The organism is Kitasatospora sp. NPDC101155 (genome assembly GCF_044768305.1).
In the GTDB taxonomy this organism is placed as follows: Bacteria; Actinomycetota; Actinomycetes; order Streptomycetales; family Streptomycetaceae; genus Kitasatospora.
Map to the genome: position 1 here is coordinate 1 of NZ_JBIWPN010000032.1, position 57,671 is coordinate 57,671.

The window sequence follows — 57,671 nt, forward strand, 5'->3', positions numbered from 1 at the left end:
CCGTTGCGGTTAACGCCGCACGACGGGTTCGGGAGGAGGCCGCTGGGAAAAGGGCCAGCTCACATGCTGGCACCTCGCCCGGCGGCCCACCTCGCACTCGACCTCCCCTCGCCTGCCAACCCGCACGACTGAGTGCGGTCCGCTGGTGGCGCAGGAAGTCGGCCCCGTCGACTTCCTGCACAGGCTGGGTACCATCGGGCCTGTGAACTCGTACTGGCACGTCGTACTGCCACCGCTCAGCGCCTGATCGGGCGCGCGCTTCGGTGGCTTGATCCCTGAGACTCCCGGTTCGGCCTGGTGTGGCCGCCGTGGGGCTGTGGCGTGCGCCCGTTCTCGAAACCAGTTCCCCTGACGGTCTTCGACGACGGAAGTTCACGACTGTGCCGAATCGTTTGTCTGCGCCTGCCCGTACCGACCTGACCCCTGCTGTCCGCCGCACCGGTCCCCTCGGCGGGCCCGTACCGATCCTCATCGCCGCCCTGCTGTGGGGCACCACCGGGACCGCCAGCTCGCTGGCGCCCGCCGGCGCCCCGGCGACCGGGATCGGCTCCGCCGCGCTGGTGCTCGGCGGGCTGCTGCTGTTCGTCACCGACCGCACCGCCTGGACGCTGCCCCGGCGGTGCGGCACGCGTGAGCGGTGGCTGCTGGCGGTGGGGGCCGTCGCGGTGACGGGGTACCCGCTCACCTTCTACCCGGCGGTGACCCGCACCGGGGTGGCGGTGGCCACCGTGATCGCCCTGGGAAGCGCACCGGTCTTCACCGGGCTGCTCGGCTGGCTCGCCCGGCAGGGACGGCCCAGTGGGCGGTGGGCCGGGGCCACGGCGCTGGCCGTGCTGGGCTGCGGGGTGCTGGTGCTCGGGCCCGAACTCGCCGGTGGCGGCGCGGCGGTGAACCCCGTCGGAGTGCTGCTGGCGGCGCTCTCCGGGCTGTCGTACGCGGTGTACTCGCTGATCGGCGGCCGGCTGATCGCGGCCGGGCACCCGTCGGCCGGGATGATGGGCGCGATGTTCGGCGGGGCGGCGCTGCTGGTGCTGCCGGTGTTGCTGGGCGGCTCGGTGCAGTGGCTGGCCTCGGCGCGGGGCACGGGGGTGGTGCTGCACCTCGCGGTGATCACCACCTTCCTCGCGTACCGCCTGTTCGGCCACGGCCTGCGGCACACCTCCGCCCAGACCGCCACCACGCTGACGCTCGCCGAACCCGCCGTCGCCGCCGTCCTCGGCGTCGCGGCCCTGGGGGAGCGGCTGCCCGCCGTCTCCTGGTGCGGCCTCGCGGTGCTCGCGGGCGGCTTGGCGGTCCTGACGTTCCCGGGCCGCCGGTAGTTCAGTCGCTGCGCAGGAAGTCGCCCGGCCGACTTCCTGCGCGGCAACCGCCCGGTGGCTAGGGTGAGGTGATCGTGTGATCGTCGGGAGCCACGTCGCTTGTGGTGCGGGGCTCTTGGCGTTCCGGCTTGTCGAGGGCGGGGGACTGGTCATGGAGGAGTTCGCGGGTCCGTCGGAGGTGCTCGCCCGCTACCGTCGGGCGATGCTCGACCTCGACGCCGATGCGCTGGCCGAGCTGTACGCCGAGGACGGGGTGCACGAGTTCCCGTTCCTGTTCCCGGGGATGCCCGAGCGGTACCGGGGGCGCGAGGAGGTGCGGGCCGGGTACCGGGCGGCGTGGGGTGCGAGCACCGCGCGGCCGCAGGAGATCCGGGAGGTCGCCGTCCACCCGAGCACCGATCCCGAGGTGCTCACCGTCGAGCAGTGCGTGATCGGTACCGACGCCGCTACCGGCAGGCCGTTCAGCCTGCCGGGGCTGCTCGTGCTGCGGGTCCGGGACGGCCGGCTGGTGCACGTCCGGGACTACATGGACGGCCTGGGCGTGGCCCGTGCCATGGGGCGGCTGGCCGCCGTGGCGGCGCGGCTGGAGGAGCAGGGCTGACGGTCGGTCGGGTGGCGTCGTTCCGCGATCTTGACCGTGTTCGGGCGACTACGATCAGCGGATATGACGACGCCGCCCGATGAAGGCATCCACCCGTTCCGCATCGCCGTTCCGGAGAGCGACCTGGAGGACCTGCGCCAGCGCCTCGACCGAACGCGCTGGCCGGACGAGCTGCCGGGGGTCGGCTGGGCCTACGGGATCCCGCGCGGCTACCTGATGGAGCTGGCCGGCTACTGGCGGCACGAGTACGACTGGCGGGCCGCCGAGGCGCGGCTCAACCAGTGGCCGCAGTTCACCACGACGATCGACGGCGCCAACATCCACTTCCTGCACGTCCGTTCGCCGGAGCCGGACGCGGTGCCGCTGCTGCTGTCGCACGGCTGGCCCGGTTCGATCGTCGAGTTCGCCGAGCTCATCGGACCGCTCACCGACCCCCGGGCGCACGGGGCGGGCCCCTCGCCGGCCTTCCACCTGGTGATCCCGAGCCTGCCCGGTTTCGGCTTCTCCGGTCCGACCCGGGAGGCCGGCTGGGAGTACCGGCGGGTGGCGGCGGCCTTCGCCGAGCTGATGCGACGGCTGGGCTACGACTCGTACGGGGTGCAGGGCGGCGACTGGGGCTCCGCGATCTCGCGGGAGCTCGGCCGGGTGCACCCCGAGCGGGTGATCGGGGTGCACCTGAACCTGATCCCGGGGGGTGCGGCGGAGAGCGAGCCCACCGAGGAGGAGCTCGCCGGGCTCTCCGCGCCGGAGCGGGCGCGGACGCTGGCCTCCTGGGAGCGGATGCGCGAGTGGAACCGGGAGCGCAAGGGCTACGCGGACATCCAGACCACCCGGCCGCAGACCCTCGCGTACGGCCTCACCGACTCGCCGGTCGGTCAACTGGCCTGGATCGCCGAGAAGTTCAAGGAGTGGACGGACTCCGCGGAGCGCCCTGAGGACGCCGTCGACCGGGACCAGCTGCTCACCAACGTGATGCTCTACTGGCTCACCGGGACGGCCGGGTCCTCGGCCCGGCTCTACTACGAGCGCACCCACGCCGACTACTGGGGCCAGCCGGCCGAGCCGTCGACCGCCCCGACCGCCGTGGCGCTGTTCCCGGAGGAGAACTTCCTGGTCCTGCGGCACATCGCGGAGCGGACCAACAACATCGTGCGCTGGACGGAGCTGGACCGGGGCGGCCACTTCGCCGCGATGGAGGAGCCGGACCTGCTGGCCGCCGACATCAGGGCCTTCTTCGGGTGGCTGCGCCCGGCGGGCGCCTAGCCGCAGCGGTGCGCCGCCTCCAGCCCGTGCGGGGAGGCGGCGCCGCTCAGGCCCGGGTGGTGCCGGGTTCGGGCTCCGCGAAGACCCCGTACAGCAGCAGGTCGAGGACGGCGAGCAGTTCCTTGGTGAGTGCGCCCTTGCGGCCGGGGTTCATGCACCAGCGGTACAGCGTGCCGAGGTAGAGGTCGCGCAGCGCGTTGCCGACCTGGTCGGGGCGGATCCCCTCGCGGAACTCGCCGCGCCGTACGCCGTCGGCGACCAGTTCGGAGAACAGCTCGGCGAGGTAGGGCTCCTCCAGGAGCGGCCGGCCGGCCCGGACCCAGGCCATCAGCATGGCCCCGGTCTCCTTCTGGTCCTCCTCGTTCATCTTCCCGAGGGCGCGCATGCAGCGCTGCAGCCGGGTCCGGGTGGCGCCGGCGCCCAGGGCGTCCGCGGCGAGGGAGCCGCGCAGCTTGTCGCGGCGCTTCTCGCCCCACGTCCCGAGCAGGTCCTCCTTGCGCTGGAAGTAGTTGAAGAAGGTGCCGCGCGCGACGTCGGCGCGTTCCGCGATCTCGTCGATCGAGGTCTCGTCGTAGCCCTGTTCGGTGAACAGCGTGAGGGCGGCGGTGTAGAGGCGCTCCCTGACCCGTAGCTTGTTGCGCTCGCGGCGCCCGAGTGGCGCCGCCTCCGGCGCGGCTTCAGCTCCCGTGGAGTTCAACGGGCTCTCCGATCAGTGGTGGCTGTCGGGGAGGGCCCACTCCTCCCCGACTTGGTGCACCACAGTTTAACTATGATTCGTAGTTGAAGTTGTCCTCCATCAAGAGCCTTGATAGCTGTCGAACTTTTCAGCCTATGGCCGCCAGAAGACCGTTGAGGCTCTCCGAGCCGAGCAGGCGCCCTGCGGTGAGGTCCAGCCCGCAGTCCGAGCGGACCTGCGCCCGCAGTTGCGCGGCCATCAGCGAGTCCAGTCCCAGGTCGCGCAGCGAGCGGCGGCGGTCGATCGCCGCCTCGGGCAGGTCGAGCAGCCGGGACACCCGCTGGAGCAGCGCGTCCGTCGCGGCGCGCGCGGGCTCGGGGGCCGGCTCGGCGGCCACGGCCGCCAGGACCGGCTCGGCGTTCACCGGCACCGGCACCGGGGCCGGACGGGCGTTCACCGATACCGGCCGGGGGCGGGCCAGCGACCGGGCCGCCGGTACGGCGGGGCGCCGCCGGGCCAGGGCCCCGGCCAGCCGGCCGCGGACGCCGGCCGCCGGCGCGGCGAGGGCGACCAGCTCGATGTCGAGGAACTCGGCGAGCACCGAGCCGTCGGTGGCGAGCAGGAGGACGTCGCCCCGGGCCCGTCGGCCGCCCGGGCCGGGCGTGACGCGGCACAGGGTCCAGTACGCGTCGGCGAGTTCGGCGTGGCGGCGGACGGCGCCGAAGCCGGCGGGCACGTAGCCGGCGCCCGCCGGGTAGCCGGCGAGCATGGCCAGCAGCCCCGCCTCGTAGCCGACGGCGGTCGAGGCGCCGGCGCGGCGCACCCGGGCGACGACTCGTCCGCCGCGCCGCCAGGCGTGCTCGACCGTCCGCAGTCCCGTGCCGACCTCGAAGCCGCGTTCGGCGGCGCCCACGTACAGGGCGTCGGCGGACAGGTACTCGCGGTGGCGGGCCAGGCTGGTCTCCAGCAGCTCCCGCCGGTCGGGAGCGGCGCACGCGGTGGTGGGCTCCAGGCGGCCGAGCGCGCAGAGTTCCGGGCCGGCGCCGTGGTTGCGGCGGGCCTCGACCCGGACCGCGCGGGCGCCGTCCGGACCGGGCGCGTCCACGGTGACGAGCAGCACGGCGGTGGGGACGTCGGCGAGGGTGAGCGCGGCGTCGCCCAGGCGCACCCCGGCCAGGGTGAAGTGCTGCCCGGGCGCGGCCTCGCGCGCGGCGGCGAACGCGGCCTCCAGGTAGACGGAGGGGAAGACCGGCTCCACCCCGCTCACCCCCACCCCGGCGCCGACGGCGGGCAGGCCCCAGGCGTCCAGCCGGAATTCGCGCACCGGCGGCGCGGACACGGCGGCCGGTGCGGTGGCCTGCGCCGCGGCGCTCTGGCGCAGCCGGGTGGCGTCCCAGGGGTAGGCGGGCAGGGGCACCACCGGGGGCTCGAAGCCGTACCAGCGCGACCAGTCGACGGCGGCGCCCCGGGTGAACGCCCGGCCCACCGCCTCCAGCAGCAGGACCGCCTCGTCGCCGCCGCGCCGCAGGGTGGGGACGGCGGCGGGCTCGGCGCCGCCCGCGGTGACCGTCTCGTCGATCGCCGTGGTCAGCACCGGATGCGGGCTGACCTCCAGGAACACGGTGTCGGTCTTGGCCAGGTGCTGCACGGCCTCGACGAAGCGGACCGGGCGGCGCAGGTTGTCCAGCCAGTAGCGCGGGTCGAGTTCCGCGCCGGTGGTGGGGGCGGCGGTCACGCTGGACATCAGGGCGGTCCGGGCCGGGCGCGGCGCCAGGCCGTCCAGGGCGGCGAGCAGCTCCGCCCCGATCAGGTCCATGTCGGGGGAGTGCGAGGCCACCTCGACCTTGACCAGACGGCAGAGCACCCCGACGCCCTCCAGGCGCCTCGCGATCTCGGCCAGCGCGGTCGGCGGGCCGGCCAGCACGGTGGACGACGGGGAGTTCTGCGCCGCGACGCACACCGCGGCGAACTCCCGGTCGGAGGCGAGGAGTTCCTCGGCGCCCTCGGCGGAGAGCTCCACCGCGAGCATGGCGCCACGCCCGGCGAGCCGGCGCATCAGCCGGCTGCGGCGGCAGATCACCGCGGCGGCGTCGCGCAGCCCGAGCGCCCCGGCGCTCTGGGCGGCGGCGACCTCGCCCATGCTGTGGCCCACGCAGACGTCCGGGCTCAGGCCGGCCTCGCGCAGGGCGGCGTCCAGGGCGACGCCGACCGCCCACAGCGAGGGCTGGACCTTGTCCATGTCGGTGGGGAACTCCTCGACGTGGGTGAGCAGGTCGACCACCGACCAGCCGAGCTCCAGGCCGATCGCGGCGTCGCACTCCAGCAGCTTCTCCCGGAAGGCCGGGGAGGTCTCCAGCAGCCGGCGGCCCATGCCGGGCCACTGGGCGCCCTGGCCGGGGAAGACGAAGGCCAGCCGGCGGGGTTCGCCGAAGCCCGCCTCGGCGGTGCCGCCCTCGGGGACGGACTTCCCGGCGGCCAGCGCCCGCAGGCGCTCGGCGACCACCTCGTGGCTGTCGCCGCGGACCCACAGCCGGTAGGGGTGGGCGTCCCGGCGCAGGGCGGCGGCCGCGCAGAGTTCGGCGAGCGGGAGCTCGCGGCCGGGGCCGTCCGTCAGGTGGGTCGCGTAGGCCTCGGCCAGCCGGTTCAGCGAGCGGGCCGAGCGGGCGCTGAGCACCAGCAGCTGTTCGACGGTGCCGCGGCTCGGCGGTTCGGCGGCCGGGGCGGCGGGTTCGGCCGGGGCGGGGACGTACTCGCCGATCACCACATGGGCGTTGGTACCCGAGATGCCGAAGGAGCTGACGCCGAGCAGCGCCCGGTCGGCGGTCCGGGGCAGCGGGGTGTTGCGGGTGACGACGGTGACGCCGAGCTCCTCGCGCTCGATCACCGGGTTCGGCTCCGCGCAGTGCAGGGAGGCGGGGATGACGCCGTGTCGGGCGATCAGGACGGCCTTGATCAGCCCGGCTATGCCGGCCGCGGACTCGGCGTGGCCGATGTTGGTCTTCACCGAGCCGGTCAGCAGCGGGCGCCGGAGCGGGCGGGCGGTGGCGGTGGCGAGTGCCTGGAGTTCGACCGCGTCGCCGACCGAGGTGCCGGTGCCGTGGGCCTCCACGTAGTCGAGGTCCTGCGGGGAGACGCCGGCCGAGCGGCAGGCGGTACGCAGCATGTCGACCTGGCCGCTGATCGCGGGCTGCAGCAGGAGTCCGCTGCCCCGGCCGTCGTTGGTGACGGCGCTGCCGAGCAGGGTGGCCAGGATGCGGTCGCCGTCCCGTTCGGCGTCCGCGAGCCGTTTGAGCACGATGACGCCGACGCCGTCGCTGCGGACGAAGCCGTCGGCCCGGGCGTCGCCGAAGCGGCAGCGGCCGCCGGGCGACAGCATGCTGCCCTGGGAGTAGGCGATGGCGTCGTGGGGGGAGAGGACGAAGTTGACGCCGCCGGCGAGGGCGAGGTCGCACTCCCCGGCGAGCAGGCTCTGCCGGGCCTGGTGCACCGCGACCAGGGAGGAGGAGCAGGCGGTGTCGAGCACCACGCTGGGTCCGAAGAGGTCGAAGGCGAAGGAGAGCCGCCCGGCGGTGACGGCGCGCAGCCGGCTGCCGGCCACGTCGCGGACGTTCGGGCCGGTGGTGGAGCGGGTGGCCTCCGAGTACTCGGCGGTGGCCTGGCCGATGAACACACCGGCGTGGGTGCCGGCCAGGGTGGACGGGCGGATGCCGGCGTCCTCGAAGGCCTCCCAGGTGGCGTGCAGCAGCAGGCGCTGCTGGGGGTCGATGGCCCGGGCCTCGGCGGGGGAGATGTTGAAGAACCCGTAGTCGAAGGAGAACGGGTCGGTGACGAAGCCGCCGTGCCGGGAGGCGGTCCGGCCGGGGACGCCGGGGGTGGGGTCGTAGTCGGCCGTGATGTCGAACCGTTCCGCGGGCACCGCGGTGATCGAGTCCTGCTGGGCGATCAGGTTCTCCCAGAACCGTTGCGGTCCGTCCGCGCCTGGGAACCGACACCCCATGCCCACGACGGCGACTTCGGGACGGGGGTGCTGGTGTGCGTGCTCCATGGATGGCCCAATCTCGGTAGACGTAGACCTATGGCGTGCATGACCGTGCGCGGCTCTGGGGCTAGCGGGATCCAAACTTACACCGGGACTCAAGTTTGTTCCTAGGGTTCTACCGTTGGACTTTGAGTCCAACGAAAGACCGGGGTGGTGTCGGCGGAAGTGCCCCGAGGGGCGGGGATTTCGGCACTTGTCGGGGTGATCGGGCCGCTTGCCCGGACGGTGCCGAAGGGTGCCGGAAAAGCAGGAAAGGCCGCCCGGGACGACGGTGTTCCGTCGTCCCGGGCGGCCTTTCACGGGCGGGGTGGTTCCCGGCTGTCGGGTTCGGCCGGGTTCGGTCGGTCCCGGTCCGCCTCAGTTCGGTGAGTGTCCCGTGCCGGCGGGGCGCTCCCGCGCGGCCAGGCCGTGCAGGACCAGGTCCAGCACGGACACCAGCTCGCCGGTGAGCCGGCCCGGATCCTCCCCCCGGGCCGCCCGCCGGGTCCACCGGTAGAGCGCGCCCAGGTAGAGGTCGCGCAGCGCCTCGCCGACCTGCTCCGAGCTGAGCCCGGTGGCGATCTCCCCCCGGGCGCGGCCGGTCTCGACCAGCTCCGCGAGGATCGCACCCAGGTAGGGCTCCTCCTCCAACGGCCGTCCGGTGCGCACCCAGGCGGTGAGCATCGCCCGGCTGAGCTCGGGCTCCTCCTCGTTGAGGGCGCCGAGGACGGCGAGGCACTGCCGCAGGCCCTCGGCCGAGCCGGGCCGGTCCGCCGGCCCCTGCCCGGGCCGCCGCTGTTCCAGCCCCGCCTGTTCGAGCCGTTCCATCAGCCTCTCCCGTCGCGCCTCGGCCCAGGCGTTGATCAGGGCCTCCTTGCGCGGGAAGTGGTTGAAGAAGGTGCCGCGCGCCACGTCGGCGTGCTCCGCGATCTCCTCCACGGAGGCGCCCGCGTAGCCCTTCTGGCTGATCAGGGTCATCGCCGAGGCGTAGACCCGCTCCTTGACCCGCTGCCGGTTGCGGTCTCGTCGCGTCGCGGCCGGGGTCGGCACTTCGTCGTGCGCATCCATGGTCCGTCTCCGCTCCGGGCCGTCGGTCGGTCAGTGTGTCCGGTTCTGCGGCGGCAGTCCGCCGATGAACTCGTGGTCGTGCTCCAGGGTGCCGAGCTTGGAGGCGCCGCCGGGCGAGCCGAGTTCGTCGAAGAAGCCGGTGTTCGACTTCCGGTAGTCCTCCCACTCGTCCGGGAGGTCGTCGTCGTAGAAGATCGCCTCAACCGGGCAGACGGGCTCGCAGGCGCCGCAGTCCACGCACTCGTCGGGGTGGATGTACATCGAGCGGGCGCCCTCGTAGATGCAGTCGACGGGGCATTCCTCGATGCACGCCTTGTCCTTGACGTCCACGCAGGGCTGCGCGATCACATAGGCCACGTGCTGTTCCTCCTCGTGAAGGGATGTTGGGCTAGAGACCGCGCAGGTACGGGGCGTCGCCGCTGCTGCCGATCCCGTCGGGCGCGTGCCCGCCGCCGGTGGATCCGCCGGTCGGAACCGTCCTGTGCTCGTAGCTCTCCAGTCGGGCCATCTCGCCGCGCGGGACCTCGGGTCGCTCCTGCGGCTGGTGAGGGTGGGACATGGCAGCCTCCAGCTGACAGTACGTAGAACTTGAACTTCAGTCCATTTGTTCTCCATCAGGCAAACATGGACTCAAGTTCATGTCAATGGGTCGGTACGGCGGACGGCGCGGCGCTGCGCCCGGCGAGCGGACGACGGCGCAGGGCTGCCTCGGCGATGGCCGGCGGCGGCCAGGAGGCGTTCGGGTCGTACAGGTTGACGCCGGGCGGGACGATCTCGTCGATCCGGTCCATCGCGGCGTCGTCGAGCAGCAGCGAGGCGCCCTTGATCGTCGCCTCCAGCTGCTCCATGGTGCGCGGGCCGATGATCGCCGAGGTCACGCCGGGGTGCGCCGTCACGAAGGCCATGCTCAGCTCGGGCAGGGTGCAGCCCAGCTCGTCCGCCAGTTCGGTGAAGCGCTCGACGGCCTCCAGCTTGCGGACGTTGCCCGGGATGCTCGGGTCGAAGCGGCTCGGCACGACGGCGGCGCGGCCCTGGGTGAGGTCCACCGGGCGGCCCTGCCGGTAGGTGCCGGAGAGGAAGCCGAAGGCGAGCGGGCTCCAGGTCAGCACGCCCATGCCGAGCCGCTGGCAGGTCGGCAGTACCGCGGCCTCGGCGCCACGGGCCAGCAGCGAGTAGGGCGGCTGCTCGGTGCGCGGGCGCAGCAGGCCGCGGCGCTCGGCGAGGTGGTGCGCCTCGACGAGGTCCTCGGCCGGGTAGGTGGACAGGCCGTAGGTGCGGATCTTCCCGGCCCTGACCAGGTCGCTCAGGGCGGCGAGGGTCTCCTCCAGGTCGGTCGAGCGGTCCGGGCGGTGGACCTGGTAGAGGTCGATCCAGTCGGTCCGCAGTCGCCGCAGGCTCTCCTCGACGGCCTGCACGATCCAGCGGCGCGAGTTGCCGCTGCGGTTGCGGCCCTCGCCCATCTGGAAGTGGAACTTGGTGGCCAGCACGACCTCGTCGCGCCGGCCCCGCAGGGCCTTGCCGACGACGGTCTCGGACTCGCCGGCCGAGTACATGTCCGCGGTGTCGACGAAGTTGATCCCGCGGTCCAGCGCGGTGTGGACGATCCGGGCGCAGTCCTCGTGGTCGGGGTTGCCGACGAACCCGAAGTTCATCGTGCCGAGGCAGTACGTGCTGACCTCGATGCCGCTGCCGCCCAGGGTGCGGTAGTGCATGATCCGGCTCCTCTTTCGGTCATGGCGGAGGCCGCGCCGGGGTGCGTGCCGGCGCGGTGGAAAGGGGTTGGGGGGATCCCGACGGTACACGACCCCCCGTTTCCCGCAACAGCTCTGACGGTCCATCAGCTGGGGCGGGGCGGTGAACCGGGGCGTCCGCCGGTCCGTCGAGGATCCCATTGACATGAACTGGAGTCCATGTTTGACTGCGGGCCGCGAGATGGACATGAGTTCATATTTGATCTCCCGGAAAGGAATCCGGCCATCATTACCCACGATGCGCCCGTATCCCGGTGCCCGGTCACCGGCGGCGCGGCAGCGGACCTGGTCGACCCCAGGCTCTACAGCGACGGGGACGCCTGGCGGATCTGGCAGCGCATGCGCGCCGAGAAGACGCTCGGGTGGCACCAGGTCGACGCGGAGCGAGGCTTCTGGTCGGTGGTCAAGTACGCCGACTCCGACCTGGTCCTGCGGGATGCCGCCACCTTCACCTCCGAACGAGGCACCCTGCTGGACATCCTCGGCACGGACGACCCGGCCGGCGGCCAGCAGCTCGCCGTCACCGACCCGCCCCGACACACCCCGCGCCAGGCGCGTCTGAAGAAGGCCCTCGCCAGCAAGGCCGTCGGTCGGCAGCGCAGCATGATCACCCCGATCGTGCGCGAGCTGCTCGAACCCCTCGGTGACGGCGGCGTCTTCGACTTCGGCGCGGCCATGCTCGGACTGCCGATGTCGGTGACCGGCGCCATGATGGCCCTGCCCGAGCAGGACTGGCCCTGGCTCACCCGCCTCACCACCATCTGCATCGCCGCCGACGACCCCGACTTCCAGGGGCCGGACGGCAAGGAGGCGACGCTGACGGAGGCGCACCGCGAGCTCTTCGGCTACTTCCAGGACCTCACCCGGCACCGCCGGGAGAACCTCGGCGACGACCTGCTGAGCACCCTGATCTCGACCACCTTCGAAGGCCGGCAGATGTCGGCGGCCGAGGTCGTCTCCAACTGCTACAGCCTGCTGCTCGGCGCCAACGTCACCACCCCGCACGCGCCGACCTTCGTCATGGCCGAGTTCGCCGAGAGCGACGTGCTCGCCGACTGGGCGGCTCACCCGGAGGTGCACGCCACCGCCTACGAGGAGGCGCTGCGCTGGGCGTCGCCCGTCAACCACGTGCTGCGCTACGCGACCCGGGACACCGTCGTACGGGACACCGAGATCAAGGCCGGCGAGGCCGTGGTGGTCTGGCTCGGCGCCGCCAACCGCGACGAGGAGGTGTTCGCCGACCCGCACACCTTCGACATCCGCCGCAAGCCCAACAAGCACCTGGCCTTCGGCATCGGCCCGCACTACTGCGTGGGCCACAGCGTCGCCCGGGTCACCGTCTCGATCCTCTTCGAGGAACTGCTCGCCGGCTACCGGGACTTCCGACCGGCCGGCACGCCCGAGCGGCTCGTCTCGAACTTCGCCTCCGGCTACAAGTACGTGCCGATCACGGCCCGTCGGCGGAAGTGAGCCCGGGATGAGCACGACCGAGACCGCGGACGACCGCTGGTACCCGGCCAACCCGGCGCAGAAGGGCCTGTGGGTCCTGGACCGGGTGGAGCAGCTGCGCCGCACCACCCTGATCCCGACCGTCGTCCGCTTCACCGGCCCGGTCGACGTCCAGCGGCTGGCCCGGGCCGTCCAGCAGGTCCTCGACCGGCACCCGGCGCTGCGCTCGCGCTTCCGGCTCGACCCGGAGCGCAAACGCGTCGAGTTCCGCACCGACCTGGAGCCCGCCCGGGTCGGCGTGATCGACGCCGCCGCGGAGGGCTGGACGGAGGCCGAGCTGCCCGAGCTCGTCGACGTCCTGTGCTACGCGCCGTTCGACCTGTCCGCCGAGGCCCCGGCCCGGGCGGAGCTGATCGTCCTCGGCCCGCAGGACGTGCGGCTGGTGCTGACGGTGCACCACATCGTCTGCGACGGCTGGTCCCACTCGCTGATCCTGCGGGAGATCGAGCAGATCTACCGCGCCGAGGCCGAGGGCGTCGACCCCGCCCTGCCGGTGCCGCCGCACCCCGGCGAGGTCACCGTCGGGCCCGGACCCGAGGAGCTGGCCGAGCGGCTGCCGGACGTGGTCGAGCGCCTCGCCGGTGCGCCGCTGGAGGTCGACTTCCCGTTCCGCCGCCCCGTACCGGCCGACGCCGAACCCGACCTCGACGGCGGGACGCTGGCGATCGACCTGGACGAGGAGCTGACCGGCGCGCTGCTCGACGCCGCCGCCGGGGCGGGCTGCACCCCGTTCGCCCTCGGGGTCGCCCTGCTCACCGGAACCCTGGCCCAGATCGGCGACCAGCGCGACTTCGTCATCGCCTTCGGCTGGCCCGGCCGGGACGACCCGGCGATCGCCGACGTGGTCGGGATGTTCATGAACACCACCATGCTCCGGGTCACCCTCGACGGGGACCGCACCAGCTGGGGTGAACTCCTCGGCGGCGCCCGGCTCGGCGCCCTGGAGGCGTTCATCGACGCCGACATCCCGCTGGACGCCGTGACCGCCGAGCTGAAGCCCGAGCGGGCGGTCATCTGGCCGCCGCTGTCGGCGGTGCTCGTGAACCTCAACGAGTCGCCGCGCGACCTCGTCCTCGGCGACGGGGCGGTGGGCCGGCTCCAGCCGCTCGACCGCCTCCACATGAAGTACGACCTCGCCCTGTTCGTCCGCGTGGACGAGACCCCGCGGGGCCGGCGGCTGCAGCTGTCCGTGGACTACACCCGGGCGCTGTTCGACTCCGCCGACATCAGCCGACTTCTCGACGCCATGCGGCGCAACGCCGCAGTCATCGCCCACTCCCTGGAGGAACCCGTGACCGTAGCCGTGAACCCGACCGTAGACCTGGACGACCCGGCCGCCCGGCTGGAGCTCGTACGTTCGCTCTGGCTGGAGGTCCTCAAGCTCGACTCGGTAGGCGACGACGTGAGCTTCTTCGAGGCCGGCGGCGACTCGCTGCTGCTGGTGATGCTCGTGGAGCGCCTCACCCAGGCCACCGGCCGGGCCCTGAAGACCATGGACCTGTTCCGCGCCGGCACCGTACGCGGCCACGCCGAGCTGCTGGTGACCGCCGGCTCGCCGGCCGGCGCAGGCGCCGTCAGCAGCCGGGACCGCCTGCTGGGCGCCGCCCGCGCGGCCGCCGCCGCGCGCTGATCCCGGGCCCGCCCCGGGTGTGTCCGGCGGGTCTCTGCCGGGATCGACAAGATCCGCCGGACACGCCCCGGGCGGTACGCGAGCCGCGTCCAACCCTTCCTCATTGGAGAGCAACTGATGACGCTTCATGAAATGGCGTGCACCGTGCTCGGCCTGCAGCCGGCCGGTGCGGACCTCGGGACGCTGAGCTTCGTCGAGCTCGGCGGGGACTCACTGCGCGCGATGCGGCTCGCGGCAACGGCTCAGGAGGAGCTGGGGCTGCGGCTGGCGATGCGGGAGCTGCTCGGGATCCGGCCGCTGGCCGAGGTCCTGGCCGAGGCGGCGGAGTCCGCCGTCGTACCCACTCCGGCGGCCACCGGTGACGGGGCCGACCGGACCGCCGCGACGGACGCCCTGTCCTACACCCAGCGCGGGATGTGGCTGATCGAGAGCATCACCGGCGGATCCCCGTACAACCTGGTCTTCACCTGCTTCGTCGAGGAGGGCAAGCTCGACCAGGGCCTGCTCCAGGAGGCCTTCGACCGCACCGCCCGCCGCCACGAGGGGCTGCGCACCGTCTTCCGGGAGCGCGACGGCGAGGCGGTCCGGCACATCCTGGACGGCGTCACGCCGCAGCTGACCGCCGTCGAGCACGACGGCCCCGCCGACGAGTTCGACGCGTACGTCCGGCGGGTGTCCGCCGAGCGCGGCGCCGAGCCCTTCGACCTGGCCGCGGCCCCCGCGCTGCGCCTGCTCTTCTTCGGCAACCCGGCCGGCGGCCGGGCCGTCACCCTGATCGCCCACCACATGCTGCTGGACGGCACCGCCGTCGGCCTGCTGCTGCGCGAACTCTTCGACCACTACCGCGAGTTGGAGGGCGGCACAGCGGCCGACCACGACCCGGCGGTACCGCTGGACGCCCTCATCCGGCGCCAGGAGGAGCTGCGCTCGGCCGGCGAGTGGGAGCGGCAGGCGAACTTCTGGACCGAGCACCTGGCCGGCGTACCGAGCGTGCTGGAGCTGCCCGCGGACCGGCAGCGCCCGGCGATCCAGGACGCGGCCGGCGACCGGCTGCCGCTGGACCTCGGTGCCGAGGTCAGCGCCGCGGTGACCGGACGGGCCCGGCAGCTGGGCGTGACCCCGTTCGCCTTCCTGCTGGGCGCGTTCGGCCTCACGCTCAGCCGCTGGACCGGCACCCGCCGCCTGCTGGTCGGCGTACCGATGCTCGGCCGCGAGACCAGCGAGCTGGCCCGGCTGGTCGGCGTGGCCGGCAACCTGGTACCGGTGCGGATCGACGTCGACGACGACGCGGACACCGCCGACTACCTGCGCGCCGTCCACGACTCGGTGGCCCTCGCCATGGACGCCGGCCAGCTGCCCTTCGACGAGCTGGTCGCCCACCTCGGCACCGAGCGCACCCTCGGCTGCCACCCGCTGGTCCAGGCCTGCTTCGGCATGCACGACCAGCTGGTGCCGGAACGGCTGCGCACCGACGCCCTGGCCGTACGCGTCGAGGAGGGGCACGGCGGCGGCTCGCAGTTCGACCTCACCCTGCTGGTGGGCCACGCCGACCCGGCGTACGCCGGCCACGTCGAGTACGCCACGGCGGTGTGGCACCGCGGCGAGGCCGAGGCCTTCGTCGCCGACTTCCGCGCCGCCGTCGCCGAACTGGCCGTCGCCGACTCCGCCCTGGAGGAGGTGCGCTGCCTGGCGCCCGAGCGCCGCACCCTGCTCGACCGGCTCAACGAGACCGGGCAGGACGTCCCCGCCACCTCGCTGGACGAGGCGTTCCGCACCGCCGCCCGGCGCCACCCCGACGCCGTCGCCGTCCGCGAGGGCGACACCGAGCTGACCTACACCCAGCTCGCGGCGGCCGTCGCCGAACAGGCCCGGCTGCTGCGCGCGGCCGGCGTGGTACCGGGCGACACCGTCCTGGTCGGCCTGGAGCGCTCGGTCGCCGAGGCGGTCGCCGTCCTCGGCGTGGTCTCGGCCGGCGCCGCCTACGTCGGCGTGGACCTCGGCCTGCCCGCGGCGCACACCCGGCAGATCACCGCCAAGGCCGCCCCCGCCGCCGCACTGGTACCGGCGCACGCCCGCGAGCACGAGGCCCTCACCGGGATCCCGGTCGTCGAGGCCTGGGACCCGTCCTGGCGGCCCGAGACCGCGGCGGACGCGGCGCACCCCGCCGCGGACCCCGCGCGCCAGGCCTACATCGCCTTCACCTCCGGCTCCACCGGCGAGCCCAAGGGCGTCAGCGTCCCCCACCGCGGGGTCCTGCGGCTCGTCCTGGACGTCGACTACGTCCGCCTCGGCCCGGGCGAGCGGATGCTGCGGCTGTCGCCGCTGGCCTTCGACGCCTCCACCCTGGAACTGTGGGGCGCGCTGCTGACCGGCGCGACCCTGGAGGTCCACCCGGCCGGGCTGCCCTCGCCCTCCGAGCTCGGCGCCTTCCTGGTCGAGCGCGAGGTCACCGTCGCCTGGCTGACCGCCGGACTCTTCCGCCTGGTCGCCGAGTTCGCGCCGGACGGCCTCGGCGGGCTGCGCCAGCTGCTCACCGGCGGCGACGTGGTACCGCACGACCACGCGGCGCGGATGCTGGCCCGCCACCCCGGCCTGGTGATCACCAACGGCTACGGGCCGACCGAGAACACCACCTTCACCACCACCCACTCGGTGCGCCGCCCCGAGGACGTCGACGGCCCGCTGCCGATCGGCCGCCCGATCCCCGGCACCCGGGTGTACGTCCTCGACGAGCGCGGCCGGCGGGTCCCCCCGGGCGCGGTCGGCGAGCTCTACGCCGCGGGCGAGGGCCTGGCCGACGGCTACGTCCACAACGAGGCGGAGACCGACCGCCGATTCGGCCACTTCTCCGCCGAGGTCCCCGAGCGCCTCTACCGCACCGGCGACGTCGTCCGGCTCGACACCCGGGGCCGGATCTCCTTCCTCGGCCGTTCCGACCACCAGGTCAAGATCCGCGGCTACCGGATCGAGCTCAGCGCGATCAGCGACGTCCTCGCCACCCACCCGGGCGTCCAGGACGCCGTGGTGGTGGTGACCGACGACGACAGCGCCGGCAAGCGGATCGTCGGGGCCGTCGTCCCGGTACCGGGCGCGGCCGTCGACGCCGCCGAGCTGCGCGACCTGCTCGCCGAGCGGCTGCCCAGCTACATGGTCCCCGTGCTGTGGGCGCTGCTGGAGCGGATGCCGGTCACCGCGAACGGCAAGGTGGACCGCAAGGCCATCATCGCCGCGGCCGCCCCGGCCCGGACCGGCCGACCGCAGCCGGCGGCCGCGCCCGGCGCCGCCGCCGAGGCCGACCCGACCGAGCGCGTCGCCGCCCTGTTCGCCGAGGCGATCAAGCGGGCCGGCAACCAGACCCGGGAGATCCCCGCGATCGACCGCGACACCGACTTCTTCCGGATCGGCGGCACCTCGCTCGCGGCCGTCCAGCTGATCCGCCTGATCAAGCAGGACCTCGGGGTCACGCTCAAGCTCCGCGAGTTCCTGCTCAACCCCACCCCGACCGGAGTGCGCGGGCTCGCCGACAAGGCGGCGACCGCGTGACCGGCCGGACCGTCGAGAGGAGGTGGCGGGCGTGGTAGCCGACCGTGCCATCGCCGTGATCGGAATGGCGTGCCGGTACCCCGGCGCGTCGGACGTCCGGGAGTTCTGGGCGAACCTGCGCGCCGGCGTCGAGGGGATCACCCACTTCGACGTGGACGAGCTGCTCAAGGCCGGAGCGGACCCGGAGTACGTCCGCCGGCCCGAGTTCGTCGGGTCCAAGGGCGTCCTGGCGGGCTCCCGGAACTTCGACTGGGGCTACTTCCGCTACCCCCGGGCCGAGGCCGCCGTCATCGACCCGCAGCAGCGGGTCTTCCTGGAGTGCGCCGCGACCGCCGTCGACGACGCCGGGATCGACCCGACCCGCTTCCCCGGCCGGATCGGCGTCTACGCCGGCTCCGACCGGACCGCCCAGCCCAGCGACGACCTCAGCCCGCTGGCCCGGGTGATCAGCCTGGAGAAGGACTTCGTCGCCACCCGGGTCGCCTACAAGATGGGCCTGCGCGGCCCGGCCGTCACCGTCCAGACGGCCTGCTCCACCTCGCTGACCGCCATTCACATGGCCGTCCAGAGCCTGCTCGGCGGCGAGTGCGACGTGGCCCTGGCCGGCGGCGTCGCCGTCTCGCCGAAGGGCGAGTGGGGCTTCCTGCACGAGCCGGGCGGGGTGCTCTCGCCCGACGGGCACTGCCGCCCCTTCGACGCCGAGGCCGGTGGGACCGTCCCCAGCGAGGGCGTCGGCGTGGTGGTCCTCAAGCGCCTGGAGGACGCGCTGCGCGACGGCGACCGGATCGCGGCCGTCGTCCGCGGCTCGGCGATCAACAACGACGGGGCCGAGAAGCTCGGCTTCACCGCACCCTCGATCCCCGGCCAGGCCGAGGTGATCCGCCACGCCCACCAGGTGGCCGGCGTGGACGCCGGGCAGATCGGCTACGTGGAGTGCCACGGCACCGCGACCAGGCTCGGCGACCCGGTCGAGGTGGCCGCGCTCACCGAGGCGTTCCAGCTGTCCGCCGAGGAGCAGACCTGCTGGCTCGGCTCGGTCAAGAGCAACATCGGGCACACCAGCGTGGCCGCCGGCGTCGCGGGCTTCATCAAGACCGTCCTGATGCTCGAACACGGCGAGCTCGTCCCCACCCTGCACTTCCGCAGCGCCAACCCGCTGCTCGACCTGGAGTCCTCCCCCTTCCAGGTCAGCACCCGGACCCAGGCCTGGGCCCCGGAGCGGCGCACGGCCGGCGTCAGCGCCTTCGGCGTCGGCGGCACCAACGCGCACGTCGTCCTGGAGGCCGCGCCGCCGCGCGAGCGCGCCGCCGCCGACCGCGGCCCGCGGGTGCTCACCCTCTCCGCCAACACCCCCGAGGCGCTGCGCCGGATGCGCACCCGCCTGGCGGAGCGGCTGGAGGCCGACCAGGAGCTGGAGCTGCCGGACGTCGCCCGCACGCTCGCCGGACGGCGGGTCCACCCGCTGCGGCAGAGCGTCGCGGTCGCCGACCGCGACAGCGCCGCCCAGGCGCTGCTCGCCGCCCCCGAACCGGTGCGCGGCGACGGCCTCAACAAGGTCGCCTTCCTCTTCCCCGGCCACGGGGTGCTGCGCCACCCCGCCGGAACCGCGGCCTACCGGCTGCTCCCGGACTTCGCCCGGGCCTTCGACGAGCTGCGCGCCTCGGCCGCCGGCCTCGGCCTCGACCTCTCGCCGCTGGTGGCCGGCGAGGCCGCGCCGGCCGAGTGGTTCGACGAGTTCGTCCACCACCAGGTCGGGCTGTTCACGCTCGGCTACGCGCTGGGCCACCAGCTCAAGGAGTGGGGCGTCAAGCCCGCCGCCATGTTCGGCAACAGCGCCGGCGAGTACGCGGCCGCCGCCGTGGCCGGCGTCTGGGCGCCGGAGGACGCGCTGCGGCTGGTGCACGAGCGGGCGATCGCGCTGCGCGCCACCGAACCGGGCCGGATGGTGGCGGTCAACGCACCGCCGGCGGAGGTGGCCGCGCGGGTCCCGCTGGACGGGCGGATCGCCGTCTCCATGGTGGCCCGGGGCGGGGTGGTCCTGTCCGGGCCGGCCGCCGAGATGACCGAGCTGCTCGACGGGGACGCCCTCGACGGGCTGGACCTGCGGGTGCTCAACGTCGACCGGGCCGCCCACTGCGACATCCTCGTGCCGGTCGCGGACCGGCTGACCGAGCTGGTGGCCGGGATCCCGGCCCAGCTGCCCGCCGTCCGGCTGGTCTCCAACGTCTCCGGCGGCTTCGCCGACCCGGCGGCCGTGACCACCCCCGAGTACTGGGCCTCGCAGGTCCGCCGGCCCGTCCTGCTGGACGCGGGCATGGCGACCCTGCTCGACTCCGACTGCGACACCTTCCTCGAACTGGGCCCCGGCGCCACCATGCTGAGCGCCCTGCGCTGGAGCCCGGACTGGGACGGCACCCGGGCGGCCGTGCCGGTGCTCGGCCGGGCCGAGGACGGCGAACTCGGGCTGCTGCGGGCGCTCGGCGCGCTCTGGGAGCGCGGACTGGACGTCCTGGAGCCGCCCCTGACGGCCGACGGCGCGCGCCCCGCGCTGGTCCCGCTGCCCGGGTACCCGTTCGCCGAGGACGACCCCGAGGTGGAGCCGGAGCCGCCCACCGTCGTAACCGGGGCCGCCGCGCCGGACGACCCGGACGCGCTGCGCCCGCTGCTGGAGCGGCTCTGGTGCCGCACCCTCGGCGTGGCGTCGGTGCGCGACGAGGACGGCTTCTTCGCCCTGGGCGGGGAGTCGCTGACCGTGCTGTCGCTGCTCAGCCGGCTGCGCGAGCAGGCCGAAGTCTCCGTCGTGGCCGCCGAGTTCATGCGGGAGGCGACCTTCGGCCGACTGCTCGCGCTCGCCGAGGAGCAGCGGGCGCTGACCGGACCGGCCCCGCTGGTCGGCGCCGTCACGCTGCGCGAGGGCGTCGGCCGGCCCGTCCTGCTGGTCGCCGACGCGGCCGGATCCGCCTGGAGCTACCGGGAGTTGGCGCAGGCCCTGGAGACCGACCGGCCGGTCGTGGTGCTGGAGCCGGTCGACGGGGAGAGCGGACGGGGGACGATCGAGGAGATCGCCACCCACCACGTCCAGGCCCTGCTCGCGGTGCAGCCCGAGGGCCCGTACACCCTCGGCGGCTGGTCCTTCGGCTCGGTCGTGGCGCACGAGATGGCGACCCGGCTCAAGGCCCGCGGCGCCGTGGTGGACCTGCTGGTCTGCCTGGACTCCTACCTGCCGGGCCGGCCCGGCCAGGCCTTCGGTGCCACGCCCGACTTCCTGCTGGGCCACGCCCGCCTGGTCGGCGGGGCGTTCCTCGGCCTCGGCGCCTCCGGCCGGGCGGTCCGGCGCAACCCGGCGCTGCGCCGGCTGCTGCTGGACAAGTTCCGGCTGCTGTCCCGCTACCGGCCGCGGCCGGCGGCCTGCCCCGTCCTGGTCTTCAAGGTCGACACCGACCGGGCCGGAGCGGACCGCCTGGAGCGCCGGATCCGCGCCATGTACACCGCGGGGTTGCGGGTCCGGGCGGTCGCGGGCGACCACTGGTCGATGCTCCGGCCGCCGCTGGTGGGCCGGCTCGCCGGTCAGCTGTCCGAGGCGCTCGTCCACGCGGCCGCGGCGGTCGAGCCGTCGCCGACGGAGGGAGAACACGATGGCGATCGATGACGCACCCCCGGCCACCGAGCCCGTCCCGGCCGTCGAGCCCGCCCCGGAGGCCGTGGCCGAGGACCCGGAGGCGCACCGCGGTTCGCTGCTGCGCAACCGCAGTTGGCAGGCCTTCTGGGTGAGCGAGACCCTGGCGGCGGTCGCCGAACAGTCCGCGGACATCGCCTACCCGCTGCTGGTCCTGGCCACCACCGGCTCGGCGTCCTACGCCGGGGCGGTGGGCTCGGCCCAACTGCTGGCCACCGGCCTGCTGTCGATCGTCGGCGGGACCCTGGCGGACCGCTTCGACCGGCGCCGGCTGCTGGTGCTCTGCAACACCGTCCGGGCGGTCCTGCTCGGGGCGTTCTGCTGGATGATCGCGGTGGGCACCGTCCCGATCGCGGTCACCTTCGCCGTGGCCCTGGTCTCCGCCGCCTGCTTCGGCATCTCGATGCCGACCCAGATGGCGCTGATCAAGCAGCTGGTCCGCCCGTCCCAACTGACCGAGGCGACCGCGCAGAACCAGATCCGCTGGTTCGGCGCGATCACCGCCGGGCCCCCGGTGGGCGGCTGGCTGTTCGGCGTGGCCCGGGCGCTGCCCTTCGTGGGCGCCGCGGTGGCCTTCCTGGTCTCCAACCTGCTGCTGATGCTGGTCAAGGTGCCGACCGCGCAGAAGCCCGCCACCGGCACGGCCGGCCGCGGCACCATGGAGGGCTTCCGGTTCCTCTTCCGCCACCCCGTCCTGCGGCCGCTGATGATCAGCATCACGCTGTCCAACATGGCGTTCAACACCACCGGGATCTTCCTGGCGGTGATCGCCACCGCCAAGGAGCGCGGCGCCTCCGACGGGTTCACCGGCGTCACGCTGGCCCTGGCCGGCGCCGGCGGCCTGCTGGGCTCGCTGGTGGCCGGAGAGGTCATCAAGCGCACGCCCCCGCCGCTGGTCTTCATCGTCGGCTACGGGATCGGCCCGATCGCCGCGCTGCTGCTGGCCGTGGTGCCCGGCGTCGTCCCGCTCGGCGTGATCGTCGCCTGCGTCTTCGTCCGCGGCCCGATCATCAGCGCCCTGTTCCTCACCTACGCGGCCAAGCTGGTGCCCGACGACATCCAGGGCCGCGTACTCGGAGCGATCGTCTTCACCTCGATGATCGCCTCGCCGATCGGCGTCCTGGCCGTCGGCGCCATCTTCGACACCGGGGGCTCGTTCTGGGTCTTCGTCGCGGTCGCCGTCACCGCCGCGCTGGGCACGCTGCCCACCCTCACCCGCGGGGTCCGCACGCTCCGCCCCCTCGACGAGATCACTTCCTGAGGCTTCCCCACCGCCCCTTCGACACGCAGGAGTCGGACCATGACAGACACCATCGACCAGACCCTCGACCAGGGCGGCGCGGCCGTAGCCGGCGGCCCCTCCGAGATCCTCCCCCCGGAGTTCTTCACCGACCCGCTGGCCGACCGCAACGCCACCTACGCGCAGCTGCGCGAGCAGTGCCCGGTCCGCGGCATCAACCACCCGCCGGGCGCCGAGGCGTACATCGTCGCCGACTACGACCTGGCGCTGAAGGCCTTCGGCGACGGCCGCATCTCCAAGTCGCTGGACAACGCCCCCAAGTGGTTCCGCGACCAGCTGCTGGACGCCAGCCCGGTGCAGTCCCGCAACCTGCTGATCGCCGACGCCCCGGACCACTCCCGGCTGCGCAAGCTGGTCAGCAAGTCCTTCGTACCGCGCCGGATGGAGACGCTGCGCCCGCGCATCCAGGAGATCGCGGACGACCTGATCGACGCCTTCCCGGAGTCGGGCGAGGTCGACCTGATGGAGTTCGCCCGGGTGCTTCCGGTGATGGTCATCTTCGAGTACCTCCGCGTCCCGATCGAGGACCGGGCGATGCTCTACAGCTGGGCGCCGATCCTCGGCGGAGCCCCGTACCACACCGAGGAGGAGAACCGCCGGCTCAAGGAGGTCAGTGCCAGGTACGAGCAGTACCTCCTGGACCTGCTGGAGTCCCGCCGCGCCGACCTCGGCGAGGACCTGGTCAGCCAGCTGCTGCGCGCGGCCGACGAGGACGTGTTCACCACCGACGAGATCGCCTCGACCATGTCGCTGGTCATCATCGCCGGCCAGCGGACCACCACCAACCTGATCGGCAACGGCCTGTCGGCCCTGCTCAGCCACCCCGACCAGCTGGAACTGCTGCGCGAGAACCCGGAGTTGGTCGTCTCCGCGGTGGAGGAGTTCCTGCGCTACGAGGCGCCCAGCTACCGCGGCACGCTCCGGGTCGCCGCCCAGGACATGGAGATCGCCGGGGTGGAGATCGGCAAGGAGGCCTTCGTCCACCTGCTGATCGCCGCCGCCAACCGCGACCCGAAGGTCTTCGAGGACCCGGACGCGCTGGACATCACCCGCAAGAACAACCGCCACCTCACCTTCGGCCACGGCCCGCACTTCTGCCCGGGCGCGCCGCTCTCCCGGCTGGAGGGCCACCTGGTCTTCCCGACCCTGCTGCGCCGCCTGGAGGGCATCGAACTCGCCGTCCCGGAAGGCGAGTTGGACTGGGTGTACGACAACTCGGTGAGCCGCGGCCTGGCCTCGCTGCCGATCCGCTACCGCCGCCGCCTGCCGCGCACCGACGTCACGCGGACCGCGCCCGCCGAGGCCGTCGAGATCGTCGAGGCCCCCGACGCCACCGAGGCCGCCGCCGGGGCCCCGGCCGGCGTCTGCCCGATCACGGGGATGACGGCATGAGGCTCCTGGTACTGGGCGGGACGGTCTTCCTCTCGCACGCCGTGGCCGCCGAGGCCCTGCTCCGCGGCCACGAGGTGGTCTGCGCCGCCCGCGGCACCTCCGGCCGGGTACCCGACGGGGCGCGGCTGGTGAAGGTCGACCGCAACGAGCCGGACGGCGTCCGGGCGCTGGCCGGTGAGCAGTTCGACGCGGTGGTGGACGTGGCGACCATGTCGCACCGCTGGGTGCTGGAGGCCCTGCGCGCGGTCGGCGCCGACGCCGGCCACTGGACCTTCGTCTCCTCGATCAACGTCTACGCCGACGCGGTGACCGCCGGCCAGAACGAGAGCGCGCGGCTGCACGAGCCGATCGCCGAGGAGGCCCCGCCCGAGGAGCGCATCCAGCACCCGTACCTGTACGGGGCGATCAAGGCCGCCAGTGAGCAGGCCGTACTGGAGCAGCTGGGCGAGCGGGCGTTCGTCGTCCGCTCCGGGCTGATCGTCGGCCCCGGGGACGTCTCCGACCGGTTCGGCTACTGGCCCGCGCGGATCTCCCGCGGCGGACGGGTGGCCGTACCCGACGCCGCCGACCAGATCACCCAGTGGCTGGACGTCCGCGACCTGGCCTCCTGGATCGTCGACGCGGGCGAGCAGCGCCTCGGCGGCGTCTTCAACGGCGTCGGCACCGCCCACCGCCTCGGCGACTTCTTCGACCGGGTGGCGGCCACGGTCGGCGCCCCGGACACCGAGCTCGTCCCGGTGCCCCTCCCGGTGCTGGAGGCCGAGGGGGTCGAGTACTGGCGCGGCCCCAAGTCGATGCCGATGTGGATGCCGGACGAGGACGCCGGGTTCTGCGCCCACGACAACACCAAGGCGCTCGCCGCGGGCCTGCGCCCCCGGCCCGCCGAGGAGACCCTGCGCGACGTGCTCGCCGACGAGCTCCGGCTCGGCCCGGACCGGGACCGCAAGGCCGGCCTGACCGACGCCGAGGAGACCGAGCTGCTGAAGGCCCTGGAGGTACGGTCGTGACCGCGCAGCCCGCGTGGCGCCGGATCGGCGACGGCGAGGGCGGCCGCACCGTCCTCGCCGTCGACTACGACGCCACCGGTCGGCCCGAGGCCACCTTCGACGAGCTGGCCGCCCACCCGGCCCTGGCCGGTCTGACGCTCTGGCACGCCGTCCAGCCGGAGACCGGCCCCGGTGCCACCGCCTGCGCCGAGGACTACCTGCGGGCGTGGCAGCGGCCGCCGGTGGACGGTCCGGTCGAGGCGGTGCTCGGCTACTGCGTCGGCGGCGTCTTCACCGGCGAACTGGCCGACCGCCTCGCCGAGCGGCAGGGCTTCCGCCCGCAGGTGCTGCTGTTCGACCCCGAGCCGGTCGACGACGGCAGCGTGCTGCGCGACTTCCTGAAGACGCTCGACACCATGACCATCCTGTCCGAGCCCGAGCGCGCCGAGTACCGGGCGAAGGCCGAGGCGGCCCGCGCGGCCGGGGGCGCCGACTTCGGCGCCGCCGCCGCGGGCATCACGGCGGTCTACGAGGCCGCGGCCGGCGAGGCCTTCGAGCGGCTCGGACTGGACGAGGAGGAGAGCGAGGACCTGCTCGACCTCTTCCGCTCCTACGTCCGCTACCTGACGGCGGCTCGGGAGATGCCCGAACCCGGCTGGGCCGCCGCCACCGCGCTGACCTCGGCCGGCTCCAGCCCCGGCGCCCCGCACGCCCGCGAGGAACTGGGCTTCGACACCACCACCGCGGCCCTGCTGGAGGACGACCGGGTGGCCGAGGCGGTGGCCCGCCTGCTGGCCGTACCCGCCGCCTCCGCCACCACGACCCCGGACGCCACCCTCCCCGCCCTCGCAGGAGACCGCGCATGACCGACATCCTCGACCCCGTAGCCGTGGCGGACGGCACCGAGCTGCTGTCCGCCGCCGACCGGAGCCTGATCGAGGGCTGGAACGCCACCGGGCGGCCCGTCCCGACCGAGACCCTGCCCGAGCTCGTCCAGGCGAGCGCGGCCGTCCACCCCGACCGCCCCGCCGTACGGCACCACGACACCCGGCTCAGCTACGCCGAGCTCAACGAGCGGGCCAACCGGCTCGCCCGGCTGCTGATCCGGGGTGGCGCGCGCCGCGGCGACATCGTCGCCATGGTGCTGCCCCGGTCCGTGGACTACATCGTCGGCGCCCTGGCCGTCGTCAAGACCGGCGCGGCCTACCTGCCCGTCGACACCGGCTACCCCGTCGACCGGATCACCCAGGTGCTCTCCGACGCCCGGCCGACCCAGGTCCTGACCGTCACCGGGCTCGTGGACTCCGTCCACAGCGAGGCCCGCCTGGTGGTGCTGGACGAGGAGACGACGCGGCGCGACCTGGCGCAGGCCGACCCGGCCGACCCGGCCGACGCCGACCGCCTGGCACCGCTGACCCCGGACAACCCCGCCTACGTGCTCTACACCTCGGGCTCGACCGGGCGCCCCAAGGGCGTCGTGGTCGCGCACAAGGCGATCACCAACCGGCTGCACCACATGCAGTCCGAGATCCCGCTCGGCGCCGGCGACCGGCTGCTGCAGAAGACCCCGGCCGGCTTCGACGTCACCGTGCGCGAGGTGTTCTGGCCGCTCATCGCCGGGGCCGAGATCGTGGTCGCCGACCCGGACGGGCACCGCGACCCGGCGTACCTGGTCGAGACGATCACCGCCGAGTCCATCACCATCTGCCACTTCGTCCCCTCGGGGCTGAAGGTCTTCCTCCAGGAGCCGGAGGCGGCCGGCTGCACCAGCCTGCGGAACGTGGTCTGCGGCGGCGAGGCCCTGCCGGCCGAGCTGCAGGCCTGGTTCGCCTCCGTGCTGGAAGCCCGGCTGCTCAACGTCTACGGGCCGACCGAGGCCGCCGTCGACGTCACCTCGATGTTCTGCCCGCGCAACCCGGCGCCCGGGCCGGTGCTGATCGGCCGTCCGGTCTGGAACACCCGGCTGTACGTCCTGGACGACCAGCGCCGCCAGGTACCCCCCGGTGTGCTCGGTGAGCTGTACCTGGCCGGCGTCCAGCTGGCCGAGGGCTACCTCGGCCGCCCCGACCTGACCGCCGAGCGCTTCGTCGAGGACCCCTTCGTCCCCGGCGAGCGGATGTACTGCACCGGCGACCTGGCCCGCTGGCGGGCCGACGGGATGATGGAGTTCTTCGGCCGGATCGACCACCAGGTGAAGATCCGCGGCTTCCGGGTCGAGCTCGACGAGATCGAGTCGGCCGTGCTGCGCGAGCCCGAGGTGGGCCAGGCCGCCGTGATCGTGCGCGAGGACGTACCGGGCGACCAGCGGCTGGTGGCCTACCTGGTACCGGCCGCCGGGGTGGTACCGGATCCGGAGCGGCTGCGCGAGCGGCTGGCCCGCGAACTGCCCGACTACATGGTGCCGACCGCCTTCGTCCAGCTCGACAAGCTGCCGCTGACGCCCAACGAGAAGCTGGACCGGGCCGCCCTGCCGCGGCCCGGGACCGCCGCCGTGCGGACCGGCCGGGAGCCGCGGGGCGAGGCCGAGCAGCTGCTCGTCGGGCTGTTCGCCCGCTTCCTGAACCTCCCCGAGGCCGGCATCGGCGTCGCCGACGACTTCTTCGAACTCGGCGGCAACTCCCTGCTGGCCGCCCAGGTGATCGGCGAGATCCGCAAGTCCACCGGTGTCCGGCTGCGCCTCAACCAGGCCTTCCGGACACCGACGGTCGAGGCGCTGGCAGCACTGCTCGCCTGACCAGGCGGGGCACGGGCCGGGCGGGCGCGATCCGCTCCGCCCGGCCCGGGCCCCGCCCCCACCGACCGAGAACCACGGCACTGGCAACGACCGCGCCGGCGGCTGCGGCAAAACGGCTGCGACAAAACGGCTGCGGCAACAACGGCTGCGACAACAACAGCTTCCACAGCAGAACGGGGTCGGAAAGATGCGCACACTCAAAGTAGCTCTCCTCGGATGCGGCGTCGTGGGCACCGAGGTGGCGCGGCATCTCGCGCTCCACCAGGACGACCTGACGGCCCGGATCGGGGCGCCGGTGGAACTGGTGGGCATCGCCGTCCGGCGGGCCGACCGGCTCCGGCCGGGGGTGCCCGAGGAACTGGTCGGCACCGACGCCGCGGCCCTGGTGGCCCGGGGCGACATCGACGTCGTGGTCGAGGCGATCGGCGGCATCGAGCCCGCCGGCGAGCTGATCCGCAGCGCGATCGCGCACGGCGCCTCGGTGGTCAGCGCCAACAAGGCGCTGATCGCGGCCCAGGGCGGCGAACTGCACCGGGCCGCCCGGGAGGCCGGGACGGACCTCTTCTACGAGGCCGCGGTCGGCGGGGCGATCCCGCTGCTGCGGCCGCTGCGGGAGTCCCTGGCGGGCGACCGGGTGACCCGGGTGCTCGGGATCGTCAACGGCACCACCAACTTCATCCTGGACAAGATGGACTCCACCGGCGAGGAGTACGAGGTCGCCCTCAAGGAGGCCACCGCGCTCGGCTACGCGGAGGCCGACCCGACGGCCGACGTGGAGGGCCACGACGCCGCGGCGAAGGCCGCGATCCTGGCCGGTCTGGCCTTCAACACCCGGGTCACCGCCGACCAGGTCTTCGTCCAGGGCATCACCGGCGTGACCGCCGCGGACATGGCCAGCGCCCGGGCCATGGGCAGCGTGGTCAAGCTGCTGGCCATCTGCGAGCGCGGCGCGGACGGCGAGTCCGTCACCGTCCGGGTCCACCCGGCGATGATCCCGCTCGACCACCCGCTGGCCTCGGTCCGCGGCGCCTACAACGCCGTCTTCGTGGAGGCGGACGCGGCCGGCCGGCTGATGTTCTACGGGCCCGGCGCCGGCGGCGCGCCGACCGCCAGCTCCGTCCTCGGCGACCTGGTCACCGCCTGCCGCAACCGGCTCGCCGGGACGACCGGGCCGGGCGAGACGGTCTACCGGCAACTGGACGTACGGCCGATGAGCGAGGTGGTCACCAGCTGCCACCTCGACCTGGACGTCGAGGACGAGCCCGGCGTGCTCGCCGCGGTGGCGACGGTCTTCGCCGAGCACGGGGTCTCCGTCGACACCCTCCGCCAGCACCACGGACCGGCCGGCACCTCCCTCGTCGTGGTGACGCACCGGGCCACCGACGCCGCTCTGGCCGCGACCGTCGAGGCGGTCGCGGGGCTGAGCCGGGTCCGGGCGGTCAACAGCATGATGCGCGTCGAGAGCCGCTGAGCCGGCCCGGGGCGTCCTTCCGCACCGATCAGAAAGCCCTTGGAGAACAGGTGGTAGCGATGGAGCGAACGTCGGCGACCGAGACCCGGCACGCCGTAGTCGATTCGGGAGCCCTGTACCAACTCGCGTCCGGTCACTCACCGGCCGCGGTGGAGCTCCGCAAGCAGGTCCGCAACGGCGATCTGCGCCTGACCGTCCCGATGGCCGCGTTCTCGGTGAGCTCCAGCATGCGCACCTGCTGGGACACCGAGTGCCGGCTCGACCACCCGGACGACGGGGTCGACGCGCTGCGCGACCTCCTCGACCGGCCCGGCATCCGGATCCACCAGCCGACCGCCGACTTCGCGCTCACCGCGGGCGGCCTGTACGCCGACTGCGTGGACCGCCGGGTCGTCGGCTCCGAGGTCCTGGCGGCCTGCCACTCGGCCCTGCTCGCCGAGCAGGAGAGCGTCCCGCTGATCTCGACCGCCAGCGCGCGCTACTGCTACGTCCCGCTGTCCGGTATGGACGCCGCCACCCAACTCGTCTTCGTCTGAAGGACTGCCATGATCGTCGAGAGTCCCGCGCGGCCCGAACCGGCCGCCAAGCCCGTCAGGTCCCTGGACCGGGTCGTGATCCGTTTCGCGGGCGACTCCGGTGACGGCATGCAGCTCACCGGTGACCGGTTCACCTCGGAGACGGCCACCTTCGGCAACGACCTCTCCACGCTGCCGAACTTCCCGGCCGAGATCCGCGCCCCCGCCGGCACCCTGCCGGGCGTCTCGTCCTTCCAACTGCACTTCGCCGACCACGACATCCTCACCCCGGGCGACGCCCCGGACGTCCTGGTGGCGATGAACCCGGCGGCCCTGAAGGCGAACCTGGCGGACCTGCCGCGCGGCGCGGAGATCATCGTCAACACCGACGAGTTCACCAAGCGCGCGCTGGCCAAGGTCGGTTGGACGGCGGACCCGCTGGACGACGGGACGCTCACCGGCTACCGGGTGCACCCGGTAGCGCTCACCACCCTGACGGTGGAGGCGCTCAAGGACAGCCCGCTGTCGCGCAAGGACGCCGAGCGGGCGAAGAACATGTTCGCGCTCGGGCTGCTGTCCTGGATGTACCACCGTCCGACCGAGGGCACCGAGCGGTTCCTGCGCGGCAAGTTCGCCAAGAAGCCGGCGATCGCCGAGGCCAACATCGCCGCGTTCAAGGCGGGCTGGAACTACGGCGAGACCACCGAGTCCTTCGCGGTCTCGTACCAGGTCGCCCCGGCAGCGAAGGCGTTCCGGCAGGGCCGCTACCGCAACATCTCCGGCAACCTGGCGCTCTCCCTGGGCCTGGTCGCCGCCGCCCGCTGCTCCGAACTCCCGCTGTTCCTCGGCTCGTACCCGATCACCCCGGCCTCGGACATCCTGCACGAGCTGTCCAAGCACAAGAACTTCGGGGTGCGCACCTTCCAGGCCGAGGACGAGATCGCCGGCATCGGCGCGGCGCTCGGCGCGGCCTTCGGCGGGGCACTCGGCGTGACCACCACCTCCGGGCCCGGTGTCGCGCTGAAGTCCGAGACCATCGGGCTGGCCGTCTCGGTCGAACTGCCGCTGCTGATCGTGGACATCCAGCGCGGCGGCCCGTCCACCGGCCTGCCGACCAAGACCGAGCAGGCCGACCTGCTGCAGGCCATGTTCGGCCGCAACGGCGAGGCCCCGGTGCCGATCGTCGCCCCGGCCACGCCGGGGGAGTGCTTCTCGATGGCGGTGGAGGCGGCCCGGATCGCGCTGGCCTACCGCACCCCGGTGTTCCTGCTCTCGGACGGCTACCTGGCCAACGGCTCCGAGCCCTGGCGGGTCCCCGAGCTCGACGAACTGCCCGACCTGCGCGTCGAGTTCGCCACCGAGCCGAACCGCGAGGACGGCAGCTTCTGGCCCTACCTGCGCGACCCCGAGACGCTCGCCCGCCCCTGGGCGGTGCCGGGCACCCCGGGCCTGGAACACCGGGTCGGCGGCATCGAGAAGCAGGACGGCACCGGCAACATCTCCTACGACCCGGCCAACCACGACTTCATGGTCCGCACCCGCCAGGCCAAGATCGACGGCATCACCGTCCCCGACCTCGCGGTGGACGACCCGGACGGCGACGCCGGACTGCTCGTCCTCGGCTGGGGCTCGACCTACGGGCCGATCGCCGCGGGCGTACGCCAGGTGCGTGCCGCCGGCGGCAAGGTCGCCCAGGCCCACCTGCGCCACCTCAACCCGTTCCCGGCCAACCTGGGCGAGGTGCTCCGGCGCTACGACCGCGTCCTGGTGCCGGAGATGAACCTCGGCCAGCTGGCCATGCTGCTGCGCGCCAGGTACCTCGTCGACGCCCGCCCGTTCACCCAGGTCTCCGGCATGCCCTTCAAGGCCGACCAACTGGCCGCCGTCATCGAGTCCGCGCTGTCCGCGCTGTCCGAGCTGTCCGCGCTGTCCGAGATGGAGGCCGTCGATGGCCACTGAGCTGAAGCTGATCGAGAAGACGCCGACCGCCAAGGACTTCAAGTCCGACCAGGAGGTGCGCTGGTGCCCCGGCTGCGGGGACTACGCGATCCTCGCCGCGGTCCAGGGCTTCCTGCCGGAGCTGGGCGTCAAGCGCGAGAACATCGTCTTCGTCTCCGGCATCGGATGCTCCTCCCGCTTCCCGTACTACCTCAACACCTACGGGATGCACTCCATCCACGGCCGCGCCCCGGCGATCGCCACCGGGCTCGCCGCGGCCCGGCCCGACCTGTCGGTCTGGGTGATCACCGGTGACGGCGACGCGCTGTCGATCGGCGGCAACCACCTGATCCACGCCCTGCGCCGGAACGTCAACCTGAAGATCCTGCTCTTCAACAACCGGATCTACGGCCTCACCAAGGGCCAGTACTCGCCCACCAGCGAGGCCGGGAAGATCACCAAGTCCACCCCGATGGGCTCGCTGGACGAGCCGTTCCGCCCGCTCTCGCTCGCCCTGGGTGCGGAGGCGAGCTTCGTGGCCCGCACCATCGACTCGGACCGCCAGCACCTCCAGTCGGTCCTGGGCGCCGCCGCCCGGCACCAGGGCACCGCGCTGGTCGAGATCTACCAGAACTGCAACATCTTCAACGACGGCGCCTTCGACGTCCTCAAGGACCCGGCCACCCGCGACACCGCGCTGCTGCGGCTGGAACACGGCGAGCCGTACCGGCTCACCCCGGACGGCGAGGAGATCGTCCACAACGTCGCCGACCCGGACCCCACCCGGGCCTTCGCGCTCTCCCGGCTCTCCGAGCCCACCCCGATCGGCGTGCTGCGCGACGTCGAGCGGCCGGTCTACGACCGCCGGCTCAACGAGCAGCTGGACGAGGCCGTCCGGCGCCACGGCGAGGGCGACCTGACGGCCCTGCTCGGTGGCGAGGACTCCTGGACGGTGCCGCGGCCCGCCGGAGAGCCCGAGTGACCTCCGTAGGGGCCGTGGCCGGCGGCCGCTGGATCCGGAGCTCCGGTGCGGCGGGGGCCCGGGGCACCCGGCTGGTCGCCCTGCCGCACGCCGGGGGGTCGGCGTCGGCGTTCCGCTTCCTGTCGAACGCGCTCGCCCCGGAGTTCCCGGTGCTGGCGGTCCAGTACCCCGGCCGCCAGGACCGCTTCCACGAGCCGCTGGTCACCGATGTCCACGAGCTGGCCGACCACGTGGTGGAGGCCCTGGAGCCGTACCTGGAGGAGCCGCTCGCCCTGTTCGGCCACAGCATGGGCGCCAGCATCGCCTTCGAGACGGTCCGCCGCCTGGAGCGTCGGGGGGTCGGGCCGAGCGCGCTGATCGTCTCCAGCCGGACCGCCCCGGGCATCGGCCTGGGCCTGCCGCACACCGTGCACGAGCTCGGCGACGCCGAGCTGCTGGCGGAGCTGGCGGCGTTCGGCGCCGTCGACCCGAGGATCACGCAGGACGAGGAGCTGTTGCGGCACACCCTCGACGTGATCCGCGGCGACTACCGGGCCGTGGAGGGCTACCGGCCGGTGCCGGGCACCCGGGTCCACTGCCCGGTCAGCGTACTGGTGGGGGACCGGGACCCGCGGGTGTCCCCCGCGCAGGCCGCGGCGTGGCAGGACTGGTCCGCCCGGGGCGTCGACCTGCGGGTGTTCGAGGGCGGCCACTTCTTCCTGGAGGACCACGCGGAAGCCGTCGCCGCGCTGGTCCGCACGGCGCTGGGCCGGGCACCCGGTCCGGTGCCGGTGGCGACGGCCGGCTGAACGCGAAGGCCCCCGGGCGGAGGGGAATCCGCCCGGGGGCCCGCTCGGACCGCCGTGATCAGCACTCGATGACGTTGACGGCGAGGCCGCCGCGTGAGGTCTCCTTGTACTTGATCTTCATGTCGGCGCCGGTCTCCTTCATCGTCTTGATCGCCTTGTCCAGCGAGACGTGGTGCCGCCCGTCGCCGCGCAGCGCCATCCGGGCCGCGGTGACGGCCTTGACCGAGGCCATGCCGTTGCGCTCGATGCAGGGGATCTGGACCAGGCCGCCGACCGGGTCGCAGGTGAGGCCGAGGTTGTGCTCGATGCCGATCTCGGCGGCGTTCTCGACCTGCTCGGGGGTGCCGCCGAGGACCTCGGCGAGGCCGCCCGCGGCCATCGAGCAGGCGGAGCCGACCTCGCCCTGGCAGCCGACCTCGGCGCCGGAGATGGAGGCGTTCTCCTTGAAGAGCATGCCGATGGCGCCGGCCGCGAGCAGGAAGCGGACGATGCCGTCCTCGTCCGCGCCGGGGATGAAGTTCAGGTAGTAGTGCAGGACGGCCGGGATGATCCCCGCCGCGCCGTTGGTCGGCGCGGTGACGACCCGGCGGCCGGAGGCGTTCTCCTCGTTGACGGCCATCGCGTAGAGGGTCACCCACTCCATCGCGTTGGCCGGGCCGATCCCCTCGGCGCGCAGCGCCCGGGCCGCGGCGGCCGCCCGGCGGCGGACCTTCAGCCCACCCGGCAGGATGCCCTCGCGGCTCATGCCGGCCCGCACGCACTCCTGCATCACGGACCAGATCTCCAGCAGCCCGGTGCGGATCTCCTCCTCGCTGCGCCAGGCCTTCTCGTTCTCCAGCATCAGGCCGGAGATCGACAGCCCGGTCTCCCGGGTGAGCCGCAGCAGCTCCTCGCCGGTGCGGAAGGGGTAGCGCAGCGCGGTGTCGTCGGGCTTGACCCGGTCCGCGCCGATCGCGTCCTCGTCGACGACGAAGCCGCCGCCGACCGAGTAGTAGGTCTTCTCCAGCAGCGTGGAGCCGTCCGCCGCGAACGCCCACAGGGTCATGCCGTTGGCGTGGTACGGCAGCGAGCGGCGCCGGTGCAGGATCAGCTGGCTGTCGGGGTCGAAGTCGATGGCGTGCTCGCCGAGCAGGTTGATCCGCTTCTCGGCGGTGATCCGCTCGACGTCCTTGTCGGCCTGGTCGACGTCGACGGTGCGGGGCGAGTGGTTCTCCAGGCCCAGCAGGACGGCCTTCGGGGTGCCGTGGCCGTGGCCGGTGGCGCCCAGCGAGCCGTACAGCTCGGCCCGGACGGACGTCACCTGGGTCAGCAGGCCTTCGGACCGCAGGCGGCGGGCGAACATCCGGGCGGCGCGCATCGGGCCGACGGTGTGGGAGCTCGACGGGCCGATGCCGATGGAGAAGAGGTCGAAGACACTGATGGCCACGGGGACGTCCTTGTCTGGTCTCGTGGAAGGACTTGCGGTCGGGGCGGGCACGGAACGGGGCACCCCGCACACTGTCCAGTGTGCGGGGTGCCCCGGAGTCCCCGGTACGTTCCAGGGGTGAGGCCGATCACCCTACCGGCTGGTAACTTGCCGGCGGGTCAGCTACTGACCGGTCACTTACTCCTGGTTGCCCAGGTTCGGGTAGAGCGGGTACTTCTCGGCCAGCGCGGTGACGCGGGCCTTGAGCGCGGCGGCGACGGTCTCGTCGAAGGCAGGCTTGAGCGCCTCGGCGATGATGTCGGCGACCTCGCGGAAGTCCTCGGCCTGGAAGCCGCGGGTGGCCAGGGCCGGGGTGCCGATGCGCAGGCCCGAGGTGACCATCGGCGGGCGCGGGTCGTTCGGGATGGCGTTGCGGTTGACCGTGATGCCGACCTCGTGCAGCCGGTCCTCGGCCTGCTGGCCGTCGAGCTGGCTGTTGCGCAGGTCGACCAGGACCAGGTGGACGTCGGTGCCGCCGGACAGCACGCTGGCGCCGGCCTCGGCGACGTCGTCCTGCAGCAGGCGCTCGGCGAGGATGCGGGCGCCCTCCAGGGTGCGCTGCTGGCGCTCCTTGAACTCCTCCGAGGCGGCGACCTTGAAGGCGACGGCCTTGCCCGCGATCACGTGCTCCAGCGGACCGCCCTGCTGGCCGGGGAAGACTGCGGAGTTGATCTTCTTGGCGAACTCGGCCTTGGACAGGATGACGCCGCCGCGCGGGCCGCCCAGGGTCTTGTGGGTGGTGGTGGTGACCACGTCCGCGTAGGGCACCGGGTTCGGGTGCAGCCCGGCGGCCACCAGGCCGGCGAAGTGCGCCATGTCCACCATGAGCAGGGCGCCGACCTCGTCGGCGACCCGGCGGAACTCGGCGAAGTCCAGCTGGCGCGGGTAGGCGGACCAGCCGGCGATGATCAGCTTCGGCTGGTGCTCCTTGGCCAGGCGCTCGACCTCGGCCATGTCGACCTGGCCGGTCTTCTCGTCCACGTGGTACGCGACCACGTTGTAGAGCTTCCCGGAGAAGTTGATCTTCATGCCGTGGGTCAGGTGACCGCCGTGGGCCAGGTTCAGGCCCAGGATGGTGTCGCCCGGCTGGATCAGCGCGAACATCGCGGCGGCGTTGGCCTGAGCGCCGGAGTGCGGCTGGACGTTGGCGTGCTCGGCGCCGAACAGCGCCTTGATGCGGTCGATCGCGATCTGCTCGACCACGTCGACGTGCTCGCAGCCGCCGTAGTAGCGACGGCCGGGGTAGCCCTCGGCGTACTTGTTGGTGAGCACCGAGCCCTGGGCCTCCATGACCGCCACCGGGGCGAAGTTCTCGGAGGCGATCATCTCCAGGGTGGTCTGCTGGCGGTGCAGCTCGGCGTCGACCGCGGCGGCGATCTCCGGGTCGAGGGCGTGCAGGGACTGGTTGAGAACCGTCATGGTGTGGTCTTCCCGGAAGGAGGAGAGGGACGGTGGGGGCGGGACGGACCGCCGTGCTGCGGCCCGTCCCGGCGGGTGGCTCAGCCCTTGGCGTGGGTGAGCGCGTCGTACTCGTCGGCGCTGAGCAGCTCGTCGGTGGACTCCACCCGGACCTTGAACAGCCAGCCGCCCTCGAAGGGGGCGCTGTTGACGAGGGCGTTGTCGTCCAGGACGTCCTGGTTGACCTCGACGACCTCGCCGGTCACCGGGGAGTACAGGTCGCTGACCGACTTGGTGGACTCCAGCTCGCCGCAGGTCTCACCGGCGGTCACCTCGTCGCCGACCTCGGGCAGCTGCACGTAGACGATGTCACCGAGCGCGTCCGCGGCGTGCTTGGTGATGCCGACCGTGGAGACACCGTCCTCGGCGGCCGTCAGCCACTCGTGCTCCTTGGTGTACTTCAGGTGCTGGGGGTTGCTCATGGCGTCATTCTCCAGGATGGGAAGCGGGTACGACGAAGCGGGCCGCCGCGCGGACGGCTTCGACGTGCGGGTATGGGAAGAACGGGGGTCGGCCGGGCCCGCGGGGCCCGGCCGGACCGCCTCAGCGGGCGCGCTTGTAGAACGGCAGCGCCACGACCTGGACCGGCTCGTGCTTGCCGCGCACGTCCACCGCGACGGTGCCGCCGGGGGCGGCGTGGGCCGCGTCGACGTAGGCCATCGCGATCGGCTTGCCCAGGGTCGGGGACGGCGCGCCGGAGGTGATCCGGCCGATCGGGGCGCCCTCGGTGGAGACCACGGTGTACTCGGCGCGCGGCACCCGCTTGCCCTCGGAGACCAGGCCGACCAGCACCTTCGGGGGGTTGGTCTCAGCCGCGGCGGCGGCCTGCTCCAGGGCCTTGCGGCCGATGAAGGCGCCCTCGTTGGTGGTCTTGTCGAAGCGGACGACCCGGCCCAGGCCCGCGTCGAACGGGGTGAGATCGGTGGACAGCTCGTGCCCGTACAGCGGCATGCCCGCCTCCAGGCGCAGGGTGTCGCGGCAGGACAGGCCGCACGGGACCAGGTCGTGGCCCTCGCCGGCGGCGGTCAGCGCCTGCCAGATCTGCTCGGCGTCGCCCGGGTGGCAGAAGATCTCGAAGCCGTCCTCGCCGGTGTAGCCGGTGCGGGCCAGCAGCACGTCGCGGTCGGCCACCTGGGCCGGGAGGATCGCGTAGTACTTCAGGCCGGGCAGGTCGGCCTCGGTGGTCTTGGCCAGGATCGCGGTGGACTCCGGGCCCTGGACGGCGATCAGCGCGTAGGTGTCGCGGTCGTCGGTGACGACGGCGTCGAAGCCCTTGGCGCGGGCGATCAGCTCGTCCAGGACCAGCTGGGCGTTGGAGGCGTTGGCGACCACCAGGAAGGCGTCCTCGCGCAGGCGGTAGACGATCAGGTCGTCCAGGATGCCGCCGTCCTCGGCGCAGATCATGGTGTAGCGGGCGCGCAGCACGCCGAGCGCGGAGACGAAGCCGACCAGCGCGTGGTCCAGCATCTCGCCGGCCTGCGGGCCGGTGACGGTGATCTCGCCCATGTGCGAGAGGTCGAACAGGCCGGCCTTGGTGCGGACGGCGAGGTGCTCCTCGCGCTCGCTGCCGTAGCGCAGCGGCATGTCCCAGCCGGCGAAGTCGGTCATGGTCGCGCCGAGGGCGCGGTGCAGCGCGTCGAGCGCGGTCAGGCGGAGGGACGACATGGCCAGGAACTCCTCGGTCGGGGCACTCAGGGGTGCACGCGCCGGAACCGGACCCGCTCGGGGGCCGACCCTGCGCGCGGGCATGCGGCGGCGTGGGTCTCCCCATCTGTCGTCGGACCTGAGAGCTTCACCGCGGCCGTCCGCAGCTGTTTCCAGCATCCAGGACAGCATGGCGGCTTGCACCGTGGGTGGGCGCGCGACAGGGCCGTGCGCCGCTTTCCAGATGTGCCTAACCCGTGCGGTAGGGGGGCCTGAGAGATTCCGGGGAGGACTTGCTCCTTCGGCGCCGGCTGTACCGCCTGAGCGGCACTCCGGGCTCTCCCGCGCGGGTTCGAGCGGCCGGTGTGGAGTTGTAGGGGCCCGCGGCGCATGCCGTCGGACGCGCACATCATGGCACGTCCACGCGGACGAGGGGAGGGGGGACCCGGTCACACGGCCCGAGACCGAACCCGCGCCCTGGCCGGGCCCTAGAATCTGCGCGTCGGCACAGCAGTGGGCGGCCGACCGGCAGAGGGCGGTTCAGGCGCGCATGGGGTACCCGGTGGAGCAGCAGGGGTGGGACGGTCCGCAGGCGGCGCCGCCCGGCGGTGCGTGGCCGGCCAACGAGCTGGAGCAGGTGCTGACCGCCGCGCTCGGCGACCCGGGCGCGACGCCGCGGGTGATCGAGGTGCTGGCCCGCAGTCAGGTGTGGATCCCGCTGCCGGCCGGGGGCGACCCGGGCGGGCAGTCGCTGGACCTGCCGACCATCGAGCTGGCCGGTGCCCCGTACGTGCCGGTGTTCTCCTCGCAGGAGGTGTTCCTGCAGCAGGCGCCGGGGATGGCCTTCGCGGTCGCGCCGGCCTGGGAGTTCGCCCGCGGACTGCCGCTGGGCGTGGGCATCGCGGTCAACCCCGAGGCCGCGGTGGGCATCCCGGTGCCGCCGCAGGGCGTGGCGGAGCTGCGCCGCGGGCCACGTGACGGCCGCCGCTGGGAGCACACTGAGGACGCTGCGCAGGCGCCGACCGGCGGCCGGGTGGCGCTGCGCGAGCCGGTGCCGGGCGAGGACCCGGAGTACTTCCTGGCCGCCTGCCGGACCGAACTGTCGGCCCTGCCCGGGGTGTTGACCGCGCGCCGGGCGCTGGCCAGCGTCGAGGGCGAACCGACCGTGATGTTCGTGGGCGTCCAGTTGGATCCGGCCGCCCCGGCCGACCCGGGCGCGGTGAACGAGGCGCTCGGCCGGGCGCTGGGAACCGCGCCGCTGCCGGGTGGCGTCCACCTCGTACTGCTCGACCTCGCCGAGGACCCGGTGGTCGAGTGGCTGCTCACCCGGGTACTGCCTTTCTACGCGCGGGTGTGAGCGGGGGTTCGGATCAAGGGCACGTCGCCGTGGCGGTGGCCGGTGCCGCGCCATAGGGTGCGTGCAGACGGCCGACGGGCCGGCTGGGTTGAGGAAAGAGGCGCGGCGAGGTGGGCGCATGAGTGCGGGAGCGGGAACGGGCGGTGTGCCGGGGCCCTGGGGCCAGGCTCCGGCCGGGCGCCCGGCGGCGGATCCGGGCGCGATGGAGCACGCCCTGCGCGAGGTCGCGCCGGAGCGCTACGACGCGTACGAGCGGCTGCTGCACGCGCTGGCCGACGGCCAGGTCTGGATGCTGCTCTGGCACGGTACGCCGGGCAGTCCTGACGCGCAGTACGGGAACATGGAGATCAGCGGCCACGGCTACGCGCCGGCCGTGACCTCGCCCGAGCAGCTGACGGCCTCCGGCTGGGCCCGGGCCCACGAGGTCATCTCCGGGCGGGAGATCGCCGCCTCGCTGTACCGCACCCGCTGGGGCCTGTGGCTCAACCCGCACGCCCCCGGCGGCGGGGTCGGCGTGCCCTGGGCGGACCTGCGGCGGATCGCCGCGGGCCTGGACCGGCTGCCGGCCGGTCCGTTGAAGCTGAGCGAGCCGCAGGTGAACGCCCAGCAGTTCTTCGCGCTGCTGGAGCGGCAGGCCGGTGAGGTGCGCGCGGTCCGGGCGCTGCGCCGGGCCTGGGTTCAGCCGGCGGTGGGGGAGCCGTACCTGGCGATCGGCCTGGACCTGTACGAGAGTTCGCCGCCTGCCGTGGAGGCGGTGCGGGCGCTGATGCAGCGGGCGATCGCGGTGGCCCCGGAGGGGCTCGCGGTGTCCACGGTGGCGATGACGGACGAGTACGACCCGGTGGCCCTGTGGATGCGCGCCAACGCGCGGCCGTTCTTCGACCGGGAGGCGGGTCGCCCGCCGGTCGGCCCGTACCCGACGGCGGCGCCGCCGTACCCGGGGCAGTCGATGCCGGGGCAGCCGACACCGGGGCAGCCGACACCGGGATGGGCCTACGGCACCCAGCCGCCCGCGCCGGGCTGGGGGCAGCAGCCCCCGCGGTCGTGGCCCGGATACCCCGGCCGCTGATTTCCGAAACCCGTTTCCAGCTAAAACCTTTACCGCGAAGCCGACTTGATTCCCCATCAGGTCGGCTTCGGTGCTTTCCGGACGAATTACCCCTCCGTCGGAGTCCGCACATCTTGGCATGGCTGTTACAGCCGTGTGAAGAGGGATATGCCGATGACCTGGGAGGTGCATGCGCGCAGATCACAGTTGGGCATCTGTCGCTTGGCAGGGCTGGCGCAAGCCAGTTCGGATGGCAGAGAGTTCTGCGCAACGCACCGCGCGTACTGGATACCCCACAAAGGTGAGCGCGCACGCCGACCGCTCCACCACGCGACGCCCATCCCGCGTGGCGGCAGTACCTGTGCACGAAGCACTGCCGCGAACACCCGCTCCTCCTAAGCACCTCCGCACGTCCGCAGCCGCACCGCCGAAGCCGGCGCCCGGCACCCGTGGGCCGGCCACCGTCGGCGAGGGGACCCAACTGACCATGACCGCATCCGTGACCACCACCGGGAACGAACCGGAGGCACCAGCCACCGCGAGCCCGGCCAAGACGATCGAGGGCCGCTCCCTCGGTCGGATCGCCTGGACCCGCTTCAAGCGGGACAAGGCCGCCGTCGCCGGCGGCATCGTGGTGATCCTGCTGATCCTGCTCGCCGTGCTGTCCGGGCCGATCGAGTCCCTGTTCGGGCTCGACCCCGACAACCCGAACCCGGACCTGCTGGACGCCAACCTCGGTGGCCTGCCGCTCGGGGACTGGGGCGGCATGAGCGCGGACCACCCGCTCGGCATCGACCCCCTGCAGGGCCGCGACCTGCTCGCCCGCGTGGTCGACGGCTCCTGGGTCTCCCTGCTGGTCGCCTTCGGCGCGACCGTCCTGTCCAACACCATCGGCGCCGTGCTCGGCGTGATGGCCGGCTACTACGGCGGCTGGGTGGACACCCTGATCAGCCGGCTGATGGACGTCTTCCTGGCGTTCCCGCTGCTGCTCTTCGCCATCGCGATCTCCGCCTCGCTCCAGGGCGGCGCGTTCGGCCTGCACGGCCTCCCGCTGCACATCATGGTGCTGATCTTCGTGATCGGCTTCTTCAACTGGCCCTACATGGGCCGGATCGTGCGCGGACAGACGCTGTCGCTGCGCGAGCGGGAGTTCGTCCACGCGGCCCGCAGCCTCGGCGCCCGCGGCCCGTTCATCCTGTTCAAGGAGCTGCTGCCCAACCTGGCCGGCCCGATCCTGGTCTACTCGACCCTGCTGATCCCGACCAACATCCTCTTCGAGGCCGGGCTGAGCTTCCTCGGCGTCGGCATCCAGCCCCCGCAGTCCTCCTGGGGCGGCATGCTCGCCGACGCGAAGAACTACTACCAGGTCGACCCCCAGTACATGGTGGTCCCCGGTCTGGCGATCTTCATCACCGTGCTCGCGTTCAACCTGCTCGGCGACGGGCTGCGTGACGCCCTCGATCCCAAGAGCAACTGACACCACGTCAGGAAACTCCCTCCTCCACATCCTCAAGGGGTTGATCTCACCCATGCGTAGGTCCCGTACCGTCGCGCTTACCGCCGCGGCCGCCGCCGTGGTCCTGGTCGTCACCGGCTGTTCGTCCAGCTCCAAGGGCGGCGACAGCGGCTCCTCGTCCTCGGCCGGCTCCAACGATGCGAGCGGCGGCGGCGCCGACGCGGCAACCAAGCAGATCGTCAACGTCTCGGACAAGAAGGGCGGGACGGTCACCTACGAGATGAAGGGCACCCCGGACTCCCTCGACCCGGGCAACACCTACTACGCGTACATCTACAACTTCGCGCGCCTGTACGCTCGTTCGCTGACCACTTTCAACCCGGCGCCGGGCCAGGACGGCAACAAGCTGGTCCCGGACCTCGCCGAGTCGATGGGCCAGCCCAGCGCGGACGGCCTGACCTGGACGTACAAGCTGCGCGCCGGCCTGAAGTACGACGACGGCACCCCGATCACCTCCAAGGACGTCAAGTACGCCGTGGAGCGCTCGAACTACGCGCCCGAGGTGAACTCCAACGGCCCGACGTACTTCCACGACCTGCTGGTCGACAACCCGACGCCGTACCAGGGTCCGTACAAGGACAAGACCGGCGACCTGAAGTCGATCGAGACGCCGGACGACACCACGGTCGTCTTCCACCTCCAGCACCCCTTCGCCGACTTCGACTACCTGGTCAGCGCCCCGCAGACCGCGCCGGTCCCGCAGGCCAAGGACACCGGTGCCGACTACGTGAAGCACATCGTGTCCTCGGGCTCCTACAAGTTCGAGACCTACGAGGACGGCAAGCAGGCCGTCCTGGTGCCGAACACCAACTGGGACAAGGGCACCGACCCGATCCGCAAGCAGCTGGCGGACAAGATCGTGCTCAAGATGAACATCGACCAGGCCACCATCGACAAGGACCTGCTGGCCGGCAACGCCCAGGTCGACCTGGTGGGCGGCGGCGTCGACCCGCAGACCCAGGCGCAGATCCTGCGCGACCCGAAGCTCAAGGCCAAGACCGACAACGCCTACGGCGGCCGCCTGGTCTACATGGCGATCAACACCAAGGTCGCGCCGTTCGACAACATCGACTGCCGCAAGGCCGTTCAGTACGCGATCGACAAGGTCTCGGTGCAGACCGCGCTCGGCGGCCCGATCCGCGGCCAGGTGGCCAGCACCGTGCTCCCGCCGGACATCCCGGGCCACCAGGACTTCAACCTGTACGAGACCAAGGACAACAAGGGTGACGATGCCAAGGCCAAGGACTCCCTGAAGGCCTGCGGCAAGGACGGCGGCTTCAGCACCGTCCTGTCCGCCCGCACCGAGCGCGCCACCGAGGTCGCCGCGGCCACCGCCATCCAGGCGCAGCTGAAGAAGATCGGCATCAACGTCGAGATCCAGCAGTACCCGCAGGGCAAGTACCTGACCGACTCGGCCGGTGCGCCGCAGTTCACCCAGGACCACAACATCGGTCTGATGATGATGCAGTGGGGCGCCGACTGGCCGACCGGCTACGGCTTCCTGCAGCAGATCGTCGACGGCCGCGCGATCAAGCCCTCCGGCAACAGCAACCTCGCGCAGCTGAACGACCCCGCCGTCAACAAGATGATCGACGACGCCGCGGTCAACCCCGACCGGGCGGCCCGCGAGAAGATCTACGGCGACATCGACAAGAAGGTCATGGAGTCCGCTGCCTACGTCCCGCTGACCGACTTCAAGGTCTTCCTGTACCGCCCGGACAGCGCCACCAACATGGCCTCCACCTCGGCCTTCTCGGGTGAGTACGACTACCTGAACATCGGCACCACCAAGTAAGAGCCTGGCTCCACATCCCTGAAGGCAGGTGAAGGCAGCGGCGCCCGTCGCCGTCCGGAAGACCCCGGACGGCGGCGGGCCGCCGGAGCCGCCCAACTGTGTTTGCCTACATCATCCGCAGGATCTTCGCGGCCGTGCTGCTGCTGCTGGTCGTCAGCGCCGTCACCTTCGCGATCTTCTTCCTGCTTCCGCGCCTGGCCGGCGAGACCACCGACCAGCTGGCCGCGCAGTACATCGGGAAGGACCCGGGGCCCACGGCGATCGCCGCGGTCAAGCAGAACCTCGGCCTCGACCAGCCCCTGTACACCCAGTACTGGCACTTCCTGAAGGCGCTGGTCGCCGGCGCCGAGTACAAGTTCGGGCCGGAACCGGCCACCTGCCACGTGCCCTGCTTCGGCTACTCCTTCAAGAGTCATCTCGAGGTCTGGCCGCTGATGACCAGCCGGATCCCGGTCACCATCTCGCTCGCCATCGGCGCGTCGGTGCTCTGGCTGCTCTCCGGCATCACCACCGGCGTGATCTCGGCCCTCAAGCCGCGGTCGATCTTCGACCGGCTCTCCATGGGCGTCGCCCTGGCCGGTGTCTCGCTGCCGGTCTTCTTCACCGGCGCCCTGCTGCTGACGGTGTTCAGCTACGAGTGGCCGATCCTGGACAACCTGCACTACGTCAACTTCACCGACGACCCGCTGATGTGGGCCCGCAACCTGATCCTGCCATGGATCTCGCTGGCCTTCCTCTACTCCGCGCTCTACGCCCGGCTCACCCGCGCCGGGATGCTGGAGACGATGAGCGAGGACTACATCCGCACCGCCCGGGCCAAGGGCCTGGTCGAGCGCAAGGTGGTCGTCAAGCACGGGCTGCGCTCCGCACTCACCCCGATCGTCACCATCTTCGGCATGGACCTCGGTCTGCTGCTCGGCGGTGCGCTGATCACCGAGCAGGTCTTCTCGCTCAACGGCATCGGCCAGTTCGCCGTCCAGGCGATCACCGACAACGACCTGCCCAAGATCCTCGGCGTCACCCTGCTGGCCGCCTTCTTCATCGTCGTCTGCAACCTCGTGGTCGACCTCCTGTACGCCTTCGTCGACCCCCGCGTGAGGCTCTCGTGACCGAGCTCAAGAAGACTCCGGCGGACGCCGATTCCGCCCCGGCGGACGCCGCGCCGACGCCCCTGGGCGACCCGTTCCTGTCCGTCCGCGACCTGCGGATCCACTTCGACACCGACGACGGCCTGGTCCGCTCGGTGGACGGGGTCAGCTTCGACCTGCACAAGGGCCGCACCCTGGGCATCGTCGGCGAGTCCGGTTCCGGGAAGTCCGTCACCTCGCTGGGCATCATGGGCCTGCACCGCTCCAAGCGGGCGAGGATCAGCGGTGAGATCCGGCTGGACGGCGAGGAGCTGATCGCGGCCGGACCGGACCGGGTGCGCCAACTGCGCGGCCGCGAACTGGCGATGATCTTCCAGGATCCGCTGACCGCGATGCACCCGTACTACACGGTCGGCGCGCAGATCATGGAGGCGTACCGGGTGCACCACCCCCAGGCCTCCAAGAAGCAGGCCAGGGCCCGTGCGATCGAGATGCTCGACCGGGTCGGCATCCCGCAGCCGGACCGCCGGGTGGACGACTACCCGCACCAGTTCTCCGGCGGCATGCGCCAGCGCGCGATGATCGCCATGGCCCTGGTCAACGACCCCTCGCTGCTGATCGCCGACGAGCCCACCACCGCCCTGGACGTCACCGTCCAGGCGCAGATCCTGGACCTCATCCGCGACCTCCAGGAGGAGTTCGGCTCCGCCGTCATCATCATCACCCACGACCTCGGGGTGGTCGCCGAGCTCGCCGACGACATCCTGGTCATGTACGGCGGCAAGTGCATCGAGCGCGGGCCGGCCGAGACCCTTTTCGACGCGCCCGAACACCCCTACACCTGGGGCCTGCTGGGATCGATGCCGCGCCTGGACCGGGAGCTGCAGGACCGCCTCGTGCCGGTCAAGGGCACCCCGCCCAGCCTGATCAACGTGCCGTCGGGCTGCGCCTTCCACCCGCGCTGCCCGTACGCCGCCCTGACCGGCGGGCGCTCCACGAGCGAGCTCCCGGTGCTGACCGAGGCCGCGCCCGGCCACTTCGCGGCCTGCCACCTGCCGGCCGACGAGCGGCACCGCATCTTCGCCGAAGAGATCGCGCCCCGGCTGTGAGCCCGGCCTCGTACCACCTTTCTGGAGAGAACCGATGACGGACACTCAGGGGGCCACGCCCCTCGCACGGGGAAATGGGGCTTCCCCGGCGCCCGCCTCCGACCGCGAGCCGCTGCTGAGGGTGACCGGCCTGACCCGGCACTTCCCGATCCGCGGCGGACTGCTGCGGCGCCAGACCGGCGCGGTGCGGGCCGTCGACGGCATCGACTTCACGGTCAACGCCGGTGAGACGCTGGGCGTCGTCGGCGAGTCCGGCTGCGGCAAGTCGACCATGGGCCGGCTGGTCACCAGGCTCGACGAACCCACCGCCGGGACGATCGAGTTCGAGGGCGCCGACATCAGCCACCTGGGCGTCGGCGCGATGCGGCCGATGCGCCGCGACATCCAGATGATCTTCCAGGACCCGTACTCCTCGCTGAACCCCCGGCACACCGTCGGCACCATCGTCAGCGCGCCGTTCAAGCTCCAGGGCGTGCAGCCCGAGGGCGGGGTCAAGAAGGCCGTCCAGGAGCTGCTGGAGCTGTGCGGGCTCAGTCCCGAGCACTACAACCGCTACCCGCACGAGTTCTCCGGCGGCCAGCGCCAGCGCATCGGCATCGCCCGGGCGCTCGCGCTCAAGCCGAAGATGATCGTCGCGGACGAGCCGGTCTCCGCGCTGGACGTGTCGATCCAGGCGCAGGTGGTCAACCTGCTGGACGACCTCCAGCGGGAGCTGGGACTGACGTACCTGATCATCGCGCACGACCTCTCGGTGGTCCGGCACGTCTCGGACCGGGTGGCGGTGATGTACCTCGGCAAGATCGTCGAGATCGCCGACCGGGACTCGCTCTACCGCAGTCCGATGCACCCGTACACCAACGCCCTGATGTCGGCGGTCCCGGTGCCGGACCCGCGCCGGCGCCAGCGGGCCGGGCGCGAGCGGATCCTGCTCAAGGGCGACGTGCCCTCGCCGATCAACCCGCCCAGCGGCTGCCGGTTCCGGACGCGCTGCTGGAAGGCGCAGGAGGTGTGCGCCACCCAGGAGCCGCCGCTGGCGGCGCTGAAGACCGGGCACCAGGTGGCCTGCCACTTCCCCGAGGGGAACGAGGGGAACGAGTAGGCGCAGCCCGGAGAGCGGGGCTGACTCGTAGGACCGGTGCGAAAAGGCCGTCCGCCCCCACTCGGGGACGGACGGCCTCTCGTCGTTCACGCCGTCGGCGTCAGCCGCGGCCGCTCGGGACGGGCTCCGTCTCCCGGGGCGCGGCGGCCGGCTCCGGCTCGCGCGAGGTCTGGGCGACCGGACGAGCCGGCAGCGCGGTGGCCGGGAAGCGGCGGTTCAGCGCCTTGATCGCCTTGCGGCCGAGGTTCTGGAACGGGATCTCGATCAGGCGGTAGCTGAGGTAGCTGATCACCAGCAGGGCGGCCATGAAGCCGAAGAACTGCAGGCTCCGGTCCTGCCAGGAGGTGAAGGGCGGGCGCCCCTCCAGCTTCCAGTTCATGAAGTGGATGAGCGGGTTGTGCAGCAGGTACACCGAGTAGCTGACCGTTCCCAGCCAGGTCAGCCAGCGCGGGAAGCGGCGGTGGCGCAGCAGCATCCCGGCCGCGAACACGACCCAGGCGGCCAGGTAGGCGAAGGAGAACGACTTCCAGGTCTCGCTCCAGGTCCGCCACAGGGCCTGGTCGTGGTTGTACATGAAGCCGGACAGGAAGCCCGCGGTGAGGACGAAGGCGCAGCACAGCAGTGCCGGCAGGCGGTCGATCTGGCCGTGCTCCAGCCGGTACAGCACCGTCCCGGCGAACATCGTGGCGAAGATCATCAGGGACTCGAAGGCGGCGGACCGGCTGTTCAGCAGGAGCAGCACCAGGCCCAGCGCGCCGAGCATCGTCCCGCCCCAGCGGGTCAGGTCGGCCCGGCCGGTGAGGATGCAGACCATCGCGGTGACCACGACGACCACGGCGGCCAGCACCAGGTGTCTGGTGGCCGGCAGGCCGCCGGCCGTGAGCGAGCCGAGCGGCAGCCAGGCGCCGAGGACCAGCGCCATGCCGGCGAAGCCGATCGCGAGCGGGGCGCTCTGCCGGTGCCGGCCGTTGACGAACAGGGCCGTCACGAAGAAGTAGAAGAGCATCTCGTAGGAGAGCGTCCACATCACCCCGATGACGTTGGTGACGCCCATCAGGTCCTGGATCATCAGGCCGTTGCCCGCCAGCGTGAGCAGCGGGTGGTCGAACGCCCAGCCCTGGATCACCGAGTGGCTGCGCGGCATGATCAGGAGGCTGAGGACCACGGTGACGATCACCACCGGGTAGATCCGGAAGTACCGGCCCGCCCAGAACGAGCGGACGTCGCCGCGCCGCTCCAGTGAGGCCGGGATGATGTACCCGCTCACCAGGAAGAACAGCATCACGCCGAAGATGCCAGGGTCCAGGTAGCGCGGTTCGTGGTCGGCGTGCAGCCAGTGGAACGGCAGTGCCAGGTGATAGACGGCGACGGAGAGCGCGGCTATGCCGCGTAGAGCGTCGAGCCAGCCGAGCCGGGCGGCGGCGGGCTTCAGCGTCACAGGCGCGGGGGGTTTCAGCGTCACAGGCGGAGGTTAGCGGAATCCGGGGCGGGCGGTTCGTGGGCGAGTCGCGGAAGACCCCGCCCGCGAGACGATTTCATCCGGACTGTGACCCTTGTCCCGACATGCGTGTCGCATCGGGTACACATGGACGGTGAGTTCACAGATCTTCCCCTCCGACGTGCAGCAGTCGCTGGACCTCATCGGCATATTCGTCTTCGCGCTCTCCGGAGCGCTGCTCGCCGTCCGCAAGAACATGGACATCTTCGGGATCTGTGTGCTGGCCGAGGTCACGGCCCTGGGCGGCGGGGTGATGCGCGACCTGGTGATCGGCGCGACCCCGGTGGCCGCCTTCACCAACCTCGGCTACTTCCTCACCCCGCTGGCCGCCGCACTGGTGGTGTTCTTCCTGCACCCCGAGGTCGAGCGGATCAACCGGGCGGTGCAGACCCTGGACGCCCTCGGCCTCGGGCTGTTCTGCGTCACCGGCACCGCCAAGGCGCACGACTTCGGGCTGGGCGCGGTCGCCGCCGTCGCGCTCGGCATGGTGACCGCGGCCGGCGGCGGCGTGATCCGCGACGTGCTGGCCGGGGAGATCCCCTCGCTGCTGCGCTGGGACCGGGAGATCTACGCCGTCCCGGCCCTGGTCGGCGCCGCCCTGGTGGCCGTGCTGATCGGCGCGAACCGGCTCACCGGCGCCACCGGCACCGCCGCCGCGCTCACCGCCTTCGGACTGCGGATGCTCGCCCTGAAGTACGGCTGGCGTGCCCCGCGGGCCTGGCACCGCAACGGTTCTCGCACCAGCGAGGAGTAGGCGAGCCGCCGTACGCGAGCGAGATCGCCTCGGCCGTGCAGAGCAGCTCCGGCACCATCCGGGCCAGTTCGGCCGGCCGCACCTGACTGGCCGGGGCGCTCAGCGCGCAGGCCGCGACCGTCCGTCCGCCGCTGCCCGCGACCGGCGCGGCCACGCAGGTCACCGGCTCCCGGTGCTCGGCCGACTCGGCCGCCCAGCCGCGCAGGCGCACCGCCGCCAGCTCGGTCTCCTCGCACGGCCCGTCCGCGGACAGCCCGGCGAGCAGCACCCGGCCGACCGCCGTCCCGGTGACCGGTGCCCGGCGTCCGATCCGCGACGGCCGGGCCGCCCAGGGCCCGGCCACCTCGTCCAGGTAGAGCACCTCGCCGTCGTGCAGCACGGCCAGTTGGACGGTGTAGCCGCAGCGCGCGTTGAGCGCGGCCAGGTAGGGCGCGGCCACCTGCCGGACGTCGAAGTCCTCCAGCGCCCGGTCGGCCAGCGAGAGCACCCGGCCGCCGACCCGGTAGCGCAGGTCGGGCTGGCGCCGGACGAAGCCGTGCTCCTCCAGGGTGCGCAGCAGTCGCAGCGCGGTGGACTTGTGCACCCCGAGGCTGCTCGCGGCCTGCTCCAGCGAGAGCGGTCCGTCGCCGAGCGAGCCGAGCAGGGTCAGCGCGCGGTCGACCGACTGCGACATGACGCCCCCCTGGAACTCGCTTGAGAAGTGTTCGTCAGGCTAACCGCTGGGCGGCGCAGTGGTACAAACCAGTCCCGGACACCACCGTCCGGCCGGCCCGCGCCCGGTGGCCGGATCGGTGCGCAGGTCTGGATCACGGCACCGGGGTGCCCTCTACAATCGGATGGTTATGCCATACCTGGACCATGCGGCGACCACGCCGATGCTGCCCGAGGCGATCGCCGCGATGTCGGCGCACCTGGGGGTGGTCGGCAACGCCTCGTCCCTGCACGCGGCCGGCCGCCGAGCCCGCCGGGTGGTCGAGGAGTCCCGCGAGTCGCTGGCCGATTCGCTGGGTGCCCGCCCGAGCGAGATCGTGCTCACCGGCGGCGGGACCGAGTCCGACAACCTGGCCGTCAAGGGCCTGTACTGGGCCCGCCGGGACGCCGATCCGGCCCGCACCCGGGTGCTGTGCAGCCCGGTCGAGCACCACGCGGTGCTCGACGCGGTGCACTGGCTCTCCGAGCACGAGGGCGCGTCGGTCGACTACCTGCCGGTGGACGGGTACGGCCGGGTGCACCCCGAGGCGCTGCGCGAGGCGATCGAGCGCGACCCGTCCTCGGTCGCGCTGGTCACCGTGATGTGGGCCAACAACGAGGTCGGCACCGTCCAGCCGGTGCGCGAACTGGCCGCCGTGGCCGCCGAGTACGGCATCCCGATGCACGCCGACGCGGTGCAGGCGCTCGGTCAGGTTCCGGTCTCCTTCGCCGAGTCGGGGCTCACCGCACTCACCGTCACCGGGCACAAGATCGGCGGCCCGTTCGGCATCGGCGCGCTGCTGCTCTCTCGCGGCGCCGCGCCCGTCCCGCTGCTGCACGGCGGCGGGCAGGAGCGCGACGTGCGCTCCGGCACCCTGGACGCCCCCGCCGCCGCCGGTTTCGCGGCCGCCGCGGTCTGGGCCGTCGAGCACCGCGCCGAGCACGCGGTCACCCTGGGCGCGCTGCGCGACGAGCTGGTGGCCGGGGTGCTGGCCGCCGTGCCGGACGCGGTGCTCAACGGTGACCCGGCCGCCGAGGGCCGACTGCCCGCCAACGCCCACTTCTCCTTCCCCGGCTGCGAGGGCGACGCGCTGCTGATGCTGCTGGACGCCCAGGGCATCGAGTGCTCCACCGGCTCGGCCTGCTCGGCGGGGGTGCCGCAGCCCAGCCACGTGCTGCTGGCGATGGGCGTGGACCCGCTGCTCGCCCGTGCCTCGCTGCGGTTCTCGCTCGGGCACACCTCGGTGCGCGAGGACGTCACGGTGCTGGTCGAGGCCATCGCACCGGCCGTCCAGCGCGCCCGCAACGCGGGTCTGGCGGCCGTCCGGCGGTAGCTCCGGTACGGGGCCGGGCATGTTCCACGGCCCCGTACTCTTGTATTCACCATGACTGACTTCCCGGGTGCCCCGACCACTCCGTCCACCGGCCGTCTGCGCGTGCTCGCGGCGATGTCCGGCGGAGTCGACTCCGCCGTCGCCGCCGCCCGCGCCGTCGAAGCGGGGCACGAGGTGACCGGTGTCCACCTGGCGCTGTCCGCGAATCCGCAGTCCTTCCGTACGGGCGCGCGCGGCTGCTGCACCATCGAGGACTCCCGGGACGCCTGGCGGGCGGCCGACGTGATCGGCATCCCCTTCTACGTCTGGGACCTCGCCGAGCGCTTCCGCGAGGACGTGATCGACGACTTCGTCGCCGAGTACGCGGCCGGGCGGACCCCCAACCCCTGCCTGCGCTGCAACGAGAAGATCAAGTTCGCCGCGCTGCTGGACAAGGCGATCGCGCTGGGCTTTGACGCGGTCTGCACCGGCCACTACGCCCGGATCGTCGACCTGCCGTCCGGGGAGCGCGAGCTCCACCGTGCCGTCGATGCCGCCAAGGACCAGTCCTACGTCCTCGGCGTGCTCGACGCCGACCAGCTCGCCCACTCGCTCTTCCCGCTCGGCGACACCACCAAGGAAGCCATCCGCGAGGAGGCCGAGCGCCGGGGCCTGGCCGTCGCCAAGAAGCCCGACAGCCACGACATCTGCTTCATCGCCGACGGTGACACCCAGGGCTTCCTGGCCAAGCACCTCGGCACCGCCACCGGCGACATCCTCGACGTCGACGGCACCAAGCTCGGCGAGCACGACGGCGCGTACGGCTTCACCATCGGTCAGCGCAAGGGCCTGCGGATCGGCCGCCCGGCGGCCGACGGCAAGCCGCGCTACGTGCTGGACATCTCCCCGGTGAACAACACCGTCACCGTCGGCCCGGTCGAGGGCCTCGACGTCACCGCCCTGACCGCCATCCGCCCCCGCTGGTGCGGCAGCGAGCAACTGGTCGAGGGCCGCTACACCGCCCAGCTGCGCGCCCACGGCGAAGAGGTCCCGGTCACCGCCTCGATGGTCGACGGCGAGCTCCACGTCCGCCTGGACACCCCGGCGCGCGGCATCGCCCCCGGCCAGGCCGTCGTACTGTACGACGGCACCCGCGTCATCGGCTCCGCCACCATCGCCACCACCGAGCGCCCGGCCGTCAACGCCTGAGCGAGCCATGGCGGCGTCATCCGAAGGGATGACGCCGCTGAATCGCCCGGATGACCGTGGCCGGAGAAGGCATCCATCGGGCTGATTCGAGGGGGCGGGCCGCGAACCTAACGTCAGGGGCATGACCCGAACCCGCCGCATCGCGGCCGTCGCCGCCCTTGTGCTCGCTCTGCCGCTTCCGATGGCCGGGGCCGCGATGGCCTCGCCGTCGCCGTCCCCCACGGTGGCCGCCGCCTCGGCCCCCGTCGCCTTCCACGGCGAGCTGCCCCGCCCGACCGGGCCGTACGCGGCCGGGGAGGAGGTGCTGCACCTGACCGACCAGAGCCGCACCGACCCCTGGGTGCCCTCGGCCGGGCCGCGGCAGCTGGCGGTGACGATGTTCTATCCGGCCCGGCAGAACACGGGCGAGCCCGCTCCGTACATGACCCTCGGCGAGGCGCAGAACTTCGTGGCGACGCGGGTCCCGCCGGGCACCGGAGTCCAGCCGCAGGACCTCGTGAACACCAGGACGTACGCCTACACCGATGCCAAGGCCGCAGGTGGGAAGTTCCCGCTGGTGGTGCTCTCGCCCGGCTTCGAGAACCCCCGCGCCACGCAGACCGGCCTGGCGACCGACCTCGCCAGCCACGGCTACGTCGTCGCCCTGGTCGGCCACACCTACGAGGACTCCGGCGAGACCCTCGCCGACGGCAGCACCTCGGGCTGCGCGCTCTGCCCGGACGCACCGGACTCGCTCCAGGAGAGCCGGGCGAAGGACGTGTCCTTCATCCTGGACCAGTTGACCGGGCACCACCCGGCCTGGCGCCTGTCGCACCTGATCGACCGCGACCGGATAGGCATGGCCGGCCACTCGATCGGCGGCGCGTCCACGCTGAACGCGATGGCCGATGACCAGCGGATCCAGGCAGGGGTGAACATGGACGGCACGTTCTGGGCGCCGATCCCGACCGACAAGCTGGAGGGACGCTCGTTCCTCCTGCTCGGCAAGCAGAGCAACCACGCCGCCGGCGGCGGGGACAAGTCCTGGGGCCAGACCTGGGCGGGCTGGAAGGGCTACAAGCCCTGGCTGGCCGTTGCGGGCACCAACCACGGCAGCTTCACGGACGTCGAGGTCCTGGCCGACGAGCTCGGTCTTCCGCTCCCTCCGGGGACGACCACCTCGCCGGAGCGCGGGATGCAGCTGACCCGGGAGTACGTCGGGGCCTTCTTCGACCAGACCCTCAAGGGAATCCACCAGCCGCTGCTGGACGGCCCGTCGGCGGCGAACCCGGAGGTGCTCTTCCAGCACCCTTGATGGTGACGGGCCCGGCCGTCCGGTGCGGACGGCCGGGCCCGTTCAGGGCCGTGGAACGGGGTTGTCCGGGGAGTCGAGCCAAGCGCACTGACCCTCCGGGGTGACCGTCAGGCCGAAGCGCTCCGGTCCTGGGCTGCCTTGGGCCTCCCACCACCGGTAGGCGGCCTCCACCTCGTCCCAGAGACGACGTGGTCCGTACTGCCAGGCGGTGAAGTGCTCGTCGTCGCGATCGACGGCCGCCCACGAGAGGATGTCCGTCGTCGCGACCCAAAGCCGCTCTTCGTCCTCCTCCCAGGCGGTCCACACATTGCCCAGCCTGAGCCCGAGCGCAAACCGGGCCTCCCACTGGTCTCCCGTGATCCGTGAGGGCGGCAGCGACGTCCTGGACTCCTCCGGAACGTGCTCGTCGCGTACGACGTCCCGGAAGATGCGAAGGTCCCGCCGCTGGTTGCGCATCAGCATGAAGGCGGAGTGCGGGCTGAACCGCCCGTGCGCGCGGTCGCGTTCGACGGTGAGCTTGAGCAGCCCCCAGCAGAGCATCGGGCTGTCCCAGGGCGTGAGGACGATTCCGCCGGGCTTCGTCTGCTCGATCCACGCCCACGGCACCCGCCGAACCGAGCAGGTCGACACGATCCGGTCGTACGGCTGGCGGCGGGGCCAGCCGAGGGAGCCGTCCCCACAGACCACCTCCACATTCAGAGCCGCCGCATTCAGCGAGGCCCAGGCGTGTCGGGCAACCTCGGCGTCGATTTCGACCGAGGCCACGTGCCCGGCGCCCAGGCGGTGGGCCAGGAGCGCCGCGTTCCACCCGGTCCCGGTGCCCACCTCCAGCACATTCATCCCAGGCCGGACGTCGAGGTCACGCAGCATCCTGACGACGATTGAGGGCGCCGACGCCGACGAGGACGGCCAGGCATCGGCAGCGTCAATCGGCTTCTCGCCGTCGTTGACCTGCGTCACGACCGGCACGTCCGAGTACGCCGCCTCGAACCAGCGCTCGCTGTCGGCTTGGAGGTCGCAAGGTTCGTAGCCTCTGTTGCCGTCCTCCAACCAGATCCGCTCCGGCAGAAAACGATGGCGCGGAACCGCCCTGATCGCTTCCTTCCATTCGTGTGGGACGGGGCCGCCGAGCGCTTCGCCGACGGCCCGGAGCAGGCCGCGCACGGCGGCCTGCTCCGGTCGATGCACGGGATCCGTCACTTCTCGCCTTCACCCTTCTTGTGCTTCGGATCGGGCGCCGGCTGCGACCCGTCCGGCGACGGCTTGCTCGTGCCCGGGTCCTTCTTGCCCCCGTGCTTGCCGCCGCTGGGCTTGTCAGTTCCCCAACCCATAACTTCTCCAGTTCGGTTGATCGCTGGTTGTCGGCGTGCCTCTACCGGTCCGCCGGCCGGGGCGTAGGCGGGCTCGTCGGTTTCGGCGGGGGTGGCTTCGGCCCGGGCGTAGACACGGCGGTGCTCCTCTCGGTCGGTCATGGAGATGCGGTGGTGTTCCCGCCCGCGCCGCCGGCCCGGCGGCGCGGGCGGGGGCTCAGCGGGAGCGGTTGATCAGCACCAAGGCTGCAGCGACGACGTGCAACGCGGCCGCCGCCGACACCCCGTAGGCGGTCCAGACCCGGACGGGATCAGGGGAAGGCGGCGGTGGATCCTCGGAATCGTCCTGCGGCAAAAGGCCGGTGTGGTTCACGAAGGCGGCTCAGCGACCGCGAGATCGGCGTGAACGATCTTTCCCAGCGGGAGGAGAGTGACGCCCCAGCGCCCGCGCGTGAGCCGGTGGACGATCGCCAGCCCTCGGCCTGAGGTGCGATCGGGCCCCACGTCGACCATCGCGGGCATCGAGCGGCAACCATCCCCGACGAGGATGCGGACGATACGGCTGCTCGGGCGGCGCACGGCGACGACCATGCGCGTCTGGCACCCGGTCTTGACCGCGTTGGTGGCCAGCTCGCTGACGATCACCGAGGCGTCGTCCAGGAGGTCGTCCAGCCCCCACTCCCGCAGCTTGGTCGCGACGAAGCGACGCGCGGCCGCCACCGACTCGGGCCGGTACGGCAGACAGGCAGTCGCCGGCTCGGAGTGCGGACGGACTCTCGCGCCCTCGTCCGGTTGGGGCGAGGCGTCGGCTCTCACGACATTCGAGAGGAGGGTCATCAGCGCTTCTCCTTGGCGGCTGGGGTCGGCTGCTGATGAATAGCCAACTGCACCTCGCGACCACATAGCTGGGCCCCAAGCCTGCTGTGCATGATTCATGCAGATCGCGCATCACAGATTGTCTCGGTTCGACTACGCTCGGCATATCGGGTGTGATCAGCATCAGCAGGAGGAGCCATGTCACGGACGGCCAACGGACACTCCGCAGCAGGTGGGATCGGCGAAGTGATTCGCCGCGCGAGAGTGCTCAGCGGCCGATCCCAGGCGGATGTAGCTTCCGAACTGGGCTACCACCAATCGAAGATCAGCCGACTGGAGAGCGGTAAGGGCACGCATGACATGGATGTCCTGCGTGCTGTCGCAGCTGTGCTCAACATTCCGCCGGGAAGCCTTGGCCTTACCATCCCCAACAGTGCGGACAGCAGGACGGACGACATGCACCGCCGCAACTTTCTGGCTGCGAGCGTCGTTGCGCTCGCAGCCCCGGTAACTCCTCCCCGTGTGGGGATGGAACTAGTTCAGGCACTCTTGCCGGGACCTGTTCTTGTCGATCGCGAGCCGCAGCCGGCGGCTGCGCTAGCGACTCGCCTGTCCCAGGCCCGCAGGCGCTTCTATGCCTGTCGGTATGCTGAACTCGAAACTGCACTACCGCAGTTGATCGATGACCTTCGCCAGGCTCAGAACGTGGCCAGCTGTGACGGCCGAGTCCTCTCGAGAATGCTTGCAACGGCCTACCAGACCGCAGTGAGCTTGCTACTCAAGCTCGGTGATCAGGGCAACGCCTGGCTCGCGGTCGGTCGTGCGATGGCCGAAGCTGAGCGTAGCGGCGACCCCGTGGTGATGGCTTCCAGTGTTCGTGTCCAGGTGCACGTCCTTGCCCGTGACCGGCACACCGCACCTGCCATCAGCCTCATCCGTCACACCGCAGACCAACTCGGCGGCGGTTATGACCGGCGATCGCCTGAGTACCTCGCCGCATTGGGGCTCGTGCTTCTTCGTGGCGTGACGGCGGCGAGTGCGGGCGGAGACCGTGCGACGGCGGCGGAGTTCTTGGCCGAGGCTCAGGATGTCGCGCGTTACGTCGATCTTGATGGCTCCGATTCCTGGGCAAACTTCAGCCCGACCAACGTCGCACTCCATGAAGTCAGTTCCGCCGTGGTTCTCGGTGATGCTGGTGTGGCACTGGCCGCTGCCCAACCCCTGATGCGTCGCCGCATCCCGGTTCCGGAGCGGAGGGCCGCGCTGTGGGTGGACGCCGCACGTGCGTACAGTCAACAAGGCAGGCTGGCCGAGGGATACCAAGCGCTCAGAGTCGCGGAGAGTTGTGCGTCGGAGGACATCCGCCGACGTCCCAGCATCCTGGAATTGGTCGGCGACATGGCCGCCCGCGACCGGCGCGGTACCGTTCCGGAACTTCGCCGTTTCTGCCAGGAGTTGGGAGTTCAGATTTGACCGAGCATCGCGAGCCGTTCCTCTACGTGATCGTCTGCGCTTCAGGCATTGCCGACGGCGTAGCCGAACTGATCACCGCCGCCCGCGCAGAGGGCTGGAAGGTCGGCGTGATCGCCACTCCGAGCGCTCTCGGCTTCATAGACCCGCGAGCCATCGAGGCTCAGACTGGCTATCCCATCCGCTCGGCCTGGCGTACCCCCGACGTCCCGCAGCCGCTGCCTCCGGCCGACGCCATCGCGGTTGTTCCCGCGACGTTCAATACCATTAACAAGTGGGCTGCGGGCATCTCCGACACGCTTGCGCTTGGCATTCTCTGCGAGGCATATGGCCTCGGCATCCCGGTGGCAGTCCAGCCCTACGTCAACTCCGCCCAAGCAGCCCACCCGGCCTATGCGGAAAGCCTGGCCCGCCTCCGCTCGATGGGTGTCCTGATCGGTGACTACGTGCCCCACAAGCCCAAGTCGGGCGGAGGCCGAGACAAGTACAACTGGACCCACGTCCTCGACCTGCTGCGCCCGGTGGCGCGAGCATGAAACCCCAGTCAACGCCGCTCCACTCGGTGTCCGTCGCCGGGG

Annotated in this window: 46 protein-coding genes and 1 riboswitch (1 of these 47 running past the window's edge); of the genes, 31 read left to right on the forward strand and 15 right to left on the reverse strand. The window is 72.4% G+C overall.

The window, feature by feature from the left end:
- The first annotated feature begins 392 nt into the window (after positions 1-392).
- The 3 genes from ACIRYZ_RS33145 to ACIRYZ_RS33155 all read left to right on the forward strand — a co-directional run bounded on the left by ACIRYZ_RS33145 (position 393) and on the right by ACIRYZ_RS33155 (position 3,183).
- The gene (locus tag ACIRYZ_RS33145; RefSeq protein WP_402951553.1) at positions 393-1,319 is read left to right on the forward strand and encodes a DMT family transporter; all 927 of its coding nucleotides are present in this window, start codon (positions 393-395) and stop codon (positions 1,317-1,319) included.
- Positions 1,320-1,434: 115 nt separating this feature from the next.
- Positions 1,435-1,920, forward strand: a complete 486-nt coding sequence (locus ACIRYZ_RS33150; protein ID WP_402951556.1) for a nuclear transport factor 2 family protein — start codon at positions 1,435-1,437, stop codon at positions 1,918-1,920.
- 63 nt (positions 1,921-1,983) lie between these two features.
- Positions 1,984-3,183, forward strand: a complete 1,200-nt coding sequence (locus ACIRYZ_RS33155; RefSeq protein WP_402951559.1) for an epoxide hydrolase family protein — start codon at positions 1,984-1,986, stop codon at positions 3,181-3,183.
- Positions 3,184-3,229: 46 nt separating this feature from the next.
- On the opposite strand, the gene ACIRYZ_RS33160 is transcribed toward ACIRYZ_RS33155, so the two are convergent.
- The 6 genes from ACIRYZ_RS33160 to ACIRYZ_RS33185 form a co-directional block, all read right to left on the reverse strand.
- Positions 3,230-3,880 carry a TetR/AcrR family transcriptional regulator gene (locus ACIRYZ_RS33160; RefSeq protein WP_402951562.1) on the reverse strand — a complete coding sequence of 217 codons (651 nt, stop codon included), beginning with the start codon at positions 3,878-3,880 and terminating at the stop codon, positions 3,230-3,232.
- 127 nt (positions 3,881-4,007) lie between these two features.
- The gene (locus tag ACIRYZ_RS33165; RefSeq protein WP_402951565.1) at positions 4,008-7,904 is read right to left on the reverse strand and encodes a type I polyketide synthase; all 3,897 of its coding nucleotides are present in this window, start codon (positions 7,902-7,904) and stop codon (positions 4,008-4,010) included.
- Between the two features lie 351 nt (positions 7,905-8,255).
- A complete protein-coding gene (locus tag ACIRYZ_RS33170) occupies positions 8,256-8,945 on the reverse strand; it encodes a TetR/AcrR family transcriptional regulator (RefSeq protein ID WP_402951567.1) in 690 nt (229 codons plus the stop codon).
- Between the two features lie 30 nt (positions 8,946-8,975).
- The gene (fdxA, locus tag ACIRYZ_RS33175; protein WP_402951570.1) at positions 8,976-9,302 is read right to left on the reverse strand and encodes a ferredoxin; all 327 of its coding nucleotides are present in this window, start codon (positions 9,300-9,302) and stop codon (positions 8,976-8,978) included.
- Positions 9,303-9,333: 31 nt separating this feature from the next.
- Positions 9,334-9,504, reverse strand: coding sequence for a hypothetical protein (locus ACIRYZ_RS33180; protein ID WP_393029555.1), 171 nt, complete (start codon positions 9,502-9,504; stop codon positions 9,334-9,336).
- An 82-nt stretch (positions 9,505-9,586) separates the two neighbouring features.
- Positions 9,587-10,657 (reverse strand): aldo/keto reductase, encoded by a 1,071-nt coding sequence (locus ACIRYZ_RS33185; RefSeq protein ID WP_402951574.1) that lies wholly within the window; start codon positions 10,655-10,657, stop codon positions 9,587-9,589.
- A 378-nt stretch (positions 10,658-11,035) separates the two neighbouring features.
- Between ACIRYZ_RS33185 and ACIRYZ_RS33190 the strand changes: the two genes are divergently transcribed.
- The 14 genes from ACIRYZ_RS33190 to ACIRYZ_RS33255 all read left to right on the forward strand — a co-directional run bounded on the left by ACIRYZ_RS33190 (position 11,036) and on the right by ACIRYZ_RS33255 (position 33,160).
- Complete coding sequence (locus tag ACIRYZ_RS33190; RefSeq protein WP_402951577.1) at positions 11,036-12,166, forward strand: cytochrome P450; 1,131 nt, start codon at positions 11,036-11,038, stop codon at positions 12,164-12,166.
- 7 nt (positions 12,167-12,173) lie between these two features.
- A complete protein-coding gene (locus ACIRYZ_RS33195; RefSeq protein ID WP_402951580.1) occupies positions 12,174-13,835 on the forward strand; it encodes a condensation domain-containing protein in 1,662 nt (553 codons plus the stop codon).
- Between the two features lie 117 nt (positions 13,836-13,952).
- Positions 13,953-17,378, forward strand: coding sequence for an amino acid adenylation domain-containing protein (locus ACIRYZ_RS33200; RefSeq protein ID WP_402951583.1), 3,426 nt, complete (start codon positions 13,953-13,955; stop codon positions 17,376-17,378).
- A 31-nt stretch (positions 17,379-17,409) separates the two neighbouring features.
- Complete coding sequence (locus ACIRYZ_RS33205; protein WP_402951586.1) at positions 17,410-21,027, forward strand: type I polyketide synthase; 3,618 nt, start codon at positions 17,410-17,412, stop codon at positions 21,025-21,027.
- The gene (locus ACIRYZ_RS33210) at positions 21,014-22,315 is read left to right on the forward strand and encodes an MFS transporter (RefSeq protein ID WP_402951589.1); all 1,302 of its coding nucleotides are present in this window, start codon (positions 21,014-21,016) and stop codon (positions 22,313-22,315) included. The genes ACIRYZ_RS33205 and ACIRYZ_RS33210 overlap by 14 nt, the downstream gene beginning before the upstream one ends.
- Before the next feature lie 39 nt (positions 22,316-22,354).
- Positions 22,355-23,746, forward strand: a complete 1,392-nt coding sequence (locus ACIRYZ_RS33215) for a cytochrome P450 (protein ID WP_402951591.1) — start codon at positions 22,355-22,357, stop codon at positions 23,744-23,746.
- A complete protein-coding gene (locus ACIRYZ_RS33220) occupies positions 23,743-24,753 on the forward strand; it encodes an NAD-dependent epimerase/dehydratase family protein (protein ID WP_402951593.1) in 1,011 nt (336 codons plus the stop codon). The genes ACIRYZ_RS33215 and ACIRYZ_RS33220 overlap by 4 nt, the downstream gene beginning before the upstream one ends.
- Positions 24,750-25,598: a hypothetical protein gene (locus tag ACIRYZ_RS33225; protein WP_402951594.1), complete on the forward strand. Its 849-nt coding sequence runs from the start codon at positions 24,750-24,752 to the stop codon at positions 25,596-25,598. The genes ACIRYZ_RS33220 and ACIRYZ_RS33225 overlap by 4 nt, the downstream gene beginning before the upstream one ends.
- Complete coding sequence (locus ACIRYZ_RS33230) at positions 25,595-27,466, forward strand: amino acid adenylation domain-containing protein (RefSeq protein ID WP_402951597.1); 1,872 nt, start codon at positions 25,595-25,597, stop codon at positions 27,464-27,466. Before ACIRYZ_RS33225 ends, ACIRYZ_RS33230 begins: the two co-directional genes overlap by 4 nt.
- 187 nt (positions 27,467-27,653) lie before the next feature.
- Positions 27,654-28,937, forward strand: coding sequence for a homoserine dehydrogenase (locus tag ACIRYZ_RS33235; protein WP_402951600.1), 1,284 nt, complete (start codon positions 27,654-27,656; stop codon positions 28,935-28,937).
- Positions 28,938-28,996: 59 nt separating this feature from the next.
- Positions 28,997-29,473, forward strand: a complete 477-nt coding sequence (locus ACIRYZ_RS33240; protein WP_393029521.1) for a hypothetical protein — start codon at positions 28,997-28,999, stop codon at positions 29,471-29,473.
- Positions 29,474-29,482: 9 nt separating this feature from the next.
- A complete protein-coding gene (locus ACIRYZ_RS33245) occupies positions 29,483-31,411 on the forward strand; it encodes a 2-oxoacid:acceptor oxidoreductase subunit alpha (RefSeq protein ID WP_402951603.1) in 1,929 nt (642 codons plus the stop codon).
- Positions 31,401-32,372: a 2-oxoacid:ferredoxin oxidoreductase subunit beta gene (locus tag ACIRYZ_RS33250; RefSeq protein ID WP_402951605.1), complete on the forward strand. Its 972-nt coding sequence runs from the start codon at positions 31,401-31,403 to the stop codon at positions 32,370-32,372. The genes ACIRYZ_RS33245 and ACIRYZ_RS33250 overlap by 11 nt, the downstream gene beginning before the upstream one ends.
- The gene (locus ACIRYZ_RS33255; protein WP_402951608.1) at positions 32,369-33,160 is read left to right on the forward strand and encodes a thioesterase II family protein; all 792 of its coding nucleotides are present in this window, start codon (positions 32,369-32,371) and stop codon (positions 33,158-33,160) included. Before ACIRYZ_RS33250 ends, ACIRYZ_RS33255 begins: the two co-directional genes overlap by 4 nt.
- A gap of 58 nt (positions 33,161-33,218) precedes the next feature.
- Here the strand turns inward: ACIRYZ_RS33255 and ACIRYZ_RS33260 are convergent, their stop codons facing one another.
- The 4 genes from ACIRYZ_RS33260 to gcvT all read right to left on the reverse strand — a co-directional run bounded on the left by ACIRYZ_RS33260 (position 33,219) and on the right by gcvT (position 37,748).
- Positions 33,219-34,586, reverse strand: a complete 1,368-nt coding sequence (locus tag ACIRYZ_RS33260; protein ID WP_402951611.1) for an L-serine ammonia-lyase — start codon at positions 34,584-34,586, stop codon at positions 33,219-33,221.
- 177 nt (positions 34,587-34,763) lie between these two features.
- Entirely contained in the window at positions 34,764-36,044 is a 1,281-nt protein-coding gene (gene glyA, locus ACIRYZ_RS33265; protein ID WP_402951614.1) for a serine hydroxymethyltransferase, read from the reverse strand.
- Positions 36,045-36,124: 80 nt separating this feature from the next.
- Positions 36,125-36,505, reverse strand: coding sequence for a glycine cleavage system protein GcvH (gene gcvH / locus ACIRYZ_RS33270; RefSeq protein ID WP_387623784.1), 381 nt, complete (start codon positions 36,503-36,505; stop codon positions 36,125-36,127).
- 121 nt (positions 36,506-36,626) lie between these two features.
- Positions 36,627-37,748, reverse strand: a complete 1,122-nt coding sequence (gene gcvT / locus ACIRYZ_RS33275) for a glycine cleavage system aminomethyltransferase GcvT (protein ID WP_402951617.1) — start codon at positions 37,746-37,748, stop codon at positions 36,627-36,629.
- 229 nt (positions 37,749-37,977) lie between these two features.
- Positions 37,978-38,082: riboswitch (glycine riboswitch) on the reverse strand.
- Between the two features lie 195 nt (positions 38,083-38,277).
- On the opposite strand from gcvT, the gene ACIRYZ_RS33280 reads away from it, so the two are divergent.
- The 7 genes from ACIRYZ_RS33280 (at position 38,278) to ACIRYZ_RS33310 (ending at position 46,739) form a co-directional block, all read left to right on the forward strand.
- A complete protein-coding gene (locus ACIRYZ_RS33280; RefSeq protein WP_402951620.1) occupies positions 38,278-39,084 on the forward strand; it encodes an enhanced serine sensitivity protein SseB C-terminal domain-containing protein in 807 nt (268 codons plus the stop codon).
- Positions 39,085-39,286: 202 nt separating this feature from the next.
- Positions 39,287-40,153: an enhanced serine sensitivity protein SseB C-terminal domain-containing protein gene (locus ACIRYZ_RS33285; RefSeq protein ID WP_402951713.1), complete on the forward strand. Its 867-nt coding sequence runs from the start codon at positions 39,287-39,289 to the stop codon at positions 40,151-40,153.
- 466 nt (positions 40,154-40,619) lie between these two features.
- Positions 40,620-41,609, forward strand: a complete 990-nt coding sequence (locus ACIRYZ_RS33290; RefSeq protein ID WP_393029496.1) for an ABC transporter permease — start codon at positions 40,620-40,622, stop codon at positions 41,607-41,609.
- 52 nt (positions 41,610-41,661) lie between these two features.
- The gene (locus tag ACIRYZ_RS33295; protein ID WP_402951623.1) at positions 41,662-43,443 is read left to right on the forward strand and encodes an ABC transporter substrate-binding protein; all 1,782 of its coding nucleotides are present in this window, start codon (positions 41,662-41,664) and stop codon (positions 43,441-43,443) included.
- Positions 43,444-43,541: 98 nt separating this feature from the next.
- Positions 43,542-44,552: an ABC transporter permease gene (locus tag ACIRYZ_RS33300; protein ID WP_402951625.1), complete on the forward strand. Its 1,011-nt coding sequence runs from the start codon at positions 43,542-43,544 to the stop codon at positions 44,550-44,552.
- A complete protein-coding gene (locus ACIRYZ_RS33305; protein WP_402951626.1) occupies positions 44,549-45,640 on the forward strand; it encodes an ABC transporter ATP-binding protein in 1,092 nt (363 codons plus the stop codon). The genes ACIRYZ_RS33300 and ACIRYZ_RS33305 overlap by 4 nt, the downstream gene beginning before the upstream one ends.
- A 34-nt stretch (positions 45,641-45,674) precedes the next feature.
- The gene (locus tag ACIRYZ_RS33310) at positions 45,675-46,739 is read left to right on the forward strand and encodes an ABC transporter ATP-binding protein (RefSeq protein ID WP_402951629.1); all 1,065 of its coding nucleotides are present in this window, start codon (positions 45,675-45,677) and stop codon (positions 46,737-46,739) included.
- A 100-nt stretch (positions 46,740-46,839) separates the two neighbouring features.
- On the opposite strand, the gene ACIRYZ_RS33315 is transcribed toward ACIRYZ_RS33310, so the two are convergent.
- Positions 46,840-48,201 carry an acyltransferase family protein gene (locus tag ACIRYZ_RS33315; RefSeq protein ID WP_402951631.1) on the reverse strand — a complete coding sequence of 454 codons (1,362 nt, stop codon included), beginning with the start codon at positions 48,199-48,201 and terminating at the stop codon, positions 46,840-46,842.
- A 130-nt stretch (positions 48,202-48,331) separates the two neighbouring features.
- On the opposite strand from ACIRYZ_RS33315, the gene ACIRYZ_RS33320 reads away from it, so the two are divergent.
- Positions 48,332-48,991: a trimeric intracellular cation channel family protein gene (locus ACIRYZ_RS33320; RefSeq protein WP_393029478.1), complete on the forward strand. Its 660-nt coding sequence runs from the start codon at positions 48,332-48,334 to the stop codon at positions 48,989-48,991.
- Here the strand turns inward: ACIRYZ_RS33320 and ACIRYZ_RS33325 are convergent.
- Entirely contained in the window at positions 48,897-49,664 is a 768-nt protein-coding gene (locus ACIRYZ_RS33325) for an IclR family transcriptional regulator (RefSeq protein WP_402951635.1), read from the reverse strand. The genes ACIRYZ_RS33320 and ACIRYZ_RS33325 overlap by 95 nt on opposite strands.
- A 169-nt stretch (positions 49,665-49,833) precedes the next feature.
- Between ACIRYZ_RS33325 and ACIRYZ_RS33330 the strand changes: the two genes are divergently transcribed.
- The 3 genes from ACIRYZ_RS33330 (at position 49,834) to ACIRYZ_RS33340 (ending at position 53,497) form a co-directional block, all read left to right on the forward strand.
- Complete coding sequence (locus ACIRYZ_RS33330; RefSeq protein ID WP_402951638.1) at positions 49,834-51,015, forward strand: cysteine desulfurase family protein; 1,182 nt, start codon at positions 49,834-49,836, stop codon at positions 51,013-51,015.
- Positions 51,016-51,066: 51 nt separating this feature from the next.
- The gene (gene mnmA, locus ACIRYZ_RS33335; protein WP_387623759.1) at positions 51,067-52,203 is read left to right on the forward strand and encodes a tRNA 2-thiouridine(34) synthase MnmA; all 1,137 of its coding nucleotides are present in this window, start codon (positions 51,067-51,069) and stop codon (positions 52,201-52,203) included.
- A 121-nt stretch (positions 52,204-52,324) separates the two neighbouring features.
- Complete coding sequence (locus ACIRYZ_RS33340; protein WP_402951642.1) at positions 52,325-53,497, forward strand: alpha/beta hydrolase family protein; 1,173 nt, start codon at positions 52,325-52,327, stop codon at positions 53,495-53,497.
- 42 nt (positions 53,498-53,539) lie between these two features.
- On the opposite strand, the gene ACIRYZ_RS33345 is transcribed toward ACIRYZ_RS33340, so the two are convergent.
- The 3 genes from ACIRYZ_RS33345 to ACIRYZ_RS33355 form a co-directional block, all read right to left on the reverse strand.
- Positions 53,540-54,697 carry a methyltransferase domain-containing protein gene (locus ACIRYZ_RS33345; protein ID WP_402951645.1) on the reverse strand — a complete coding sequence of 386 codons (1,158 nt, stop codon included), beginning with the start codon at positions 54,695-54,697 and terminating at the stop codon, positions 53,540-53,542.
- Positions 54,694-54,969 carry a hypothetical protein gene (locus ACIRYZ_RS33350; protein WP_402951648.1) on the reverse strand — a complete coding sequence of 92 codons (276 nt, stop codon included), beginning with the start codon at positions 54,967-54,969 and terminating at the stop codon, positions 54,694-54,696. The genes ACIRYZ_RS33345 and ACIRYZ_RS33350 overlap by 4 nt, the downstream gene beginning before the upstream one ends.
- Before the next feature lie 207 nt (positions 54,970-55,176).
- Positions 55,177-55,644 carry an ATP-binding protein gene (locus ACIRYZ_RS33355; RefSeq protein WP_402951651.1) on the reverse strand — a complete coding sequence of 156 codons (468 nt, stop codon included), beginning with the start codon at positions 55,642-55,644 and terminating at the stop codon, positions 55,177-55,179.
- A gap of 177 nt (positions 55,645-55,821) precedes the next feature.
- Here ACIRYZ_RS33355 and ACIRYZ_RS33360 point away from each other — a divergent pair, with 177 nt between their 5' ends.
- The 3 genes in view from ACIRYZ_RS33360 to ACIRYZ_RS33370 are tightly spaced (each overlapping or abutting the next) and all read left to right on the forward strand, a layout consistent with a single transcriptional unit that may run on beyond the window.
- Positions 55,822-57,096, forward strand: coding sequence for a helix-turn-helix domain-containing protein (locus ACIRYZ_RS33360; RefSeq protein WP_402951654.1), 1,275 nt, complete (start codon positions 55,822-55,824; stop codon positions 57,094-57,096).
- A complete protein-coding gene (locus tag ACIRYZ_RS33365) occupies positions 57,093-57,629 on the forward strand; it encodes a flavoprotein (protein WP_402951656.1) in 537 nt (178 codons plus the stop codon). Before ACIRYZ_RS33360 ends, ACIRYZ_RS33365 begins: the two co-directional genes overlap by 4 nt.
- Positions 57,626-57,671, forward strand: partial view of an NUDIX hydrolase gene (locus tag ACIRYZ_RS33370; protein WP_402951658.1) — the 5' end (the start) only. The gene runs 431 nt beyond the window's last position; the window shows 46 of its 477 coding nt (coding positions 1-46); the start codon lies at positions 57,626-57,628; its stop codon lies beyond the right edge, outside the window. The genes ACIRYZ_RS33365 and ACIRYZ_RS33370 overlap by 4 nt, the downstream gene beginning before the upstream one ends.

Bases quoted from the DNA above. Each gene is read 5' to 3' on its own strand.
- ACIRYZ_RS33155 (WP_402951559.1), top strand. From the start codon at position 1,984: ATGACGACGCCGCCCGATGAAGGCATCCACCCGTTCCGCATCGCCGTT.
- ACIRYZ_RS33165 (WP_402951565.1), bottom strand. From the start codon at position 7,904: ATGGAGCACGCACACCAGCACCCCCGTCCCGAAGTCGCCGTCGTGGGC.
- ACIRYZ_RS33170 (WP_402951567.1), bottom strand. From the start codon at position 8,945: ATGGATGCGCACGACGAAGTGCCGACCCCGGCCGCGACGCGACGAGAC.
- ACIRYZ_RS33180 (WP_393029555.1), bottom strand. From the start codon at position 9,504: ATGTCCCACCCTCACCAGCCGCAGGAGCGACCCGAGGTCCCGCGCGGC.
- ACIRYZ_RS33185 (WP_402951574.1), bottom strand. From the start codon at position 10,657: ATGCACTACCGCACCCTGGGCGGCAGCGGCATCGAGGTCAGCACGTAC.
- ACIRYZ_RS33190 (WP_402951577.1), top strand. From the start codon at position 11,036: ATGCGCGCCGAGAAGACGCTCGGGTGGCACCAGGTCGACGCGGAGCGA.
- ACIRYZ_RS33195 (WP_402951580.1), top strand. From the start codon at position 12,174: ATGAGCACGACCGAGACCGCGGACGACCGCTGGTACCCGGCCAACCCG.
- ACIRYZ_RS33200 (WP_402951583.1), top strand. From the start codon at position 13,953: ATGACGCTTCATGAAATGGCGTGCACCGTGCTCGGCCTGCAGCCGGCC.
- ACIRYZ_RS33210 (WP_402951589.1), top strand. From the start codon at position 21,014: ATGGCGATCGATGACGCACCCCCGGCCACCGAGCCCGTCCCGGCCGTC.
- ACIRYZ_RS33215 (WP_402951591.1), top strand. From the start codon at position 22,355: ATGACAGACACCATCGACCAGACCCTCGACCAGGGCGGCGCGGCCGTA.
- ACIRYZ_RS33220 (WP_402951593.1), top strand. From the start codon at position 23,743: ATGAGGCTCCTGGTACTGGGCGGGACGGTCTTCCTCTCGCACGCCGTG.
- ACIRYZ_RS33230 (WP_402951597.1), top strand. From the start codon at position 25,595: ATGACCGACATCCTCGACCCCGTAGCCGTGGCGGACGGCACCGAGCTG.
- ACIRYZ_RS33235 (WP_402951600.1), top strand. From the start codon at position 27,654: ATGCGCACACTCAAAGTAGCTCTCCTCGGATGCGGCGTCGTGGGCACC.
- ACIRYZ_RS33240 (WP_393029521.1), top strand. From the start codon at position 28,997: ATGGAGCGAACGTCGGCGACCGAGACCCGGCACGCCGTAGTCGATTCG.
- ACIRYZ_RS33245 (WP_402951603.1), top strand. From the start codon at position 29,483: ATGATCGTCGAGAGTCCCGCGCGGCCCGAACCGGCCGCCAAGCCCGTC.
- ACIRYZ_RS33250 (WP_402951605.1), top strand. From the start codon at position 31,401: ATGGCCACTGAGCTGAAGCTGATCGAGAAGACGCCGACCGCCAAGGAC.
- glyA (WP_402951614.1), bottom strand. From the start codon at position 36,044: ATGACGGTTCTCAACCAGTCCCTGCACGCCCTCGACCCGGAGATCGCC.
- gcvH (WP_387623784.1), bottom strand. From the start codon at position 36,505: ATGAGCAACCCCCAGCACCTGAAGTACACCAAGGAGCACGAGTGGCTG.
- gcvT (WP_402951617.1), bottom strand. From the start codon at position 37,748: ATGTCGTCCCTCCGCCTGACCGCGCTCGACGCGCTGCACCGCGCCCTC.
- ACIRYZ_RS33280 (WP_402951620.1), top strand. From the start codon at position 38,278: ATGGGGTACCCGGTGGAGCAGCAGGGGTGGGACGGTCCGCAGGCGGCG.
- ACIRYZ_RS33285 (WP_402951713.1), top strand. From the start codon at position 39,287: ATGGAGCACGCCCTGCGCGAGGTCGCGCCGGAGCGCTACGACGCGTAC.
- ACIRYZ_RS33290 (WP_393029496.1), top strand. From the start codon at position 40,620: ATGACCGCATCCGTGACCACCACCGGGAACGAACCGGAGGCACCAGCC.
- ACIRYZ_RS33295 (WP_402951623.1), top strand. From the start codon at position 41,662: ATGCGTAGGTCCCGTACCGTCGCGCTTACCGCCGCGGCCGCCGCCGTG.
- ACIRYZ_RS33310 (WP_402951629.1), top strand. From the start codon at position 45,675: ATGACGGACACTCAGGGGGCCACGCCCCTCGCACGGGGAAATGGGGCT.
- ACIRYZ_RS33325 (WP_402951635.1), bottom strand. From the start codon at position 49,664: ATGTCGCAGTCGGTCGACCGCGCGCTGACCCTGCTCGGCTCGCTCGGC.
- ACIRYZ_RS33330 (WP_402951638.1), top strand. From the start codon at position 49,834: ATGCCATACCTGGACCATGCGGCGACCACGCCGATGCTGCCCGAGGCG.
- mnmA (WP_387623759.1), top strand. From the start codon at position 51,067: ATGACTGACTTCCCGGGTGCCCCGACCACTCCGTCCACCGGCCGTCTG.
- ACIRYZ_RS33340 (WP_402951642.1), top strand. From the start codon at position 52,325: ATGACCCGAACCCGCCGCATCGCGGCCGTCGCCGCCCTTGTGCTCGCT.
- ACIRYZ_RS33350 (WP_402951648.1), bottom strand. From the start codon at position 54,969: ATGACCGACCGAGAGGAGCACCGCCGTGTCTACGCCCGGGCCGAAGCC.
- ACIRYZ_RS33355 (WP_402951651.1), bottom strand. From the start codon at position 55,644: ATGACCCTCCTCTCGAATGTCGTGAGAGCCGACGCCTCGCCCCAACCG.
- ACIRYZ_RS33360 (WP_402951654.1), top strand. From the start codon at position 55,822: ATGTCACGGACGGCCAACGGACACTCCGCAGCAGGTGGGATCGGCGAA.